We start from the raw sequence: 55,182 nt of genomic DNA, 5'->3' as shown, positions 1-55,182 counted from the left end.
ATCGATACCGACGGCGCCATCGATGATGGCGGCGCCGAATACATCTACCGCTGGGCGCCGCTGTGCGGAATCTACGGCGGCACCCTCGAGGTCTTCCGCAACCTGATCGCGCAGCACGCGCTCGGCCTCGGACGTCCGAACTATGCCGCGCCGGCCAAGGCGAAGGCGAGCTGATAAGAAGCGTGTAGCTAGGCCGCCACGAAATGATCCTCGGCGGTATGCCGATCGTGTTCGTGCCGGTCATCTCGGGCGTGCTCTCGGTCGTCGGGGAATGCGCGCTGTACTCGAGAAGGAGACAGCACGATGAGGTACGTACTCGAATATCCGAGTGAGTTACCGACCGCCTCGGACGTATTTCTGCGGCCCGAGGTGATTCGGGCGGTCGTCACGGCGGCCGAGGAGGCCGGATTCTCGGCAGTGGCATTGAGCGAACATCCGGCACCGTCGCTGAAATGGCGCCGCAACGGCGGGCACAACACCCTTGACCCGATCGCGGCGCTAAGTTTCATGGCAGGCGTCACCGAGCGAATTCGCTTGCTGACCAACCTCTATGTCCTCCCGTTCCGCAATCCGTATCTGTCCGCGAAAGCACTGGGCAGTCTGGATATCGTCTCGGGCGGACGGTTGATCGCCGGTGTGGGTGCGGGCTACCTGCGCGCGGAGTTCGCCGCCGTCGGTGTGCGCCACGAACGCCGCGCCGAACTACTCGACGAGGCCTTGGGTGCGCTGCGGCGGATTTGGACCGAACCCGAAAAGCCGGTCGAGGGTGGAGATTTCGCGGCACCCGGGCCGTTGTGGCTACAGGCCCCGGTGCAACGACCGTATCCGCCGATCTGGATCGGCGGCAATGGTCCGGCCGCCCTGCGGCGGGTGGTGCAGCACGGCGATGGGTGGATGCCGATCATCGCGGGTGCGGATATGGCCGCCGCGATGCGCACCAAGGCCATCGAGAATCCCGATCAGTTCAGTGACGGCGTCACCGAGCTGCGTCGGCGGCTGGCCGCCGCTGGCCGTGACCCGGATGCGGTCGATGTGCAAGTGGTGTGCCCGCATGTGGATTTCGCCGCCGCGGGCACGGTGCGCGCGGCGCGGGCTTACCTCGACGATCTCGAAAAGCGCGGCGCCGGTTGGGCGGTCGTGCACGTCGACGGGTCGAGTCCCGAAGCTGCGGTGAATTTTGTCCGGACGTTCGGGAAGGTCGTCATCGCCGATCGATGACGGCAGTAGGTCGCGAAACCCATGCGATATGTATTACTGTAACACTATCAGTATTGGCGGTTTCCGCCCTGGCACGACTGGAGGTGTCACGTGAAGGTCCCCTTCACCTGGAAGGTCACCGGGTGGTTCATGGTGGGGTGGTCGGCCGAATTCCCGCAAGGTGAGGTTCGCCCGCTCCGATACTTCGGCCAGGATCTCGTCGCCTACCGTGACGAATCCGGTGAACTGCACATATTGACCGGGCACTGCCGCCATCTCGGTGCGCATATCGGCTACGGCGGAAAGGTGGTCGGCGACTGTGTCGAATGCCCGTTCCACGGTTGGCGCTGGGGCCCGGACGGCACCAATCGCCGCATCCCCGGCGAAGACCGGACCAACCGCGGACTGCGGTTGCGGGTCTATCCGGTCAACGAGCAGAACGGCTGCGTGTTCATGTGGCATCAGCCCGACGGCAAGGAACCGCAGTGGGAGATGCCCGACATCCTGCGGCTGTTCCCGGAACTCGAGACCGACCCGGACAACTTCTACCGGCCGTATCCGGAGTTCTCCCGCAAGACCGAACGCGAGCCGGTGCATCCCCAGGTTGTATTGGAGAACGGTCCGGACAGTTTGCATTTCGAGTATGTGCACGGCGCCACCGTCACCCCGCGGATGCTGGACTACAGCGTCGTCGACCACACCTGGAATTTCCTCACCGGCTGGCCCGATGCGCGCAGTGACGATCCGGACAAGATGGCCTTGAAGATCCACGCGCAGATGTTCGGTCTCGGCGGCTCCATCAGCGCATTCGACGGATCATCCAAGCACCGGCTCATCTTCGCCACGACGCCCGTGGACGACGAATGCTCGGATCTGTTCTATTCGATCTGGTGGCCGCGCAATCCCGGTGACGATTCCGACGTTCCGCCGCCGGAGGTTCGCGAACGGGTGGAGAAGCAGTTCCTGATCACCGTGTGGGAAGACCTGAGCATCTGGCGGCATCAGAAATACGTCGAGCGCCCGCCGCTCTCGCCCAAGGACGCGAAACCGTATCTGTCGCTTCGCAAGTGGGCCACCCAGTTCTACGACGTTCCGCCGGTCGGCACCGCGTGAGTCGGCTCGCGCTGGCGGATCTGGTCGCGCCCGAGCACGCAGCCATCCTCACCCAGGAGTGCCAGGGCGCGGTCGTCGGGCCCGAGGCCGGTCTGCCCGCCCTCGCGGACGAGGCGCGTCGCGAGGCACTGCCCAATATCGGCAAGCTGCTGCCCGCGGCGCGCGCGGCCGGAGTTCGGGTGGTGCACTGCCTGGTATCGCGGCGGGCCGACGGCCAAGGCGCCAATCACAATGCCAGACTCTTCGCTGTCGGCCGCCGCGGTGTCGCTGTCACCCCCGGCAGTGCCGGTGCGGCGCTGCTGCCGGAATTCGGGCCGGAACCGAGCGACCTGGTGCTCACACGGGGACATGGCCTCGGCCCCATGGGCGGCACCGATCTGGACGCGGTGCTCCGCAATCTCGGTGTCTCGACCATCGTCGCGGTCGGGGTGTCGCTCAATGTGGCCATCCCGAACCTGGTCATGGACGCGGTCAATGCCGCCTATCGCGTTGTGCTGCCTCGCGATGCCGTCGCGGGAGTGCCGCGCGAGTACGGGAACGCTGTTATCGAGAACACGCTGTCCCTGCTCGCCACCGTGACCACGACAGCGGACCTGCTGGATGCTTGGGGGCGTTAGTGAGTCGTAGCCCCTGACCGCACCTGTACAACTGGTCGGTGCCCGCGGCGGCTACCAGGCCGATCTTGGCCAATTCGCTGCAGTAAGGGTGGACCCGGTGTCAAGCCAACCTTGCAGAGCTTGTTGCCGAATTGGCGCGGTCTTGGCCGTGACGCATGTCACGTGCCTATGTGGACCGCTACGGCGCAATCTAGCCCGCCGCTAGGGGATTGGTCTGTCGCTGGGGACGTTGGTGTGACGGCACGATCGCATGTTCGGCGTATTCGGCAACAGGCTCTGCAGTTTCCGCGCATGTGGATGTCGGTGGTGGGAATCGGTTTCCCGGATGCGTGTAGCGGTGGCCCCTGCCACCGCCGCAATCGCCCGCGTCTTTCGGTCCGGAACGGAAGAAATCAGGTGGTGACGATAGTTGCCCCGGCCGTGCCTGGAGCGCCGTAGAGCAGCGCGAAACCGGCCTTGGGTGCACCGGGTATCTGACGATTTCCGGCGGTCCCGCGCAGTTGCACGACGAGTTCGTGCAGCTGACGCATTCCCGAGGCGCCGATGGGCTCGCCGTTCGCGATGAGTCCGCCGTCGGTGTTCACCGGCATCGCACCGGAGATCTCGGTGACACCGTCGGCGATCAGCTTCTCCTGGTCTCCGTCGGCGCAGAATCCGGCCTCGGCCATGTGGATGACCTCGGCTGCGGCATCGGTGTCCTGCAGCTGGAGGACGCCGATGTCCTTCGGTGCGATGCCGGCGGACTCGAATGCCGCGCGCGATGCGTAGACCGAGGGGGACACGTCTTCTTGCACCGGCGCGTAGGTCGTATTCACCTCGTACGCACCGTATTTGCGCGTGCGCACCTCGACAGCGCGCAAGTATATCGGCTTGCTGGTGTAGCGGTGCGCGATGTCGGCTCGGCACATGATCACAGCGGCAGCGCCTTCGTCCGGTGCGCAGAACATGTAGTGGGTCAGTGGGTAGTTGAGCATCGGCGCGGCCACGATGTCCGCCTCGGAGATTGCCTTGCGTCGGAAAGCGTTCGGATTCGATACGCCGTTGCGGTAGTTCTTGGCGGCGACCTTGGCCAGGGTCTGCACGGAGATCCCGTGGTCGTGCAGGTAGCGGTTGGCCTTCATCCCGAAGAACTTCGTGGTCAGGTATTGACCGTTCTCGCCGTACCACTTGGGCATGCCGACGAGGGTGGGGTCGACGGTGAACGCGCCGCGTGGATGTTTGTCCATGCCGATCGCGATGCCGATGTCGTACTTGCCCAGCCGGATCGCGTCGGCGCAGGCTTCGGTGGCACTGGCCGAGGTGGCGCAGGCGTTGAAGACATTGGTGAAGGGGATCCCGGTCAGTCCCAACAGGCCGACAATCGCGTCGGGATTGGCGACCTCCCAACTGCCACCGATGGCGAATTGGATCTCTCGCCATTCCAATCCGGCGTCGGCGAGTGCGGCGCGAACGGCGTCGGTCCCCATCTGCATCGCCGTCTTGCCTTCGAAGCGGCCGAACGGATGCATACCCACACCGATGATCGCTACATCGTTGGTCATGTGAAATCCCGTCCCTCAGACTGGTTGGAAGGCGAAGGTCAGCACCTCGTCGCCTTCGGAGTCGGTGCCGAGCGGCACGGCTGTCAGCGCTACTTCCATTCCGAATTCCAACTTGTCCGGGTCATTTTCGGTAAGTCGAGCTTCGACCCGGATGACATCGCCGAGCTGCACCAGACCGACCCCGAAGGGGACGAAGTTTTTCGCGGTCTCGTCGCCGAGATAGGGTGGCCCTGGGAGGAACCCCTGGGTGGTCCAGGCCACCAGGGTTCCGTTGCGCGGCAGTGTGATCGGTTCGATCGATTGCCGACTGCACCGCGGGCACAGGTCCTGGATGGGGAAGACGGTCGCACCGCACTCGCCACACGACCCGCCGACGAGCCGGAACTCTTCGTTCGGCCAGTTGGAGATCTCCGGGGCAATCATTCTGCGCATATTCGTTCCTCCAGCTTGCAGATGCTTATACGGTAAGCCATACCGGAAGTGCTGTCACAACCATCCGATCGCGAGGTCGAGCCGTCGCCCGGCGACGCTTGCGGCATTCTCTAGAGAGCATTACGGTATTCATTTCGATACTATTGGCCAACGGTGGTGGAAGATGTCGAAAGTGCCTGCCGGATTCGAGGACCTGCTGCGGCGCCCGATCGTCGGCGTGCTCGCGACCGTGACCCCGCACGGATCCCCGGACCAGACGCCTATGCGGTTCACCTGGGACGGCGCACATCTACGCATGAGCCATACGATCCCGCGGCGGAGGTTCACGAGCCTGCAGGCCAACCCCAACTATTCCTTCATCATCACCGATCCGGACGCCCCTTCCCAGGTCTTGCAGGCGCAAGGATGGCTGGTCACCGTCAAAGGGGATGAGGATGGCTCGTTCTATTCGGCGTTGAACGAGTTGTACGGCGAAACCGAGAAGGGCGTGCCCGCCGACGTGAACGATCGGGTCGTCCTGCTGCTCGACGCAACCAGGTTCATCGCCAAATAGCCAAGGAGACAAGACATGACGCGGCCGATAGACGCCCCGATCTTCGATGCCGATTCACACATGTACGAGACCGTCGACGCTCTCACCCGATACCTGCCCGAGCAGTACCGGCAGGGCGTCCAGTACGTCCAGATCGGACGCCACACCCGGATCGCCATCAACGGCCGGATCACGGACTTCATCCCCAACCCGACCTTCGATCGTGTGGCCGCGCCGGGCGCGCACGAGAAATTCTTCGCCGGTGCGAACACCGAAGGCCTCACCCTGCGCGAAATGCAGGGCGCCGCAATCGAAGCGCCCGCCGCCACCCGCAATCCGGACGATCGGATCATCGAACTCGACCGCCAAGGTGTCCGCGAAACGCTCAACTATCCGACACTGGCGAGCCTCGTCGAGCACTCCGCGGCCGATGATCCCGAGCTGACCCTGGCCATCATCCACGCGCTCAACCATTGGATGCTGGAACACTGGAGTTTCGCCTACCGGAATCGGATCTTCAGCACACCGATCATCAACTGCGCCGAAGTCGACGGCGCCCGGCGCGAACTCGAGTATCTCCTCGACAACGGGGCGAAAGCGGCCCTGATCAAGCCGGCGCCGGTAAAGGGCCTGCACGGGTGGCGATCACCCGCGCTGCCGGAGTTCGATCCGTTCTGGCGTGACGTGGAGAACGCCGGCCTGCCGATCGTGCTGCATGCCAGCCAGCCGCCGCTGGATGAGTACATCAACAAGTGGGAACCGCCCGCCACCAAGAACTTCATGGCCATGAGTTCATTCCGGTGGCTGGCGCTCGGGCATCGGGAGATCTCCGACATGATCGGCAGCCTGATCTGCCACGGCACCCTCACCCGATTTCCGAAGCTGCGCATCGCCAGTGTGGAGAACGGCAGTTCGTGGATTCATCCCCTCTTCCATGATCTGGCGGACCTGACCAAGAAGATGCCACAGAACTTCCCCGAAGACCCGCTGGAGGTTTTCCGGCGCAATATCTGGGTCAGCCCGTTCTGGGAGGGATCGGTCGCCGACGTTGTCGAGACGGTCGGGTGGGACCGAGTGATGTTCGGCTCGGACTACCCCCACCCCGAGGGACTACCGGAGCCGAAGAGCTACTGGAAATACGCGGAGGGTATGGACGAGCGCCGCACCTGGGACTTCATGGGCGACAACGCACGCCGATTCATGGGACTGCCTATCGCGAATCCCGATCCGGCCGCGCAGCATCCGCCGGTATTCGAGGTCCAAGGGTGACGCGTCCCCTACCGGCCATCACGCCCGAGAACGAGTTCTTCTGGACCTCCGGCGCGGACGGCCGGCTGCGCATCCGGGAATGCCTGTCCTGTGCCGCGTTGATCCATCCGCCGCAGCCGGTGTGCCGCTATTGCCGCGGCGACCGGATGGGCGTGCGGGCGGTCAGCGGCTTCGCCACCCTCATCGGTTTCACCGTCAACCACCGCTTTCGTGTGCCCGGTCTGACCACGCCCTACGTGGTGGCACAGGTTGCCTTGGAAGAGGATCCGCGGGTCCGGCTGACCACCAATGCGGTGGCCTGCGATCCCGAGCAGATGGCCCTCGGTATGCGCATGCAGGTGGAGTTCGAGCAGCTAGGCGAGGTGTGGCTGCCGCTGTTCCGCCCAGCGGACGAGCAGAAACCCTTGGTGCCCTTGCCTTCCGACGACATCGAGCCTGCCTCGGTGTCGCGCCACGTGCGGCCGATGGCGTCACCGGAGAAGTTCGAGGACAAGGTCGCTCTCACCGGAATCGGGATGTCGGAGCTCGGGCGGCGGTTGATGGCCGATCCGCTGTCGCTGACGGTGCAAGCCTGCCGGGCGGCGGTCGAGGACGCGGGCCTGCGCCTCGAGGATATCGACGGGCTGTCGACCTATCCGGGATCCGGTGGCTTCGGCCCATTCGGCGAGGGCGGTGTCACCGCCCTCGAATCGGCCCTGGGTATCCGGCCGACCTGGTACAACGGCGGCCCCGAGACCTTCGGGCCCGGTGGTTCGGTCATTGCCGCCATGCTGGCGGTGGCCAGCGGGCTCGCCCGGCACGTGCTGTGCTTCCGCACCGTATGGGAGTCGACCTACGGGGAATTGATTCGCGCCGGGCGTATTTCGCCTTCCGACGGGATTGCCGACGGCTGGCTCGTGCCGTTCGGCGCGGTGTCGGCAGCGCATCTGCTGGCGCAGACCGCGCAGCGCCACTTCCACCGGTACGGCACCGACCGCGAGACCCTCGGCTGGATCGCCCTCAACCAACGAACGAATGCCGCATTGGATCCCACCGCGATCTACCGCGAGCCGCTCACCATGGACGACTACCTCTCGGCACGTCCCATCACCACGCCCTTCGGGCTCTACGACTGCGACGTGCCATGCGACGGTGCGGTCGCGGTGATCGTCTCCGCCCGGGAAACTGCCAGGGATCTGGCGCAGCCGCCAGTTCTGGTGGAGGCTGTCGGAACTCAGATCATCGAACGCCTGGAATGGGATCAGAGCACCCTCACCCATGAGCCGCAGGTGCTCGGCCAGGCCGCACACATGTGGACGCGCACCGACCTGACGCCCGCCGACGTCGATGTGGCCGAACTCTACGACGGATTCACCTTCAACTGCCTGTCCTGGATCGAGGCCCTCGGCTTCTGCGGTATCGGCGAGGCGAAAGACTTTCTGGCGCAAGGCAAGAACATCGCACGCGACGGTGTACTGCCGCTCAATACCCACGGCGGGCAGCTCTCACACGGCCGCACCCACGGCATGGGCCTGGTCCGCGAGGCCGTCCTCCAACTCCGGAATCAAGCCGGAGTCAGACAGATTCCCGACGCTCGCGTCGGCGTGGTCACCAGCGGCGGGCTGACGCCCAGCGGTGTGCTGCTGCTGCGAGCGGACCGGTGACGGGGGCGGGGCGCCGACAACTGTCACGTCTGTGATTACGTTTGACTGTGTCGGTGATCGATCATGATGTGCTCAGTGTGTTCTGTGGACCAGCAGGCGATTTCGGCAATGAACTCGCCGTCGTGCAGGGTTCGAATGTCGCCTCGGACGCCGAGCGGCTCGCGATCGCACGCGACCTCGGGTTCAGTGAGACGGTGTTTGTCGATGATCCGGTTCGTGCCGCAATCGACATTTGGACACCATCGGTGCGGCTGCCATTCGCCGGGCATCCCTGCGTCGGTGCGGCGTGGCTGCTGGATACATCGGAACTCGAAACCGCCGCAGGGATTGTCACTGCGCGCCGCGACGGCGAGTTCACCTGGATCACTGCCCGCGCAGAGTGGGCGCCGTCCCGTACCTTGAAGCAGTACGACTCGGCCGAGGAGATATACGAGCTCGAGGTACCTCCACCCGGTGAATGGATCTACGCGTGGGCCTGGCAGGACGAACCCACCGGCCGGGTCCGGGCCCGAGCATTCCCAGGCCGCGGCGACGGCATCGACGAGGACGAGGCGACCGGTGCTGCGGCGCTACTCCTGACGGCCACTCTCGGCCGATGTCTGACCATCACACAGGGTCGGGGCTCGCAGATCCTGACGTGTCCGAAGCCCGACGGCTCGATCGAGATCGGTGGACGCGTGCGGCGGGTTACAGCCTTCGCCCCACGGACCGCCTGAACGGAGATCTGGCGCCGGGATGATGGGCCACGGTCGCGAGTTTCGCGACCAGATCGGTGTACGGCTCGAATCCGGCCCGCACCGGTGCGAAGGTTTCAGTCCCCACAGTGTCTTTCCTGTGGATTTGTCGATAAGTTCGGTCCCCATGAAGCCCGGGACGACCACTATTGTTCAGCGAAAGGTTCTCTCGCCCAACGACTTCACAGGCGCCGACGAAGTCGTCGACGCCCGGCAGCCTTCGAATCAGTTGTTGGGTGTGCGACTGGTGAAATCGAAGGAACCGCTGTCGATGCCCCAGGAGATGATCCGTTCGGGGTGGATCCGAATGATCGAGCGCTCCTGGGGCGGGAACGGCGGCTCCTGGTCGTCGAGTGCCTCGGCCGTGCCGCGCACCTCGATGCCGCGAATAACATACGGCTCCAACGAGACCTGCTGGTCGACGACGAACGACACCCGACTGCCCGCCTCGACGTTGCGGTACTTGCGGCTGGTCTGCATGCGCATACCGCCGATGTCGATGGTGCCGTCGGCATTCACCCGATAGCTGGTCGGGTTGTTCTGTACAACGCCGTCGGGCGATACCGTGGCCAGCCGACCGATCCCGGCCTCCGCGAGGAACTGCTGCTCATTCGTAGTGAAAGTCACCGATGAAGCGTAGCGGGATGCCTCGGCAGCGATCACGCCATTCTTGGGGGCCGGGGGTGATGCACGATTGCTCCTACGTGTCAGTCGCTGGACGGCAGTGCTTTGGCTTGCTTGACTTCCAGGGGGATGTCGTGCACCGCGAGCGTGCCGGATCCCGGTCGGGTGACGAGGATTTCGGCTCCGGTCTCGTGGATGTACCGTTTTCCGAGGGCGGTGCCGTCGGCGAAGCGCGGGTCGAGATCGGTGGTGGTCTTCTCGGCTCCGATCGGCACCATGGGGGCACCGCCGCAGCGCAGTCCGTCGAGAGCGTCGGTGGCTCTGATGACGATCACCTGGGTTTCGCAGACCTGACTTTCCAACCGGGCGCCACTGTTGATCACGATGCTTCCTCGATGGTCGGGGTGAGTTCTTCGATCAGGTTGCGCCGCAGCACTTTCCCGGTCGGTGTGGTGGGCAGTTGATCGCGGAATACGATGCGGTCCGGTGTTCGCGATCCGCGCAGGTTGGCGCGGACATAGTCGCGCAGCACGTCCGGTTCCGGGTTGCAGTCGGGTGCCGGGACGACCACTGCGACGATGATCTGGCCCCATTGCCGGTCGGGGACGCCGACCACCGCGGTCTCGTGGACGTGCGGGTGTTCGACGAGCACGTCCTCGAGTTCGGCCGGTGCGATGTTCTCACCGCCCCGGATGATGGTGTCGTCGCTGCGGCCGCCGACGAACAGGTATCCGTCGTAGTCGATCGTGGCGAGATCGTTGGTGGGGAACCAGCCTTCGCCGTCGAGCACCGAACCGATACCGGCGTAGGCGCCCGACACCTGCGGGCCGCGGACGAACAGCGCGCCGGTCTCGCCTGGGGCGGCGATCGTGCCGTCCTCTGCACGGATCTGCAGTTCGATGCCGGGGACCGCGCGGCCGACCGAGCCGAGCCGTTTCGCGACGGCGGGATCGTGGGCGTGATAAGCGTTCCGGTGATCCTCGGGGGTGAGTACCGCGATGGTCGAACTGGTCTCGGTCAGGCCGTAGGCGTTCACCAAGCCGACGTCGGGCAGCAGTTCGAGGGTCTTGCGCACGAGCGGCAGCGGCGCCTTCGAACCGCCGTAGGCGAGGGTGCGCAGGGTCGGCAGAGTGACCGGTGTGGCCTCCAGCGTGCTGACGATCCGATCGAGCATCGTCGGCACCACGGTGGCGTTGGTGATCTGCTCGTCGTTGACCAGCCGGATCCACTCCCGTGGCTCGAACTGCCTGAGGTACACCATTTTTCGTCCGGCATAGAGATTCGACAGTGCCGCCCCGACGCCCGCGATGTGATACGGCGGCACACAGATCAGCGCGGCATCGCCCGGCTCGGCCGAGCCGAAGTCGACGGTGCCCATGACGTAGCTGGTCAGGTTGGCGTGGGTCAGCTCCACTGCCTTGGGATGTGCGGTCGTGCCGGAGGTGAACAGTACGACCGCGACGTCTTCGGGTGCGGCATCGACGATTTCGGTGTCCGATGCTGCGGCCCGGGTGGCCGCGAGGAACAGATCGGTGTCGATGATCTGTTTGCCCGAACCTTCGACCGCCTCGGCGTATTCGGCGTCGACCACGACCAGCGGTGCGGGCAACCGGTCGATCAGCGAACGCAGCGCCGAGGCGCTGAGGCGGTAGTTCAGCGAAGTGAAGGCCCGTCCGGCTCGGGCGGAGCCGAACAGCAGCAGAGGCACCATGACGCCACCGGTCCCGACGTATGCGACATGTCCGACGCCCGACGAACCGATCAGTCCCGCCGCGCCGGCGGCCATGGCATCCAGTTCCGCGGTGGTGGCCCGAACAGCGCCGGATACCACCGCGAGCCGATCGGGATCGTCGGCCGCGACCATGTCGAGCAATAGCGAGATGCTCAAAACCTCAGCTCGCGTTCTGGGCGGTCGCGGCTTTGATCTGCGACTGGAACTGCCGCAGCTTCTCCTCGGCCGCGGTCGACTTGTGGCTGCGCGCCTGAATGCTGACATCGTGGTCCCCGGCGGCCGCGCGCAATGCGCCGACGGTGGCCTTCTCGCGGGGCACATGGGCGAACGGGTCGAAGGAGTACCAGCGCATGGCATTCAGATGCGTCATCTTGTCGATCTCGTCGTCTGGCACCTGCTCGCGCTGCAGCACCTCGTGCAGTGCCTCCGGAGCATCGGGCCACATCGAGTCGCTGTGCGGGTAGTCGGCTTCCCACGAGATGTTGTCGATACCGATTTCGTTGCGCAGCCGCACACCGACCGGGTCACTGATGAAACAGGTCAGGAAGTGGTCCCGGAAAACCTCCGAGGGCAGCTTGCCGCCGAAGTCCTGCATGGTCCATGTCGAATGCATTTCGAAGGTGCGGTCGACGCGTTCCAGGAAGTACGGGATCCAGCCGGTGCCACCCTCGGACAGCGCGATCTTCAGGTCCGGGTAGTCCTTTATGGGTTTGGACCACAACAGATCCGCCGCGGCCTGCACGATATTCATCGGCTGCAGGGTGATCATCACATCCGGCGGCGAGTCGACCGCGGGAATGGAGAGCCGTCCCGATGATCCGATGTGGACGCTGCACACGGTGTCGGTGTCGACCAGGGCCTGCCACAGCGGATTCCAGTACGGGTCATGAAAACTGGGATAGCCCAATGCCGCCGGGTTCTCCGTGAACGTCAGCGAATGCACACCTTTGGTCGCGCAGCGGCGCACCTCGGCGGCGCACAGTTCGGCATCCCAGATCACTGGCAGGGCCATCGGAATGAAGCGGCCGGGATAGGCGCCGCACCATTCATCGATGTGCCAGTCGTTGTAGGCCCGCACCAGCGCCAGTGAGAAGTCCGAATCGTCGGTGGCGAACAGGCGGGCCGCGAATCCCGGAAACGACGGGAAGTTCATCGACGCCAGAATGCCGCCGGCATTCATATCCTTGACGCGCTCATCGACGTCGTAGCAGCCGGGCCGGATCTCGTCCAGCCCTTCGGGTTCGAGCCCGTACTCGTCCTTGGGTCGCCCCGCCACCGCATTGAGCGCGACATTGGGAACCACGATGTCGCGGAATTTCCACATGTCGGCGCCGTCGTCGGTGTGTATCAACCGCGGCGCGTCGGCGGCGTACTTCTTGGGCAGGTGGTTTTCGAACATGTCCGGCGGTTCGATGATGTGGTCATCGACGCTGATCAGGATCATGTCGTTCTTATCCACGTCCACTCTCCTTCGAGGAGTTTACAGTATGGCTTACAATATAGCCCGTGGTGGGCCGTTGCGGGATGGTCGATGGGATCCGTTTCAGAGCACCGCGCCCGCATCTTTGGCGGCGACGATCTCGTCCCAGTCCATGCCGAGTTCGAGCAGGATGGTCTCGGTGTGTTCGCCGTACTCCGGCGAGCGGGTCGGCGGTGCCGGGGTCTCATCGAATTGCACTGGGGCGCTGACGGTTCGGTAGGCCTTACCGGCGCTGTCGGTCAATGTCATCAGATAGCCGTTGGCGGCCACCTGGGGGTCGGCGAGCACTTCCTGCGGGCTGGCGAGGGTGGCCCATACACCCGGCTCCTCGGCCAGGATCTTCTGCCATTCGGCGAGATCGCGTTCGGCGAAGGTCCTGCGGAGTTCGGCCGTGGCGGCCTCGTGGTTGGCGACCAGATTCGCCAGCGGAACAAACCGTTCGTCGGTGGCCATATCGGCCCGGCCGATGCGCTCGCAGAATCCCCGCCAATAGCGGTCCGCCTGCAGCAGCATCATCTGCACCCAGCGGCCGTCGCGCGTCTTGTACCGGTTGACGGCGGGATTGAGTGCGGTGCCCGCCGGGTTCGGCGGAATCCGGTCGATGTCGTAGTAATCGGCCGCCGCGATATCCGGGGCCACGGCCCACATGCCCTGCGCCAGTAGGGAACTGTCGACGATCGGAGCGTGTCCGGTGCGCTCGCGGTGGAACAGCGCCGCCGTGACACCGCCCGCCAGGGTGATGCCGCCCTGGAGATCGCCGAAGGCTGGCCCCTGGGCCACCGGATATTCGGCGTCGGGTGGGGTGAGGGCGTAGGCGACACCGGCGCGCGCCAGGTAGCTGGCACCGTCGAATCCGCCGCGCTCGCGCTCGGGTCCGCGACTGCCGTGGCCGCTGCCGCGAGCGATGATGATCTTCGGGTTGAATTCACGAATTCGTTCGACGGACAAACCGGCGCGTTCGAGCGGTCCTGGTAGCCAATTGGTCAGGAACACATCGGCATTCGCGATCAGCTTGCCGAGGATTTCGTGTCCGCGCTCGGATTTGATATCCACGCCGATGCTGCGCTTGCCGTGGTTGCCGAGTTCCATCATGTAGTTGGCCCGCACCGGCGAGTGTGCGAGATCCAGACCGCCGACGACCAGGGCGCGACACGGATCGCCGCCCCTGGTGTCCTCGATCTTGATCACATCCGCGCCCCAATCCGCCAGTGCGGCGCCGGCGCTGGGCACATACGTCCACGACGCCAGTTCGACTACTCGGACGCCATTGAGCAGACCCGACATTGGAGCTCCTTTTCCTGCGATTGCTCACCGTCTTGAAGTAATATACGGTAATGCTTACAGTTAAGCATCCAGGATGGACTATCCCGGTGGGTCTCGGACAACGTCGTCCGAAGGGAATCAGCGTTGCTTCCCGCGTACCCGGAGCTCACTACCTGCCGCGCGCGAGGCGGTGACGCGCGGTAACTGCCCGCCCGACGACCAGGAGGAAATGTGAGGGAGAGCGAGCGAACCATCCAGCACAGCGCGCGGTCGCGTACGACGGAGCCGAGTGCTGGCGGGGCGCAGTCGTGAGCGAGCGTCAGCGAGTGAACCATCGGCACGGTGCGCCTTCGCGTACGGAGCCGAGTGCTAGCGGGGCGCAGTCGTGAGCGAGACCGTCGGGGAGGCGGCGGCGCCCATTGTCGAATTGGGGCGCCGCGCCGCCGAGCGAGCCGAATTCCGGATGCTGATCGACGGCGAGCTGGTCGCGGCCGCCTCGGGTGCCGCGTTCGACAACATCAGCCCCGCCACCGGCGACGTGCTGGGCAGCACGGCGGCGGCGGGTTCGGCGGATATGCTGCGGGCGATCGCGGCCGCGCGCCGGGCCTTCGATGCAACCGACTGGTCGACGAATCGGGCGCTGCGGCAGCGATGCCTGGACCAACTGCAGCAGGCCATCGAGGCCGAAAAGGATGAGCTGGGCGAGGAACTCGTCGCCGAGGCCGGAGCTCCGGCGATGACGCTGCGCAATGCGCAACTGGACTGGCCGCTGGCGGAGTCCCTGCGCTATCCGTCGCGGCTGATCGGCGAATTCGGCTGGGAGCGCGTGCTCGAGGGCGGCGGTCTGTTCGGTGATCGCAACGTGCGCACCGTGATTCAGGAACCGGTGGGTGTGGTCGCGGCGATCTGTCCGTCGAATTTCCCGCTCGAGATCGCGCTCAACAAACTCGGTCCCGCGCTGGCGGCGGGAAATACCGTGGTGCTCAAACCCGATCCGAATACGCCGTGGCATGCCACCCGACTCGGGCGGCTCATCGCCGAGCGCACCGACTTTCCGCCGGGTGTCGTCAATGTCGTCCCCACGCCGTCCAACGAGGTCGCCGGATTGCTGGCGACCGATCCGCGGGTGGACATGATCTCCTTCACCGGGTCGACTGCGGTCGGGCGCACGCTGATGCGGCAGGGCGCGGACACCATGAAGCGGACATTTCTCGAGCTGGGCGGAAAGTCGGCGCTGATCGTATTGGACGATGCCGACCCGGTGGTGGCACTGCGCAGCGCGGTCGGCGTCTGCGTGCACGCCGGTCAGGCATGTGCCGCGACCAGCCGGATGCTCGTGCACCGGTCGAAGTTCGACGAGATGGTCGCGCAGGTGGCCGCGGCGTTCGAGGCGGTGCCGGTGGGTGATCCGGCACTGCCGCAAACCCTGGTGGGACCGGTGATCAGTGCGGCCCAGCGCAGCCATGTCCTGGATGCGTGCACGCGCGCGACCGTCGACGGCGCCCGCCTTGTCACCGGCGGTGCGGCAGTGCAGAACCTGCCACCGCATCTTGCCGGTGGTTACTTCGTCGAGCCGACGGTATTCGTCTGCGACGATCCGAGCCTGCCGATCGCCCAGGAGGAGATCTTCGGCCCGGTGCTGGTGCTGATGCCGTTCTCCGACGACGAGGAGGCGGTACGCATCGCCAACGACAGCACCTACGGTCTTGCGGGCGCGGTGCTCTCGGTGTCGCTGGAGCGGGGGATGGGTATCGCGCGGCGCATCCGGACCGGCGCGATCGGTGTCAACGGCGGCATGTTCTACGGCGCCGACGCCCCCTTCGGCGGCTACAAGAACAGCGGAGTCGGCCGCCAGTGCGGCCTGGAGGGTTTCCAGCAGTATCTGGAGACCAAAACCATCGGCAGCCGAATTCCGAGGCGGCACTGAACAGTTCGCGACACCGTGGCGACTCTCGGCGCGCGGCCCACCACTGAATGACGGAAAGGGTGTAACCCGTGGGGAAATTGGACGACAAGGTCGCGGTGATATCGGGTGCCGCGCGCGGGCAGGGCCGTTCGCATGCGGTCAATCTGGCCGCCGAGGGTGCGAGCATCATCGCACTGGATATCTGCGCCGACCTCGAGGGGAATACCTACCCGCTGGCGCGTCCGGAGGATCTGGGGGAGACGGCCCGGCTGGTCGAAAAGGAAGGCGTCCGTGTCCATCCCGTGATCGTGGACGTGCGGGAGCGCAGCGCGGTCTGGAGTGCCATCGCGGCCGGTGTCGAGGCATTGGGCCGGCTCGACATCGTAGTGGCGAATGCCGGGATTTCGGCGATGGGCAAGGGCCAGACCATGCAGTCGTGGTCGGACACCGTCGATACCGATCTGGTGGGGGTGTTCAATGTCATCCAGGCCAGCATCCCGTACCTCGGTGCCGGAGCGTCCATCATCGCGACCGGGTCGTTGGCGGCCCAACTGGGTAGTTCCACTAAACAGGGGCCCGGTGGCTCGGCCTACAGCTTCGCAAAACAGGTTGTCGCACAATATGTCAACGACTTGTCGATCCAGTTGGCGAAGAAGTCGATCCGGGTGAACGCGGTGCACCCGACCAATGTGAACACCGACATGCTGCACAACGAGGGCATGTACAAAGTCTTCCGCCCCGACAAGGAGGCGCCGACCCGCGAGGACGCCGAGCAGGCCTTCCCGGCGATGCAGGCGATGCCCATCCCGTACATCGAACCGCAGGACGTCTCCAATCTCATCGTCTTCCTGGCCGGTGAGGACGCTCGCTACATCACCGGCAGCCAATTGCGAGTGGACGCGGGCGGTTTCGTCAAAGCCGTGCCGTGGGGCAAAGGCCGATGAACGAGACCGCGACCACCTATCGGCTGTTCCGCTGCATCATCTGCGGATTCGAATACGACGAGGAATTGGGCTGGCCCGATGACGGCATCGCGCCCGGCACCCGGTGGGACGAGATTCCGGACGACTGGACATGTCCGGATTGCGGCGCCGAGAAATCCGATTTCGAAATGATCGAGGTGGCCCGATGAGCGTCGCCGGTGTGGTGGTCGTTGTCGCGGTCGGCATGGCCCCCGATGACGGACTGGCGGCGGCAGCGCGATCAGATCGCTGGACACGGTGTCGATCTGATCGAAATATTCACTGCGCCAGGATAATTCGATGCAGTAACGGTGGCCACACCGTGCTGAGAAAGATGCAGTAAGTCTATACTGTATTACTAACTGTAATGTGATGAATACATTCGAAATGCTGCGCCCGAGGGTGCGGCTCGATAGCTCAGAGGGTTGAGAGATATGGCCAAACCTGTCATGGTCAGTGCCGTCAGGACGGCGATCGGACGATCATTCAAAGGGGCGCTGGCGAATGTGCCCTCCGAAACCCTGGCGACCACGATCCTGCCCGAGGCGGTTCGCCGGGCCGGTATTGATCCTGCCGCCGTCGACGACGTCATACTCGCCGAATTGAATTACGGCGGTGGCGATCTGGCGCGACATGCCGCCGTGGCCAGCGGCATGCTGACCGTGCCGGGACAGGCGGTCAATCGCCACTGCACGGGCAGTCTTACCGCGATCGGGAACGGTGCCGCGCACATCGTCTCGGGAATGGAGCGGGTGATCGTCGCGGGCGGTGTGCAGTCGCTGTCGACCGCGCCGCTGATGAAGTGGCGAGTGCCAGGCCGGGCCGAGCTCGAGTTCATCGAGCCGTGGATGCCGCCGTCACATCCGGAGACGCCGGACGCGCCGACCCTCGACATGGCGATCACCGTCGGCTGGAATACGGCCAAGAAGGTGGGCATCACTCGCTCGGAGATGGACGCGTGGGCACTGCGGTCGCATCAGCGCGCGGTCGCCGCGATCGATGCCGGAAAGTTCGTCGACGAGATCGTGCCGATGAAAATCCAGCAGCTCGACGGTTCGGTGATCGACTTCGCGGTCGATGAATTCCCGCGCCGCGATACCACTTTGGAGCGGCTGGCGGCCCTGCCCGTGCTGCATCCGGAGATCGAGGGCTTCTCGATCACGGCCGGTAACAGCAGCGGGATCAACGACGCCGCGGCGGCGGTGACGCTGGTCGGCGACGACTATGCCGCCGCCGAGGGACTCGAGGTTCTCGGGACCGTGCGGGCGTGGGCCAATACCGCCGTCACCCCGGCCGACAACGGACTCGCCGCGGGCAAGGTGATCGGCAAGATCCTGGACCGCGCCGGTCTGAAGCCCGCCGATGTGGCGCTGTGGGAGATCAACGAGGCCTTCGCGTCGGTGCCGATCGCCGCGGTGCGCGAGCACGGACTCGACGAAGAGCTGGTGAACTTCTCGGGTAGCGGATGCAGTCTGGGGCATCCGATTTCGGCGTCCGGTGCCCGCATGGTGACCACGTTGCTCTACGAGCTGCGCCGGCGCGGCGGCGGCATCGGGGTTGCGGCGATGTGTGCGGGCGGCGGTCAGGGCGGCGCGCTCATCGTGGAGGTGTGACCGAATATGTCGGATGAGGTTCTGCGGGAACGCCGCGGGCGCACGCTGGTGATCACCATCAACCGGCCGGATGCGCGCAATGCGATCAATACCGCGGTCAGTCAGGGACTGGCCGACGCGGTCGATGAGCTCGACGAGAGTCCGGAACTGTTGGTCGCCGTGGTGACCGGCGCCGGTGGGAATTTCTGTGCGGGAATGGATTTGAAGGCATTCTCGGCCGGTGAGATCGTGATCGTGCCGGGGCGTGGCCTCGGTTTCACCGAAAAGCCGCCGGTCAAGCCGATCATCGCCGCGGTCGAGGGGTACGCGCTGGCGGGTGGCACCGAGGTGGTGCTGGCGACCGATCTGATCGTCGCCTCGAAAACCGCGACATTCGGTGTGCCCGAGGTCAAGCGCGGTCTGGTCGCCGCGGGTGGTGCGTTGCTGCGGTTGCAGCGCCGCATTCCTTATCAGAAGGCCGTCGAACTGGCGCTGACCGGCGACAATTTCACGGCCGAGGAGGCCGCGGCCTACGGCCTGGTGAATGTGCTCACCGAGCCCGGAAACGCACTCGACGAAGCGCTGGCCCTGGCCGAGCGGATCACCGCCAATGGGCCGCTGGCCGTCGCCAAGACCAAAGAGGTCCTCGTCAAATCCAGTGATTGGACCTCCGACGAGATGTGGCAGAAGCAGCTGGAACTGGTCATTCCGGTATTCCAGTCGAAGGACGCGCAGGAGGGCGCGCTGGCCTTCGCCGAGAAACGTGCCCCCAAATGGACTGGTGCGTAAGGGCTTTCGGCTCGCACCACAATCGACCCAAAAAGTAAGGAGACGCTGTGTCGTTCGAAGGTGAAGTGGTACTGGTGACCGGCGGTGCCGGTGGGTTGGGCGATGCCACGGTGCGCCGGTTGCACGGTGCGGGCGCCGCCGTCGTCATCGCCGACGTCAACGACGAGAAGGCGACGGCGTTGGCCGATGAACTCGGTAACAAGGTCGCCTATGTGCGCACCGACGTGCTCGATGACGCGACCATCGAGGCCGCGCTCGCGAAGGCGGACGAGCTGGGTGTGCTGCGGTACGCGGTTATCGCCCACGGTGGTTTCGGTGTGTTGGAGCGCGTCATCAACCGGGACGGCAGCCCGGCGACGCTGAAGGGATTCGCCGACACCATCTCTTTGTATCTCACCGGCACCTACAACGTGCTGCGCCTGGCCGCCGCGCGGATCGCGAAGCTGGACCCCAAGCCGAATGGGGAGCGCGGCGCGATCGTGATGACGAGTTCGATCGCCGGGTACGAGGGCCAGATCGGTCAGTCCGCCTACTCGGCGGCCAAGGGCGGCGTGATCTCGCTGACCTTGTCCGGTGCACGGGATCTCAGTTCGGTGGGCATCCGGTTGAACAGCATCGCACCGGGCACCATCCACACCCCGCTGATGGACTTCCTCGGCGAGGAGCGGCTGGCGAAGTTCGCCGCCTCGGTGCCGTTCCCGAAGCGGCTCGGCGCGCCGGACGAGTACGCCTCGCTCGCCCAGCACCTGCTGGAAAACCCGTACATCAATGGCGAGGTCGTGCGTATCGATGGTGCGCAACGATTCCAGCCGAGATGAGCTCGGTCTGACAGCTGGGCACCGGTCTCTACATATCGCGGTCGCCGTCCGGAACTACGGGACGGCGACCGCGCTGTATTTCGGGGCGGTGGTCGCGCGTGTGAGTGTGCTGAGGACACCACCGGGCAGGTGACCGTCAGCTCGGATCTGATCGCCGTCTGGGCCTGACGGTGCACAGTCTGGCGTGCGTCCGACAGCTGCCCGACCGGCCCCTGTTCGTGCAGGGCCAGTCGGTCGAGGTTCAGAGACGGTAGTCGCGCAGGACGCCCTTGCTGATGATCCGTTTCTGGATCTCACTGGTACCTTCGCCGATCAGCATGAACGGCGCCTCGCGCATCAGCCGCTCGATCTCGTACTCGGTGGAATACCCGTAGCCGCCGTGGATGCGGAAACTGGCCTGGGTGACTTCGTTGCAGAATTCGCTGGCCAGGTATTTGGCCATGCCCGCGGCGACGTCGTTGCGTTCACCGGAATCCTTGAGCCGGGCGGCATTGACCATCATCAGATGTGCCGCTTCGACTTTGGTCGCCATCTCCGCCAGCGAAAAGCCGATGGCCTGGTGCTCGACGATGGGTTTGCCGAAGGTCGAGCGCTGCTGGGCATAGCGGGCGCCGAGTTCGAATGCGCGAATGGCTATTCCGCAGGCGCGCGCGGCGACATTGACACGGCCGACTTCGATGCCATCCATCATCTGCCTGAAGCCCTCGCCTGGAGTGCCGCCGAGCACCGTGTCCGCGGCCGCGACGTAGTTGTCGAACAGTAGCTCGGTGGTATCGATGCCCTTGTAGCCCATTTTGTGGATCTTGCCGGGAATGGTCAGACCCGGCGCCACCGTGCCGTATCCGGCGGGCTTTTCGATCAGGAAGGTGGTGAGGTTGTCGTGCGGACGTTCGCGTCCTTCGTCGGTGCGGACCAAGACCGCGACCACGGTCGCTGTCGAGCCGTTGGTCAACCACATCTTCCGGCCGTCGATGACGTAATCGCCGGCCTCGTCGCGGATCGCTTTCGTGCGAATGGCGGCCACATCCGAGCCGAGTTCGGGTTCCGACATCGAGAACGCGCCGCGGATCTCGCCCGTGGCCATCCGGGGCAAAAAGTGCCGCTTCTGCTCCGGAGTGCCGTGGTGCTGAAGCAGATACGCGGCGATGAAGTGGGTGTTGATCACCCCGGAAATGCTCATCCAGCCCCGTGCGAGTTCTTCGACGCAGAGTGCGTAGGTGAGCAGTGATTCGCCGAGTCCACCGTATTCCTCGGGGATCATGAGGCCGAACAGCCCCATCTCCGCCATGCGGTCGACGATGGCCTGTGGGTAGGTGTCGGCGTGTTCGAGTTCCTGAGCGCTGGGAATGATCTCCTTGTCCACGAATGCGCGGACGGTATTCAGGATTTCGGTCTGGATCTCGGAAAGACCGTGCGTTTGTGCGAGTTTCACAGCACCACCACCGTGATCGTTTCCGCAACACACGCCGGTTTGGGCTGTCCTTCGTTTTCGATGGTCCAGCGGACGGTCAACTGAGCCGTTGCCTGTTCGACTCGCAGGTCCGCGATGGTCGCGGTGGCACGGATGCGTGTGCCCGAGCGGACCGCCGACGGGAAGCGAACGGTGTTGCTGCCGTAGTTGATTCGGGCCGTGCCGAAGTCGAGGGCGTAGATGTCGCGGCCCAGCAGCGGGATCAGTGAGAGCGTGAGGTAGCCGTGGGCGATGGTCGCGCCGTATGGTCCGTCCGCGGCGCGCCGCGGGTCGACGTGGATCCACTGGTCGTCGCCGGTGGCTTCGGCGAAGGCATCGATTCGAGCCTGGTCGACAGTCAGCCATGGTCCCGGTCCGATGGATTCGCCGACCGCGGCACGCAGCTGGTCCAACGAGGTGAATACGCGCTTGGTCATGCCACCCTTTCGAAAACGGCGGCGAGGCCCTGTCCGCCGCCGATACACATGGTTTCCAGCCCGTAACGCAATTCGCGCCGGTGCATTTCGCGCGCGAGCGTCGCGAGCATTCGTCCGCCGGTGGCACCCACCGGATGGCCGAGCGAGATGCCGGAGCCGTGCAGATTCGTGCGTTCCAGATCCTGCTCGCCGAACTTCCACTCGCGCAGCACGGCGAGGGCCTGGGCGGCGAATGCCTCGTTGAGTTCGATCAGGTCGATATCGGCGAGGGTGAGCCCGGCCAGGCTCAGCGCCGCCTCGGTCGCGGGCACCGGGCCTATGCCCATGATGTCGGGTCGCACTCCCGCCACCGCCCACGATTTGAGGGTGACCAGTGGGGTGAGCCCGAGTTGTTCGGCTTTCTCGCGCGTGGTGACCAGGCACATGGCGGCGGCGTCGTTCTGGCCGCTGGAATTGCCCGCTGTCACCGTCGCATCCGGATCCAGCTGTGCGCGAATGGGTTTCAACTCGGCGAGGGCCTCGACGGTGGTATCGGCGCGCGGGTGTTCATCTGTCTCGATCCGGCTTTCCGTACCCCGTGTGGATACGGTGACCGGGATGATCTGCTCGGCGCTCGCGCCGTTCTGCTGGGCCGCGACCGCACGCTGATGCGAGCGCACGGCGAGTCGATCCTGCTCCTCGCGGGTGATCTCGTAGGTCCTGCGCAGGTTCTCCGCGGTCTCCAACATGCCGCCGGGGACCGGATGATGTTGTCCGCCCGCCGTTTCGCGGCCGCGAACGAGACCATCGTGTACCTTTACACCCCCGCGTGCCCCGCCCCACCTCATATCGAGCGAATAGAACGCGACATTGCTCATACTCTCGGCGCCACCCGCGACAACCACCTCGTTGGCGCCGCTCTGTACCTGCAGCACGGCCTGGATGACCGCTTGCAGACCCGAACCGCACCGCCGGTCGACCTGCATCCCACCGACCGTGACCGGCAATCCGGCATCCAGTGCGACCACGCGGCCGATGGCCGGTGCCTCGCTGTTCGGATAGCAGTGTCCGAGCACGACGTCCTCGACGAGTTCGGGATCGATTCCGGTGCGCCGCAACAGACCTTGTAATGCGGCGACGCCGAGGTCGACCGCGGACAGCGACCGCAACGATCCACCGTAGCGTCCGATGGGGGTGCGGACGGGTTCGCAGATCACAACTTCACGCATGCAATTCGTCTCCAGGAGCAAGGAAATCGACGCCTCGGATCGGCCTACGGCGGTTACATGAATCGCCCACCGGTGACCTCCAAGGTGGTTCCCGTCATATAGGAGGACAGGTCCGAGGCCAGGAACAGTGCGACATTCGCGACCTCGGTCGGCTCGCCGGCGCGCGACATCGGAATTTCGGACATCTTCTGCGCCCAAACGTGTTCGGGCATCGCCAAGGTCATCGCCGAACGAATCAACCCGGGCTGGATGGCATTGACCCGTACCCCGTGTCCGGCCGTTTCCTTGGCCGCGGCCTTGGTCAATCCGATGATGCCCGCCTTCGCGGCGGAGTAGTTGGTCTGACCGGCCATTCCGACCTTGCCCGAGAGCGAGGATATGTTCACGATGCTGCCGCGCCGGGCTTCCCGCATGATCGCCGCCGCCAGCCTGGTGCCGTGCCAGGTGCCTTTGAGATGTACCGCGATCACCTCGTCGAAGTCCTCTTCGGACATCTTGCGCATGGACGCGTCGCGGGTGATGCCCGCGTTGTTCACCATGATGTCGAGCGCACCGAATTCGGTGAGCGCCGTATCGAGCAGGGCTGCGATATCGGGTGCCCGCGTGACATCGCAGCGCACCGCACGGGCGACATCGGCGCCCAGAATCTGTTGCGTATCACCAGGATTCAGATCACCCACCACCACACGTGCGTCGTGGGCCACGAATGTTTCGGCGATGGCGAGTCCAATGCCCTGGGCGCCTCCGGTGACAACGGCGACGCGGCCTTCGAGAAGCGACATGGATATGTCCTTAGTACTGAGCTCAGTATTGAGTGGAACCTAGGTCTACCGATATCTGGGCTGCGGTGATGAGGCGGGCTTCGTCGCTGGCCAGCCAGCACACGGCATTGGCTACGTCATCCGCTTCGGCGATCCACGCCGGGAGGAACGGTGTGGTCATATGCGCCAGTTGCGGATTGGATTCGAACGCCCGGCCCAGCGCGGTGACCATGTCACCGCTGCCCATCGGCGTATTGACCGCGCCGGGGTGCACGCTGTTCACGCGGATGTCGTGTTTGCCGAGTTCGGCCGCCAGAGATCGGGCCATGCCGGTGATGGCGTGTTTGCTGGCCGTGTAATGCACCATGAACGGCTGCATCTTCACGCCCGCGGCGGAGCTGATCAAGATGATGGACCCGCCACGGCCGCCATCGATAATGTGCCGGGCGCCCGCGACGACGGTATTCCAGGTTCCGATGACATTGACGTCGATGACATCCCGGAAGGATTCGGGGGTTATCGCGTCCCAGGTTTCCGGGATGCAGATTCCGGCGTTGGCGACGATGGTGTCGAGGCGGCCGAGGGTGTCGATGCCTTCGTTCACGGCCTTGCGCAATCCGTCCAGGTCCCGGATGTCGACCGTGGAGGCAAGTATGCGGCGGCCGGTCGCTTCGACCAGGCGCACCGTCTCGGCGAGATCGTCGGGCGTCGCCGAATCATAGGGAACCGCTGGCGGGAGTGGCCCCGCGACGTCTACGGCGATGATGTCGGCGCCTTCGGTGGCCATGCGCACCGCGTGCGCGCGGCCCTGACCTCGCGCTGCTCCGGTTATGAACGCAACCTTGTCCGTGAGTCGGCCGGTCACTTGCCCTCCTCTGCCTGCGGCGTCGTACGTGGATGGATCATATCCGCCACTGGAGAATCGGCCTCTCGTAACCGTATCGCCGATCCGCCGAAATATATATCGTATTGCCTATCGTAAGTGCAACGGTAGCCTTGTGTAGGTTGGTCGTGGATCTCAGTGAGGAGTGCGCGTATGTCGCAGGTCATCGGGTTTGTCGGTGCGGGACGGATGGGCGAGCCGATGGTGGTTCGGCTGGTGCGTGCGGGCTATCGGGTGGTGGTCCATGCGCGCCGTGAACCGGTACGGGAACGGTTGCGCGAATGTGGTGCGGAGGTAGTGGATTCGGTGGTCGCTGCGGCCGCGGCGGCCGATATCGTGATCGTCTGCGTGTTCTCCGACGCGCAATTGGTCGAGGTCGTGGGCGGTGCCGACGGCGTGTTGGCGGCGGCAGGCCCGGATACGGTTGTGGTGTCGCATACCACGGGCGCGGTGTCGACGGTAAAGGATTTGGCCGCAACGCATCCGGACGGACCGGTGCTGTTGGACGGGCCGGTGAGCGGTTCGGCCGAAGATATCGCGGCGGGCAAGCTGACGGTGCTGCTGGGCGGTCCGGCGTTGGCGGTGGAGGCGGCGCGCCCGGTGCTCGAAGCCTACGCCCGAACGATTGTGGCCACGGGCGGGCTCGGCAGCGCATTGGGCGTGAAACTGGTGAACAACGCGCTGTTCGCCGCGAACGCACAGCTGGTGGCGCTCGCGGCGGAGGTCGGCAGGCGATTGGGCATCGAGGACAACGATTTGCTGGATGCGCTGGCGGCGTGCAGCGGTAACAGCTTCGCGGCCAGTTCGATTCGGCGCTCCGGGGGATTCCCGAAATTCGAACGGTTGGCGGCGCCTTTCCTGCGCAAGGATGTCGCGGCCTGTGTCGCCGCGACAGCCGATCTCGGCGTCGATCTCGGGCTGCTCGGCACTGTCATCGCCGACGGTCCCTTCGATCTCGGCTGACGCCGAAGCGGCCGGATGCCAACGCATCTCGGCCGCCGCGAGCAGATCCGCTACTCGACAATCCCGCGGTGCTGGGTTGGCGACCGTGTCGCATGATCAGCGCGATGACGAACGTGACCAGCACCGACCCGAACGTGCAACCACATTGATCTGTGTGACGTGAAAGTGAAGTGCAGGATGACCAACGAAGCCGTGGCCGGGTTTCTGGACCGCTTCCGTATTCCGCTCATCGCCGCACCGATGACGGGGGTATCCGGCTTGGAACTGGCGGTGGCAGCGGCCGAGAGTGGCATCGGAGCCTCGTTTCCGGTGCACAACGCCGCGTCATCGGCCGATGTGGACCGGTGGCTGTGCCACCTCGAGCAGCGCGCGGGCCTGATCATCCCGAATCTCGTCGTGCACCGGACGAATGCTCGGCTGGCAGCCGATCTCGCCGTCATCACCGCCCATCGGGTACCCGCTGTCATCACCAGCGTCGGATCGCCCGCCCAGGTCGTCGGACCGCTGCACGACGCCGGTGTGCTGGTCTTCTCCGATGTGGCATCCATGCGTCATGTCGAGCGTGCGATCGCCGCGGGTGTCGACGGACTGGTACTACTCACCGCAGGCGCCGGAGGGCAGACCGGATGGGCGAACCCACTCGTCTTCATTCGCGCGGTTCGCCGGATCTGGGACGGTCCGCTGGTGCTCGCGGGCGGCATCACCGATGGTGCCAGCCTTTTCGCGGCCCTGGCCGCCGGTTGCGATCTCGGCTACATGGGCACGCCCTTCATCGCTACCGCGGAGAGCGCCGCGCACGAGTCCTACAAGCAGGCGGTGGTACGTGCATCGATGGACGATATCGAGCTGACCAGCGCACTCACCGGCCTGCCGACCAGCATGATCCGGGTCGATACCGCAAACGCCGAAACGCACCGTGCCGAAACCGGATTCGATGCCGCCGAGCTAGGGCAGGGCGACCAGCAGCAATCATCGGTCCAGGCGCAGATGTTCAGCGCGGGCCACGGCGTGGCCGGGGTACACGATGTCGTCGCCGTCGCCGAACTAATCGACCGCGTCGAACGCGAATTCACCGCGGCGCGCACCGGGACATTCGGTGGCCGCACGCCAGGCCGTCGACAACCAGCCGAGAATGTCCTTCCGTAACCCCATCTCCCCACCCGATCGCAGCGGTGGGATTCGTCGCTGGCGCGCAACAAGCAATGCGCGTCCCAGCCTCGGGATGTTCCGCGCACCACTTCGCGTGCCGCGCATGGGTTCACCCCGCGATTTCTTGCGCGGTGTGACAAAGCCGCGGTAGCGCAGGTCGATTCCGAGGCAACCTATTTGGACGTGGGGCCATTACCAGAAACAGTAACGGCCTCAGTCCATTGCGTGTTGGACTGAGGCCGCTACCCGCGATCAGTTCGAGGTTGTTACGCCGTGGGGCGGGTGAACTCACCGTCTTGTACGCCTGCGGTGAAGGCGTCCCACTCGCCGGGAGTGAATACCAGTGCCGGGCCGGTCGGATTCTTGCTGTCGCGAACCCCTATGCCACCGCCGTCCAGGAATGCCACCTCCACACATTCGTGGTTTCCGGAGCTGCGGGTGCTCTTGAACCATTTCGCACCCGCTAGGCGGTCATCGCTCACTGTCTCGAGTCCTTCCGTGCTACCTGCCGCAGCAGTGCCCTACTGGCCACCGCATCCAGCGCTGTGTGCTGGATCGTCGCAGACGCCCGCCGGTGCAGCTCGACGTCCGTCTCTTCCTCAAGGTACATGTCGCCGGAGTAGTTCTCGACGTAGACGACGGTCGGTTCGGCTACACCGTTCGGTTTGGGTTCGAAGTCGAGGATTACGAACGGTCCGACTGGTGTGCCAAGTGGAAATCCTGCCTTGAACGGCAGGATGCGGATCGAGATGTTCGGCTGTGTGCTCATGTCCGCAAGATGTCGGCACTGAGCCGCTGTGATCGCCTCGCTTCCGACGATTGTGTGCAGAACACATTCGTGCAGGATGAGATCGACAGTGACCGCCGACTTCTTGCGGGTGAGGATCTTCTGCCGCTGCATCTTCAACTCGATCCGGCGCTCATGCTCCTCCTCGGATTCCTTCGGGAAGTGGATCCGGTTCAGCGCGGCGGCGTAGTCGGCCGTTTGGAGTAGGCCGGGCACCAGATCGGGTCGCCAGATCTCCATCGACCGCGCGTCGGTCTCCAAGCGCATGTACACGTCGAGGTTGGCTCGAATGAGATCGTTGTACGGGTTGTACCAAGTCTTTTCGGCCACCTGCCGAGCCAGCTCGATCATGGCCGCGACTTCATGGTCCGGAATTTCGAGGATCTTGCCGAGCTCGACGAGATCCCGGTCCAGCACCTTGCCGGGTTCTCCTCGTTCGAAGCGCGCGTACCTACTGTGGCTCCACTGCATCGCTTTCGCGACCGCCTCCTGGGTGAATGACGTATTCGCCTCGCGCTGTCGGCGCACGAACTGCCCCAGCTGGCGTCGTGGCAGTGAAGTGTGTCCCGCAAAGACCATCGCAGCTCCTTGGCACTATCAGAAATGACAGGGGTCGACAGCCATAGTGGCAGGCGCCCTGCGGTTTTGAATCACTTTCGGAGAGATGCTGATTCGGCAGTGTCATTTTGACGGTCGAGTGATCTGATGGAGACGCCCGGGCGGAAGGCTTTGATGCGAGATCCCGCCCGCTGGCTCGACGGTTCCATCCCATTCGCGGACGGGTGCCCAAAGACTCGGTACGACCGGAGGCTCGCAATGATAACGAACAAGCAAGTGGCAGAAATGGATACACGCCGAAGTGCCCGGCCGAAAGCTATCGGATTCGTGCGCGGTGACGTGTCCGGACTCGCGGCGCCCGAGCACGCGAGCGCCGTGGCGCGGCACGCCGAGTCGTTGGGCTATCAGTACGTTTACACGATACGGCCGCCGCAGGATACGCCCGATCCGATCGGATACGCCCTCGGTATTGCGGCCGGGCTCGATGTGGCCGCGCTCGTTGTCTACGACCTGGCTCATGTCGATGATCGACCGGCACGGGTATGCGAGGACTTCGATCTCGAAACCGTCTGTCCCGCAACCACTTGGGCACGGGCAGCGCGTCCGGGGGCATGTGCGGTGGGTGCGGCGTGATGAGCCGGGAACTCACCTTCACCCTGCCGGAGATCTGCGAGTACGCGGACATCGAGCTGGCGCAAGAACTGATGCGCAGGCACCGTACCTGCCGGATTCATCGGTGCGCGTGGAAGGCGGCGGCGTACTACACGCTGGTCGATGCCGGACGGCTCGTCCCGCAATCGGTGACCCCGCGCGAGCGGACCGCCGCCCGGGGGATCGCGTTTCCTCCGTTGGACAGCGAGCCGCACGCTCCCCGTGGGCTGCCCCTGCGCACATTGCACGAGGTACTGGACAAGCTCAACGAGCTGGCATCGCCGGTCTCCGGCGCACCCGCGAACGATCACGACACTGACTGACTTCGACGGGGGTCCGGAATGAGCGAGCGTCGCACCGAGGTCGACGGCTGGCACGCGGACTGGCGGATCGATCGCCACCGCATTCGAATAATGCTGGTGCGCAACCTATCCGAAGCACAGCCGCTGCTGTGCGCCGCGACACCTGCCGTCGCACCGGATCTGGCCGACCTGCGCGAGCGATTCCCGGAGCTCTCACGGTTATGGGATGCGATCCGGCACGAATATTGGGTCGAATTCTTTGTCCCCCAAGAACATTCACAGGGCACTATCTAGCGAAAGGAGTATCCGGTGACTTCCGATCCGGAATCGGTCCGAGAGCAGCAGCTCGCCAGTCGCGCCGAACGAGCGGGCTACCTGCTGGTGCGCGATCAGCGCTGGACACTGCTCGACGCGGAAGACGGCGAAGCGCTGTATTCGACAGCGTCACTGGACCTCATCGAGCAATGGCTGTCCCAATGACACATCCGGCGGATACCCTCCGCGCCCCGGCAACTCGGTTCGCCGATAACTGTCCGGCAATTCGACTCATCATCGGCGGTCCGGGACGAGCAACCCGGGGCGTGAATCAGCCTGGCGTGCAACGTCACTCGCCCGGCCGCCGTGTCGGTGGGCGGTAGTACGGTGCGCCACATGGCCGCGAACCCGCACGACGCCTACTTCCGCAATGTGCTCGGCCGCCCCGCCGAGGCGGCCTCGGAACTACGTCTGGTATTGCCGAAGGAGATTGTGGCGCGCCTGGATTGGTCGACGCTCGAGGTGCAGTCGGGAACGTTCGTTTCCGATGAGTTGCGGTCCCGCCAGAGTGATCTACTGTTCCGGACCCGCCTCGGCGGCCGCGACGCATTCGTCTACATCCTGTTGGAGCATCAGAGCCGCAGTGACAATCTGATGCCGTTCCGGATGCTCGAGTACATAGTCAACATCTGGAACCACTACCTGCGCTCGCAGCCCGATGCTCGACTGCTGCCCCCGATCATTCCGGTTGTCGTGCATGTTGGCCCGAACGGATACCGATGGACGGCCCCCATGGACGTGGCGGATCTGATCGACGCTGACGCCGACGTCCGAGCGGCGCTCGGAGACTACCTGCCACGGTTGCGGTACGTACTCGACGACGTCAATGCCGTCGATTTGCCCGCACTACTGCGACGGCCGCTGACACCCGCGGCCAAAGTGATGCTCTGCCTGCAGAAGATTGTGTCGGGCAACCCCGACCTGGTCACGCAACTGCTGCTTCTACGCCCCGAACTGCGGGCCATTATCGGAGGTCCAGGCGGGAAACAGGCCTTCAGAGCCCTCGTGCAGTACATTTTGTTCGTCGGCGATATAGACGCCGACGACCTCGATCCCCTCACCGATCAACTCGGGACCGAAGCCAAGGAGGTCATCGTGACTACTGCTGACAAGTTGCGCGCAGAGGGTGAAGCGCGTGGGGAGGCACGCGGTGAAGCCCGTGGTCGGGCGGCGGCATTGATTGAGCTGTTGACGTTGAAGTTCGGACGGTTGCCCGTGTCGATTGAGCAGACTGTTCGTGATGGTGGGTTGGAGCAGTTGAAGGTGTGGACCGCGCGGGTACTCACGGCGAGCACTCTTGATGACGTCCTGGCCTGAGCGGTCGCTGCTCGCTCGCGCCAGCGCGGACCGATCAACTCGGGACCGAAGCCAAGGAGGTCATCGTGACTACTGCTGACAAGTTGCGTGCAGAGGGGGAAGCGCGCGGTGAGGCGCGTTGGCGTGCGGAGACGTTGATCGAGCTGGTGACCTTGAAGTTCGGTCGGCTGTCTGTCTCGGTGGAGCAGGCTATTCGTGATGCCGGGGTGGAGCAGTTGAAGGTGTGGACAGCGCGGGTGCTAACGGCGAGCAGTCTGGATGACGTCCTGGCCTGAGTGGGCGCTATTTGACTGCCCAGTGCGGACCGATCAACGCGGCCCGAAGCAAAGGAGGTCATCGTGACTGCCGCCGACAGGTTGCGTGCAGAAGGTTACGCAGAAGGCGAAGCGCGTGGTGAACTGCGCGGTGAACTGCGTGGGCGGGCGGCGGCGTTGATCGAGCAGTTGGAGTTGAAGTTCGATCGGCTGCCTGTGTCGGTGGAGCAGGCGATCCGTACTGCCGGAGTGGAGCAGTTGAAGGTGTTGACGACGCGGGTACTGACTGAAAGCTGCCTCGACGATGCCTTGGCCCTGAGCGGGATTTCTGCTCCTGTCGCGCTGCCGACGCTGGATTCGGTTAGCGACCGCGCTGGGCGTTCTTGACGAGTCCGCCGCCGATGATCAGGCGCTGGATCTCGCTGGTGCCTTCATAGAGTCGCAGCAGTCGGACATCGCGGTAGATGCGTTCGACGGCGACCTCGCGCATATAGCCGGTGCCGCCGTGCACCTGTACCGCCAAATCGGCTACCTTGCCTGCCATTTCGGTGCAGTACAGCTTTGCGACCGATGGTGCGATGCGCCGGTCCTCGCCTGCCACCCAACTGCGCGCCGCATCGCGGACCAGCGCCCGGCCCGCCATGACCCCGGTCTGCATGTCAGCGATCATGGCCTGCACCAACTGGAACTCTCCGATCGGGGTGCCGCCCTGGGTGGCTGTCGCGGCGTAGGCCACCGATTCGTCGAGGGCGCGTTGTGCGGCGCCGACCGCGAGCGCGGCGATATGGATCCGGCCTCGGGCCAGCGAGGTCATCGCCGCGCGGTAGCCGATATCCTCGTTGCCGCCGACCAGCGCCTCGGGACCGACGCGCACATCCTGGAATCGCACCTCCGCGGTCCACGCGCCCTCCTGTCCCATCTTGCGGTCCTTGGGCCCTACCTCGACGCCGGGGGTGTCGGCGGGTACGAGGAATACCGCGATGCCGGCGCCGTTTTCGTCGGCCGGGCGGGTGCGCGCGAAGGCCACGAACAGATCCGCCACTGGGGCGTTGGTGATGAATCGCTTCTCGCCGTTGATGATCCAATCCGTACCGGCACTGACCGCCGTACTCCGCAACGATGCCGGATTGGAACCCGCCCCGGATTCGGTGAGTGCGAACGAGGCCACCACCGCACCGGAGGCGATGGGCTCGAGCCACCGAGACTTCTGCTCCTCGGTGCCGAATCCGACCAGTACCTGGCCCGCGATCCCGTTATTGGTCCCGAACATCGACCGCAACGCGAGTGTGGTGTAGCCGAACTCCATCGCCAATTCGACGTCCTGTGCGAGATCGAGGCCGAGCCCGCCCCATTCCTGGGGGATGGCGTAGCCGAACAGCCCTATGGCCTTGGCCTGTTCGACGACATCGTCGGGCATCCGGTTCTCTTCGGCGATCTCGCGCTCTCGCCCCACGACGACGGTTCGCACGAACTTCCTGGTCTGAGCCAGGATTTCGCGGAAATCCTCCGATGCGACCGCGCTGCCGCCGGTGGACGAACTCGTCATGACATGGCCTCCTGGTTGACCGCTCGGCAAGTGTAGACAACCATTACTGTAATGCCAGCGGTATTGAATACGGTAACGCTCGGTCACCTAGTGCCGTGTCCAGATAGCTTCTGCCGTATCGCTGCGCGTGCCCGGGGTTCGTCGAATGTAGTCGAATGGTGGTCGCCCACGGCGAATTCGACCGCCGTATCACTACGCTCGGCCAGTTGCTGGAGGCGGATAGCGCAGTAGGGAATCTGGATGCGGCACCAGAATTGTGATGGCGCTCGGCTACGGCTCTGTGGCACCGGTGTTGAAATCGACCGTGGCGAAATTGACGGTCGCGAGTGCGGCGACCTCGTCACCCGGCATTCCCCGCACTTCGACTTGCACGACGATGGACCGCTTACCCGCGTGCACGATCTTGGTCACGGCGCGCGCCGCGCCGTCGGTAATGGCGCGGAAATAGCGCACACTCAGATCCGAGGTGACCACGCCGCCGCCGTTCGGCCGTGTCGCCAATGCTGCCGTGCCCGCGGCGATATCGGCCAGTGTTGCGATGAGTCCGCCCTGTAGTCCGCCCGAGGTGTTGACCACGTGTGGGGCGACCGGAAGCTCCCAAATGGGTGAGTCGTCAGTGCCGCCGTTTCGGTGGAATCCGATGTGGTCGAGTAGCCCACTGATCGCTTGCATCGCTGTCATGTCTTCGCTCACTTTGTCGTCGAACGCGCTGTATTTCAGTTGCTGCCGAGACGTGACAGCAGGTCGCGCAGGCCCGTGATATCGACCTTGCCCGTCGATCCGCGCGGGATACCCTCATCGGATTCCAGCAGCAACCAGATCGTCGGCATTTTGAAGGCACTGAGCCGTTGCCGGGCGTCGGTGCGCAGCCGATCGATGGCGATATCGCCCACCACGGCCGCCGCCACCTGATCACCTTGGCCCTGAACGACATTGGTGACGAAGGCGTTCTCGACACCCTCGATACCACGCAGGGCCTGCTCCACTTCGCTGGGATAGACACTGGCGCCGCTGACCTTGAACATATCGTCGGAGCGGCCGTGATAGAACAGGAAGCCGTCTTCGTCGAGACGGCCGAGATCTCCGGTGGGGTAGAAGCCGTCGACGGTCAGCAGGTCTTCGCGACCGCGTCGGCATATGCCGCGCAGCGTATGCGGTCCCCGGAGTTGGATCTCGCCCACTGTGCCCGCGGGTGCCGGGCTACCGTCCATCGGATCGATGATGCGCACTTCCATACCGGCGAACGGTCGACCGCAACTGCCTGTCGCGGTGTCGGGCATATCGGTGTCGGCGCGGTAACCGCAGTAGGGGCCGAAGGATTCGGTCATGCCGAACAAGTTGGCGCGCGCACCGGGTCGCGAACGCTGCTCGGGCGGCAGCAGTGCCTCGAGGCTGCCGGGCCGCAGCGCCGAGAGGTCGGCGCCGATCGTATCCGCTTGGCGCGCCAGTGCTTCGGCCTGATCGGGCCAACCGCGAAAGAGGGTGACCCGCTCGCGTTCGAGCAGTCGCAAGGTGGTTTCCGGTCGCGGAATCGCCTCGGTGATCAAGGCGGCTCCGGCCAGCAGCGCGGACAGAATGCCACCGCCGAAGCCACCCACCCAGAAGAAGGGCATCGGCAGGTACAGCCTGGTGCCGCCGTGGATGCATCGGCCGGCGAGTCCGGAGCGTACGGCCCCGAATGCATTACCGTGCGAGTGGATTACCCCCTTGGGCAGACTTCGGCTACCGGAGGTGAACATGATCGTGAGCGGATCGGCGGCGACGACAGTGTGTGCCAAAGCGACCGCGACCTCGGTGGCTGTTTCGGTGGCAGGCAGTTCATTCACCTGATCGACCGTCCATACCCGCCGTAGCGCGGGTAGCGCCGGGTTTTGGATCGGCGCGTCCTCGGGTAGTCCCAGCTCGGATCGAAGGCCTTCGACGTAGCGGTGCCCGTGGAATTCTTCCACCGCGATGACGAATTCCACTGCGGCGACGCGTAATTGCGCTACGAGTTCTGGGGTCTTCAGCAAGGTGCTGAGCGGGACCAGCACCGCACCGATACGCGTGAGCGCGACCGCGAACTGCACCCAGCCGACGCTATTGGGCATGATCAGCCCAACCCGGCTGCCTTTGGCGACACCGGTCTCGACGAATGCCGCGGCCAGCTCGCGTGTCGTCGCGTCCAGTTCGGCGTAGGTCAGCCGCGTGGTCGGATCGATGACCGCCGCATCGGCTGCATTGTGGTCGGCGCGCAGTCGCAGCAGTGCGTCGACGGTGCGTGCGCTCGCGGCGACGTCCTCAGGCATCGAACATCTTTCGGAGTCGTTGGACATCGACCTTGCCGCTGGAGAGCATCGGTATGTCCGCGGCGCGCGCGAACACGAACCGTTTGGGGATCTTGTACGCCGACAGTTCCGATCGCAGTCTTTCCCGCACGTCGTCGATGGTGCCGCCGTTCGGTGTCACGATCACCGCCGCGACCGTCTGACCTCGATCCGGATCGGGAATGCCGAGCACATGCGCGGTGGCTGCGGTGATCTTGGTGATGGCCTTCTCGACCTCACCGGGGGAAATGTTCGCGCCCGCGGTCTTGATCATCGAATCGTGTCTGCCGATGAAGTAGACGAAGCCCTCGGCGTCGACGCGCACCAGGTCACCCGTGTGAAACCAGCCGTCGGCGTCGAAACTCTCTTCGCGGCTGCGTTTGTAGTAGCCCTGCATGACATAGGGCCCGCGGATGCACAGCTCGCCGATTTCGCCGGTCTCGATTTCGGCACCGGTGCCCGGGTCGACGATCCTGATGTCGAATCCGGGTGCGGGTTTGCCGAATGATCCGCGGCGCTGCTCCGGCTGATCGGATTCGTCACCGCTGAGCAGCACGACACTGCCCGCCTCGGTCATGCCGAGCATATTGTGGCGCAGCTCGGGGTCGTGGGGGCGCACTTCCTCGGCCATGATCGGGTACAGGTTGCCTCGGCGCATGCTGGACAGATCGCGATCGGCGTAGCTGGGGTGCCTGGTGAGGTGTGCGATGGCGGCCGCGAAACCATTTGTCATCGTTGGCTTTTCGGTTTCGAGCAGATCGAGGGTCGCACCGGCGTCGGTGGCGTTCGAGCACACCAGCGTCGATCCGGCGACCAGGGTCGCCAGCAGCCCGAAGGCGAATCCGCCGATCCAGAAGAACGGCGAGTTGCAGAACAGGATGTCCGCCTCGGTGAGTCCGCGGATTTCGTTCAAATTCCTCTGGTGGTCGAGCAGGGCGGCGTGCGTGTGCACGACTCCCTTGGGCGCGCTGGTGGATCCGGAGGTGTAGATGATCGTCAGCGGGTCCGAGCCGTCGACATCGTTCTCCATCGCGGTCAGCAGCGCTGGGTCGACGGACTCGGCGAACTGGGCGAGGCCCTCGATGCTGCGGACGCGGTAGAGGTCCGTGCGGTAGCTGATCGCGACGTGGCGCAGTTGGGGGACCGTACTGCAGAACAGCCTGCCCCCGGAGCCGAATTTCGAGCTGGTGAGCACTTCGGTCAGCCGTCGGACGTAATCGTGGGAGCGAAAGCTGTCGGCGGCCAGCAGAATTCGGATATCACCGTCGACCAACTGCTCGCGTATCTCCATGGCGGTAGCGAATGTCGAGAACGGGACGATCACGGCGCCGATCCGCGCGGCCGCCAGCGCGCCGACGACGAAGTCGGCGCTGTTGGGATACAGCAGACCGATGTGGGTGCCTTTGCCGGCCCCGAGCGCGATGAGTCCGCGGGCGAGCCGGGCCGAGCGGCGCTGCGCTTCGCCATAGCTGAGGCGTTCGTCATCGCAGATCAACAGCGGATGATCGGGGCGGGTTCGGGCGTGCCGATGCAGCTGCTGCGCCACGGTGCGGGACTCAATGGCCATTGTCGCCTCGCGCGGCAGTCGCCGGTTCGGTGAAATGCCGTCGCACCGCGCTCAGATCCGCCTTACCGGACGGTGTTCGCGGAATGGCGTCGACGATGGCGATCCGAGTGGGAATCTCATAGGCCGCCAGACGAGTTCGCAGGAACGCGACCAATTGGTCTGTTTCGGTGGTCGTGCCCTCGCGCAGTTCCACCATGGCGACCGGCGTCTCGCCGAGACGCTGGTCGGGCCGGGCCACCACCGCCGCGCCCTGCACGGCGGGATGGCTTTCCAGGGCGCTGCGCAGATCCTCGGGCATGATCTTGAACCCACCTCGGATGATCGCCTGATCGGCCCGCCCCAGGATCCAGAGGAATCCGTCGGCATCGATGCGAGCGATATCGGTGGTGCGGATCCAGTCCGCAGCCGGACCCAGCTGTCCTGGGATGACCTCGAGCAGACCGGGCTGGTCGGCCCCGAGGACCCTGCCGTCCTCGTCGACGACCCGCAGCTGAGCGCCGCCAGTCGCGCGACCGACGCTGCCGCGCTTGGCATTCCAGTGCTGCTGGTGATCCGCCACCGTCCAGCCCGCGACGCCGCCGCCGAATTCGGTTGCGGCATAGGACGTCAGGACGGGGATACCGAACTTCTGGTAGAAGGCGTCTGCGTCGGCGGCCGACAACGGCGCCGTTCCCGAGGTGACGACGCGGATGCCCGCGAGATCGTCCTTGCCCAGATCCGAATGCAGCACCGTGCGCAATGCGGCAGGCACCAGCGATACCGCGGCCGGACGATGCGCGCGCACCGCTCTGGCCCAGCTGGCGAGTTCGAACCGTGGCAACAGCACGAACGGCCGGGCCTCGGTGACGCACTGCAGTATTCGGAATATGCCGCCGATATGGACCAGTGGCGCGTTGACGATCGCGATACCGCGTCGTGGTTCGGTCGGTGGCGTCGCACGGGCCGGGTCGGTTCCGAGCACGCTGCGCGCCAGCATGTCGTAGGTGATATCGACGCGCTTCGGCGGGCCGGTAGTCCCGCTGGTCAGCATGCGCACCGCCACCCCCGGCTCGGCAGCACCGAAATCGTGCGGATGCCCGGTTGAATGCGGCTCCACGTCCAATTCCGAGATCGACACCGTCGCAGTGCCCGATTCGGGCGCGACCAGCGCCGCGAGATCGCTGGCACGACCGATCACCAGCGGTAGCCGCAGCGCCGCGATATCGGCTCGGATCCGGTCGTCACCGCGTGCCGGATTGATCACCACGACGCTGCCGCCACCCAGCAGGACGCCCAGAAACGCGGCCACATGCTCGGGCCGATTGCGCAGCAGAATGCCGACCTGCCGCGGCCTCGTTCCGGGCGCGGCGGTGTAGGAGCGGATGCGACGTGCCATATCGGCGAGCAGTCGCCAGGAGAACCACCGATCGTCGTATTCGATGGCGGGCGCGTCCGGGCGCAGGTCGAGCACATCGGCGATGCGTCGAATGAGGGCATGATCGTCGCCGGGGTTATCGTTGGTCATCGGATCCTCGGTTCGGTCGGAACGCGCTGTGGCGCAGTGCCGTTGCGCTCGTCGGCCAGTTGGGCGGTACCGATCGGATTGCCGAGCCGCGTGTAGATGAGTCCGTGGTCCAGCGCCGCTCGATAGGGCTTGTCGAGTGATTCCCAGATCGCTTTGACTGTGCCCTGCGTGGCCGCGGGTGGTTTGGCGGCGACGGTGGTGGCGATCTCGTGCGCGCGGGACCAAAGTCGGTCGCGCTCGACCACTTCGGTCACGAGTCCGATGCGCAAGGCGGTTTCGGCGCCGACGCGTTCGTCATTGCCCATCAGCGCCATGCGCAAGGTGTCGCCGAGGCCGACGCGGCGCATGAGCCCGACGGGTTCCAATGCGGAAACCAGGCCCGCCGACACATGCGAGTCGAAAAAGGTTGCCTCGGACGAGCAGATCACGATGTCGGCCTCGTTGACGAAATAGAACGCGCCCGCGGTGCAGAGTCCGTGCACGGCGCAGACCACCGGCTTCCACATCTTCTGCCACTTCGGGCTGAGTGCCTCACCGGGATCCTCGTGATGCCACACACTGGCGGGCTGCCCATAGGGCTTCGTGATATCCAAACCGGCACTGAATGCCCGATCACCCGCCGCACGCACCACGACGGCGTGCACTGCGTCGTCCAATTTGACGGTATGCCAGGCACGTTCGATTTCCTCGCACATGGTGCGATCGAAGGCGTTGAGGCGATCGGGCCGGTTCAAGGTGATGGTGGCGACCCGGTCGTCGGGATCCACCTCGAGCAGAATGGTTTCGAAACTCATCGGCACTGCCAATCCGGGGTCCGCTTCTCGATGAAAGCCTTGGGTCCCTCGAGCGCGTCCTGGGTGCGGGTGACGCGCTCGCGGAACGATTCGGCCAGCATCTCCGCTTCGTGCAGCGGCACGTCCAGGCCCTTGACGATGGCCAGGCGGGTGCCCCGAACCGCGAGCGGCGCATTGCAATTGACGATGTCGGCGATCTCGTGTGCGCGCTCGAGCAGCCGCTCGTGCTCGACAACCTCGGTGATCATCCCCAAGTCATAGGCGCGCTGCGCGCTCATCCGTTCGTGCTTGCCCATCAGCGCCATGCGCAGCGCGACCGAACGCGGCAGCACCCTGGCCAGGCGCACCACCTCGCGGCCCGCGACCAAACCGATGCTGACGTGCGGATCGAAGAAGCTCGCGCGCTCCGAGGCGATGACGATATCCCCGGTGGTGACCCAGTCGAGTCCTGCGCCGCAACACAATCCGTTGATCGCGGCCAGGATCGGTTTGGTCATGGTGCGAAACGGCGGTGTGCCCTCCTGCGGTGCTTCCCACTGCTCATAGGTGGACAGATACGGCCGTTCGTTGATCACCTTGCCGTCGCCGGGAATGGCCTTCACGTCCGCGCCGGTGCAGAAGGCCCGCCCGGTGCCGGTGACGATGATCGTCCAGACCTTGTCGTCGTGCTCCGCCTCGTCGTAGGCGGTGCGCAACTCGGTGATCATGTGCGGGCTGAGCGCATTGAGGGCGTCCGGACGGTTCAGTGTGACGGTGGCCGTATGCCCGTCGACGTCGTATCCGATGGTGTCGAACGGCATGGGAGTCCTTCCTGAGCACGGCTGCTTCCGCACTACTGATGCATATACAGTAGACAGTACCGTTAGGCTTCTACAAAGGTAGCGGATACGCATCGACGACGAAAAGAGCTCCGATGGCCGAGCATGGGCACACACCCCCGAGCGGCGCGACGGCCGCCGGCCGATCGGCGATTCGTTTCGGCGAGCAACCGCTGCCACAGACCATGGCCGCTGCCGCTGCCATCCGCAGGCTCAGCGGGTTGCTGCTGTCGTTGGAACATCCCCATCCGACCGTCGACACCATGCTCGGGCGATTCGCCGAATGGGAGCGCGAACTGCGCCTGGCGGTCCCTCCCGATCCGGCGCCGCGAGTCGGTGTGGACCAAAGTGCTTCGCAGCGGGTCTATCTGGACCACGCGTCGGATATCGGCGCATACAATCCCTGTTTCCCGGAGTACCGATTCGACCATCTCGGCATCGACGCGGGCGCAGGGCGGGTCACCTTTCCGCTAGTGCACGAGGGGCCACCCGGGCTCGTGCACGGCGGGTTCCTCGCGGTCTTCTTCGACGCCGTCGTCCAGCACCAGAGCTGTGCGGTCGGCCTGACCGGCAAGACCCGCTCGCTGAATGTCACCTACCGCCGTCCGACGCCGATTCTCGTCGAGCTGCGATTCGAGATCGTCCGGTCGGTGGGGGAGACCGGCATCGAATCGATAGCGCGGCTGATTCTGGAAGACGAGGTGCTGTGCACAGCAGTCGTCCAGACCGTCGCCTTGCCGCCCGAGCGGCTGACCGGGGCGCGATACGGAAAGCGATCCCCGAAAGAAAAGGAAGAGACACACTGATGACCAGTTCGAGCGCCGCCGACGGCCGCGTGCTCTACCACGTGGACCCCGACAAGAGGATCGCCACTGTCACGCTCAACAATCCTGGTCGGCGCAATTCCTACGATGCGGCCATGCGCGACGGACTTGCCCTATATCTGGACCAGGTCGCCGCGGACGACGACATCACCGTCGTCCTGCTGCGCGGGGCGGACGGAGTGTTCAGCACCGGCGCCGATATGAGCAACGCCTACGGCTGGTACGGCGAGAGCGCCGGAAACGGCAAGCAGCCGACCAAGAGTCGGCCCAGCCAACGACGACGGCTGACCGTGGACCGCAAATCGTTCGACTTCTACCACAACTTCCTCGGCTTTCCCAAGGTCACGGTGGGCGAGATCAGTGGCTACGCACTCGGTGGCGGTTTCGAAATGGCACTGATGACCGATATTTCGGTGATCGCGCGCGATACGAAAATCGGTATGCCCGCGACTCGCTTCCTCGGTCCCGCGCTCGGCAGCCTGCATATGTTCTTCCACCGGCTCGGTCCGGTGCTCGCACGCCGCCTGCTGTTGACCGGCGACATCATCGAGGCGGGCGATATCGAACATCTCGGCGTCTTCACCGAAACATGCGATCCCGCAGCGGTAACCGCTCGGGCGCGGTACTGGGCCGAAAAGGCGGCGAAGATGCCTGCCGATGGTGTCGTCATTGCCAAGGAGGCGTTTCGGCTCGTCGAGCAGAGCCAGGCCTATCAAGGCGAGGAAGTGGCCAGCTATCTCTTCCACGCATTCGGGACCAATCTGCAATTCGCCCCCGGCGAATTCAACTTCGTCAAGACGCGCGCGGAGCACGGGACCAATGAGGCATTCCGGCTGCGGGACGAACACTTCCATGTCCCGGAACCCGAGGCGCCGTAGCGAGTCGGCTCACGAAGGCTCCGGCGGGATTGATTCTCGCCGGGTCTTGGCATCATCGAGATGCATTTCAGACCGTATTTTCGGGGGAGGTGGTGGCGTCCGCGGTATTTTGCTATCGACCCTGGAAATACGGTGGGCGACGCTGCTGGAAGGCGGCTAGGCCCTCCTTGAAATCTTTGGTGCGGCAGGCGAGTTCGAGGGCGAAGAGTTCGTGGTTGAGCGCTTCGGGCAGGGCGGTGTGCTGGTTGTGATGGATGGCCTGTTTGGTGAGTCCATAGGCGATGGTCGCCGTCGCGCCGAGGCGGGTGAGCAAGGCCTCGGTGTGCTGTTCGAGTTCGGCGGGGTCGGTGACCTGATGGATCAGGCCCCAGTCGGCCGCGTCGGTGGCCTCGACCTTCTCGCCCAGCAGCAGTAGCCGTTTGGCTCGGGTGAGGCCGACGAGGCGCGGCAAAAGCCAGGTGGATCCCGTGTCCGGGCTGAATCCGCGGGCCAGGAAGGGCTCCCAGAAGACGGCATCGGTCGCGGCGATGGTGAAGTCGGCCGCGAGCGCGAGGTTGCATCCCATACCCGCCGCCCAGCCGCGGACGGTGCAGACCACGGGCAGCTGAATGGTGTGGACGAGTTCGATGACCCGGTGTGCGGTATGGGGTATGCGCCGGACGAGGTCACCGGTCCTGGCGCGGTTGCCTTTGCTGTTGGTAGCGACCCAGTCCACGCCAGAGCAGAAATCGTTGCCTGCGCCCTGGATGTGGATGACGCGCAAGGTGTCATCGGTAGCGGCGGCGGTGAGCACGCCGACCAGATCATCGATCATGGTGGGGCTGAGCGCATTATGACGGGCAGGACGGTCCAGGGTCAGGCGCAGCAGGGAGCCGTCGCGGTGACTGTGCACCGTGCCGTCGGTAGTGTCGTCATCGCTCACTGTTGTACCCGCGCCTTCTCCGGCCGCTTACGGCCGGCACCATACTGTTAGATATACAGTATCTAATACTGTCAGGTATGGCGATCGTGCGCTTACTCAGGGGATGACTTGGCCGATACCGAGCAGGTTGCCCTCGCTGTCGCGGAACCACGCACCCCGCTCGGCACGTCCCTTGCTCGGATAGTTGCCCTCGATATCCATGATCCCGTTCACGGTACCGTCGTACTCCTCGAACACCACGCCACGGGCACGCAGGTCCGCGACGGTTGCCTCGATGTCATCGACGTAGAAACCCATTTGGGTGAACGAGCCGTCCGACGCACCGGCGGAGGCGAACAGGCAGAAGACACCCGTGGCGCCTTCATAACGCAGGCCGCCCTCGCGTTCCTCGACCGGTTCGAGGCCGAGTTTCTCGGCGTACCAGCGGCGGGCTCGGCCCAGGTCCTCGGTGGGTATGCGGGCTTCGATGTGTGCGTTTCTCAGCATCCTCGTCATGGTAGCCAGCCGGATGCACGGTATCGGTCAGATCGCCGTTGCCTCGATTTTCCCTGCCGACGACCCTGCGTGCTGGAAGACTCGTGGGTCGAAACGGTCACCGTGATTGAGGGAGTTTGCGACGTGGAGGTCGTGTACAACATCGTCGTCGTCGCCCATCTGCTGGGTATGGCGGCGGTTGTCGGCGGGTATGTCGCCGGGCAGCCGGGCGTATCCGAGCTGATGGTGTGGGGTGCGCGGGCACAGCTCGTCACCGGTCTGATCCTGGTCGGTATGGCCGATTCGATCGATTCGCTCGGCAAGGATCCGAATATGGCGAAGATCGGCACCAAATTGGTCATCTCGGTGCTGGTTGCTGCATTCGCCGAGATCGGTCGTGCGGATGCCAAGAAGGGGAAGCCGGTGCCGTGGATGACGCACGCGTCCGGTGGTTTGGCGATCGTCAACGTATTCATCGCGGTGCTGTGGACCTGATCTGCTGGGGCGCACGGACTTCGACATCGCGCCACCCGCGCCGTACCTTCGTTACAGGACGGAAGTAATGGAGGGCATCGGATGCGGGTCGATATCGAATTCACCAGCGGCGCAGTGACATTGCGGGGCTGGCTCTTCAGGCCGGAGGCGGCGTCGGGACCGGTCCCGCTGGTGGTGATGACACACGGCTTCGCGGGCGTCAAGGAATGGGTTGCCCCGTTCGCGGAAGTGTTCAGCAAAGCGGGCCTGGCTTGTCTGGTGTACGACCACCCTGGATTCGGGACATCCGATGGCGAACCGCGTTACGAGGTCGACCCCGTCGCTCAGATCGAGGGCTATCGCGATGCGATCACCTTCGCGCAATCCCTGGAGGGCATCGATCCGGAACGCATCGGCATCTGGGGAACCAGTTTCGCCGGCGGCCACGTGTTGGTCGTCGCGGCGACCGATCGACGCGTGCGCGCGGTCGTGTCGCAAGTGCCACTCACCAACGGCTGGGCCAACTTCCGCAGTCTGGTCCCCTCCATCATGCTGCCCGCGGTCCATGCGGCCATTGCCGCCGACCGGCAAGCCCGCGCCTCGGGCAAACCGCATCAGATGATCAAGGCGGCCTCCGACGATCCCACCGAACTGGTCGCCATGCCTGGTATCGAGGTCTACAACTGGTTGATGGCCAACGGCCCGCAGATCCCCACCTGGCGCAACGAGGTCACCCTCTCCAGCGTCGACAAGTTCCAGTCCTACGCCCCGGAAGCTTTCCTGCGGCGCGTCTCTCCAACGCCACTGCTGATGGTGATCGCCGATCAAGACACTCTGACGCCTAGCGATATCGCCCTGCAGAGCTACGCCGAGGCCCTGGAACCCAAACAACTGGCGCTGATTCCAGGTCCGCACTTCGCCGTCTACGAGGAGCAGTTCGAACGAGCGGCCGGCGTTGCTCGCGAGTTCCTGCTCACCCAGCTGAGCGGATAACGCCTTCGAGCGAGTGGGTCGCGCGGAGCCTGGAGCAGCGAGGGCGACGGCGTCGGCAGGGGCCAGCGTGTGGCCGAGGCCAGTCCACAGCCCATACGCGTGGATGTGTAGTGGCGGCGACGGGTTCGAAGTCGATGAGGGTGAGGCCGTATCTGCTCGACAGTCGGCGCATTTCGGCATCGAGTGCACGAACGGGTAGCCCGGAATTGGAGCCATGAGCTCACAGTGGCCGGAATCCGGTACCGACGGCGTCCGACTGATTCATCTCATCCAGGATTACGCCGATGTCGATCGCGACGGCCGGATCGTGCACCGCCGGCGCGGCGCCGCAGGCGACGTCGAAGACGGTCACGCCGGCCACCACGATCCCGATGTGCCCGATATTCATCCCGATCAGGCGGTCGCCGAGGGTGACCGGCCCGCCCGAATCGCCCGGCCTGGAGCAGAGCTGGCTCCGGAACCACCACTCGTGCGTATCCCACACCACGCCACAGTCGAAGCCGGAGGTCCGGCCGTTCTTGCAGACGATATCGCCCGGTTGCGGCGGTGCGCCGATGCCGCCGATGAAGGTCTGAGCCACTTGGCGGACCGGCGTGACCTTGGTGCGGTCGAATTCGATGACGGCGTAGTCGTTGCTGTGCCCGACCGCGGCGACGGTGCCGATGATGCCCACCTGCTGTGTCTCGGCCTGGACGGACATACCGATGTCGGCGCAGTGTCCGGCGGTGAGTCCGACCATCCGGCCGGCTCTGTCATAGCCGACCGTCGTGACGGTGCATACCGCTCTGCCCTCGATCAGGATGCCCGAGCCGCCGCCTAGTGTCGCCATCTGTGCGGCCGTCGCGTCACCGGGGAGCCCCGAGGGGGCGATGACCGCGATAACCGCGGCCACCAGCACGCGTATCCCGATCCGGCCCATGGCAACCATGTCGCTAACTGTCCGCCGTGGTCGCAGCTTCTCGTGTTCGCTTTCGTTGCAGGTGGGAAACAGTTTGATGTCGCCGGTTGTGTTGTCCTGCTCGAGCGCGCCTGCGGTGCACACGGAATCTCCACAATTGACGCGGGTTCTCTCCACAGCGGGTGGCTAGGGTTTCGGTTCATGGAACAGCACGCGGCGGGCAACGGGCAGGCGGCGCGACGGATTCTGGTGGTCGACGACGAGGTGACCATCGCCGAATCGGTGGCGGTGCGCCTGCGAGCCGAGGGTTTCACCGTCGATCTGGCGCATGACGGTCCGGGAGCGGTCGCGACGGCCGAGGCAGTGGTGCCCGATCTGGTCGTGCTGGATGTGATGCTGCCCGGTTTCGACGGTCTCGAGGTGTGCCGCCGCATCCAGGCCGCGCGCCCGATCCCGGTTCTCATGCTCACCGCGCGTACCGATGAAACCGATCAGCTCATCGGCCTCGGTGTCGGCGCGGACGACTACTTGACCAAGCCGTTCTCGCTTCGTGTTCTCACCGCTCGCGTGCACGCCCTGCTGCGCCGGGTGGATCGCGTCGCCGAGCGTGACGGCGCCACCATCATCGTCGGTGACCTACGCATCGATGTGGACCAGCGTCGTGTCTGGCGCGCCGATATCGAAGCGCAACTCACTCCGCTCGAATTCGACCTGCTGGCTCGCCTCGCGCGCCGTCCCCGCGTGGTGCTGGCCCGGGAGCGATTGCTCGAAGAGGTGTGGGACTGGGCCGACGCCGCGGGCACCCGGGCGGTCGACAGCCATATCAAGGCGTTGCGCCGCAAGCTCGGCGCTGACGTGATCCGCACGGTGCACGGTGTCGGCTACGCGTTGGACGCGCGATGAGCGACCACGCCACCGAGGATGTCGTACGCGCGGGTACGCAGAGGCGCGCAACTGTTTCGCGGCAGCTGCGTGGCATATCGGACGCGGTAGCGGAAGTGGTGCCGCGACCGTTGGATCCGGTGAAATCGATCAAGCTGAAGTTCGCGATTCTGATGCTCGGGTCGGCCGGGGTGGCGTTCGGGTTCTTCCGGCTGCGGATCGGCTGGCTGCCGCCGAAGACGACGATCGCGGCGACGGTGATCGCACTGATCACCTCGCAGATCCTCGCGCACGGCACCACTCGGCCGCTGCGCGAGATGACCGCGGCGGCCAAGCGGATGGCGCAGGGCGACTACACCCGCCGGGTGCGGGCCAGCTCCCGCGACGAGGTAGGCCAACTGGCGGTGGCGTTCAATCAGATGGCCGCCGACTTGGCCGCCGCCGATCAACAGCGCCGCGACCTGATCGCCAACGTCTCCCACGAACTGCGCACCCCGATCACCGCGCTCAATGCGGTGCTGGAGAACATGGTCGACGGCGTATCCGAACCCGACGACAAAACCCTGCGCACCGCACTCGCGCAAACCGAACGGCTCGGCCGACTCGTCTCCGAACTGCTCGACCTGTCCACCATCGAATCCGGCGCCCGCGCCCTCGACCGCGAAGAACTCAGCGTCACACCGCTGTTGGCCGGGGTCATCGCCGAGGCCGAGGTGGCCGCGGCGGCGCTCGGGCGCGGCGTGCGTTTCCGCACCGACGTGCAGCCAAGCAGCGCAAGCGTTTTCGCAGACCGTGCACGTTTGCATCAGGTGCTGCTCAACCTGCTCGACAACGCCGCCCGCCACGGACCTGTGGGCGGGGAAGTCCGCATCGAGGCCCGCGCCGACCGCGGTGGTCTCGTTATCGACGTTCAAGACCAAGGCCCTGGCATCCCGATCGCCGAGCGCGCCACCATCTTCGACCGCTTCACCCGCGGCGGGCGTACCGATGGCGGCGGTACCGGCCTGGGCCTAGCCATCTCCCGCTGGATAGTCGATCTACACGGCGGCACCATAGCCGTCGCCGATCCGGGCTCCCGGATCCGTGTAGTACTTCCCGCCCCGTAACGCATCCCAACGTTCTGCAACCCGGACCACGAGGCCCCGGGACGATCTCGCACACCCGTAGGAAGGCACCTCATGCCAGACCAATCCCACCCATCGCAACCTGAATCACCCATGTCACCCACACCGATATCGGCGCCGAAGGTGCAGGCCGAGTCCGACGCAGCGAACGCTGCCGATTCTTCGGCCGAAGCGGGGACACCGTCCGAGCCCGACAACCTGTCCACCTCCGAATCCGTGGGTGATGCGCCGACCTCAGTCGAGTCCGGCGGTGATTCGGTTGCGGAGACAGTCGAGGCGCCGGCTGCCTCGTCCGCTGAACGGGCGTCGGACGCATCGGATTCGGTAAGCGAGGGTGTGGTGCAGTCGGGCGAACCCACTGGCACGTCGACGGCGGATCGGGGAGTGCCGTCGAGTGGTACGGCGGACACGTCATCAGCAACAGCGTCGATTGCGCCGCCGACCTCGCCGAGTGTGTGGTCGAGCCCGTCGAGTGTGCCGATGAATCCGTCATCGAGTGCGCTACCGCCCGTGATGCCGCCGGTTGCGCCGTCGAGCTCCGCGTTGCCCGCGCCGCGACCCTGGCCTGGACCAGCGCCGAGATGGCGGCGCGTCGCCTGCCCGCCAGGCGTATTGCCCGCAGCGGGCATGGCAGGTCTCGCTGGCGCGGTGTTCATCCCATTGGACCGGCCCGGAATCGGTTGGGTACTCGCCGGTTCGGTGGCAGCGGCCGCGGTATTCATGGTGGACCGCCGCGCTCGTCGTACGGCAGAAGCGGCCGTCTCGGCACAGCATTCGGCCGCGTCCGAGGAGACGAGGCGCGACCCCGTGGTTCCCGAGATACCCGGTGGTCGGACATTACTCGAAGATGCAGGCGCGCAGTCCGATCGTTCTGACGGGAACAGCGGCGGTTCGGTGGGTGTCGATGCTGCGTCGATACCGAACTTGCCGGAATCGCCCGCCTCGAAAGCGACCGCGCCCGAATTGGGGAGCTCGGATCTGGTCGGAACCGGCGACCTGACGACTGTGGAAGACCGTGGTGCGGAAGCTGATCCGGCTGGATCGGGGTTCGGTGTCCGCGCTGTGAATTGGGGGCGGGTGTGGTGGACGACCCTGGCGTTGGCGCTGCTGGCAGTCGGGGCGGTGCGGGCGGCCGGGTGGCTGTTCGCGCTGTGTGTCGTCGGGGCTGGGGTGGCCGGGTCGTTGGCTGTTGTCGGGCGGCGTTCGGTGTATGGCGCGTGGTACGACGTGATCGCGGTGCCGATCGAGTCGATCGCGGGTATTCCGTGGGTGTATTCGGCGTTCGGGCGGATCGGCGACGGTCCGGCGCGCCGGTCGTGGCGAGCCGGGATGTCGGTTGCCGTGACGTTGGCGTTGTTGGCGGTTTTCGTCCCGTTGCTGGGCGGCGCCGATGCGACATTCGCGAAACTGCTCGACGCGGTGACGCCGGAGATCGACGCGCCATCGGTTGTGCAGTGGATCGTGCTGTTCGCGGTGCTCGGTCTGGGCAGCGTCGGGGCCATGTATCTGCTTGCCGGTCCGCGAGCCGCGGCGACGGGTGCACCGTCGGACCGAGGCCTGCGACGGTTGGAGTGGGCACTGCCGGTGGGCGCGCTGACCATCCTGTTCGCGATCTTCGTCGCCGCCCAGTTCGTCGCGCTGTTCGGCGGTGACGACTACGTCCAGCGCACCGCGAATCTGACCTACGCCGAATACGCGCGCAGCGGATTCTGGCAGCTTTCGATCGTCACCATCCTCACCCTCGCCGTAATCGCCGTCGTATTGCGTTGGGCTGCAAGGGAATCCGCCGCCGACGGGGCCTGGCTGCGGGTCTTGCTGTGCGCGATCAGCGTGCTGACGCTGATCATCGTGGCCTCCGCCCTCGGCCGCATGTGGACCTACCAGCAGGCCTACGGCTTCACGGTCATGCGCCTGCTGGTCGAGGTATGCGAACTCTGGCTGGGGCTGGTGTACCTGTTGATGATCGCCGCCGTCCTTCGCTTGGACGGCACCTGGCTGCCGCGCGCCGCCATCGGCACCGCCATGGCGACACTGTTCGCACTGGCCGTGCTCAACCCGGAAGGTCTTGTCGCGGAACGGAATATCGACCGCTGGGAACACGGCAAGAACCTCGACACGCTCTACCTCGGCAGGCTCTCACCCGATATCGTCCCCGCCGTAGAGCGGCTTCCCGAACCGCAGCGTCGCGAAGTGCTCTCCGCGATCCGCCTCGATCTCGACGACGATACGTGGCAGGGGTGGAACCTGTCGCGCGCGAACGGCCGTTAGGGTCCATGGACTCAGCGCCGATTTCGGTCCTGATCCTGCGGATTCGTCGTGGGAACGGGCGCTGAGTTCGACGGTATCCGCTAGCGGGGCGCGAGCAGTCCGGGTGCGTCCATCGTGTCGACCAGCCAGCGCCCATCGGGCTGCTTCGTCAGGTCGATCACGATGGACAGCTGCGAAATCTGGGGTTGCGGGGTGGCGATATTGCGCACCGCGCGACCGACCACCGCCACCACCGAAGCCCTACCGGGATCCAATGTTTCCAGCCCACAACGCGTTCCAGTGGAGGAACTGTGCACTTGCGCCTGCGTCATCGCCTCGCGCATCGGGGCTTCGACCTCGGTGATCTGCCGCAACCAGGCACCGGTCGAACCATTGCGGGCGGCGGCGAAGAACCCGTCCAGATCGGTGAAATCGTAGGTGGTGAACTCCGTGATGTAGTCACACGCCGACTTCCGCGCGGTCTCGCGATCGACATCCGCCGCCCGCATGTCGCCGATCGCGCGATCACGCTGGGTAAGGGTGCGGCCCTGCGCATCGGCCGCTTCGCGCTCATGGGCGTAATCGACGAAGAACCCCACCCAGATACCGATCCCGACCACCGCGACAACCGCCGCCAGCGCCGAGATCACCCGCCCCCACGGCCCCTCCGAAGCGGCGTGCTGTGATTGCTCATTACCCGGAACCGACACGGCGACTCCTGTTCCCGAGGCGAAGCACTATTCCGCCAGGGTAACCACATCGCGTCACGCCCCTGCGACACTGACCAAGTGATAGTCGGACCCGCTCGTCGACAGGACATCCCAGCCTTTGTGTCACTGGCGGCCCAGGTCGAGCACTGGTTCGGCCCGATGGTCGACGCACCCGGCTTCCACGAGGCCTTGGAAAACAACATCCGGCGCGGCACGGCCCTGATCGCATCCTCAGGACCGAATGTCCTCGGCGGCTTGCTATTCGGTATCCGCCAGTAACACCTATATTTGCACATCAGTAGCCATTTTCATCGCGTGTGCTGGTCATTGATGTGCCTAGAGTGTGCCAACGTCCGGGGGAACCGGCTCAGATTGCTCGAAAAGTGCCGCGCCGGCCGCACGCAGATCGTCCGGCTGCCGTCCTGATGGGGCTGAAGGACCGTCGGCCGCCGCGGGTTGTATGCCGCCTCCAACATCCCCGGCGATTGGAAGAATTCGTTCAGTGCGAGGTCGTACTCGAACCGGGGCGAAATCAGGAACGGTGTGCCGGCGGGAACATCCTCCGCCCACACGCCACCGAGATCACCGACATCGGCACTCACCACAGCCAGGCACTTTGGATCGGGAACCTCGGCAGGTACGAAATGAACCGACCAGACATCGGTGAGCACACCCGGAAACGGCACCGCGACAACATAAGTCATCGCCGCGAACCACCCTCGGCAGACACGCCGCGAATGACGTCCGGCAGCGGCCAACACGCGTACGTCACCATTCAGGCCGCAGTTCGCCACGAGTTCTTCGACGCGTCGGCGAATCTCGTCACGGCGGATTCCGAGCGCCACAGCGTCGACGGAAGATCGGCTGCTACACCGTGGACGCCGATGTGCTCGGCTTCTCCAAGATCCGCGGACACAGCAGTTGTGTGATGGCCGATGAGTTTGTGGTTTCCGATCGTGGTGTGCAGACCGCCGCCGGGCCGCCTCGACCAGGCGGGCCGGGGTTTGCCCTGCCGCTGGCCGCGCTGTATCGAATGCTGGGAAAACGGGTCAGTGCTAGTCGGCGGCGGGCAGGACCCAGGGGTCGTGGGCCAACAAGTCCGGGAACGGGTAGTCGTCGGGCACGCCGATCGCCACGACGTCGAGCCCAGTCTTGTATTTGTACGCGTCGATCACAGCGGCCCACCCGGCGTCCTCGACCGTCTCGATGATGGTGTGCCATCCGGTGTGGACGTCGTCCTCGTAGGCGGCGACGAATGCCCAGCCCAACTGCGGCGTGGCAGCGCGGATCTTCTCGTGCTCTTGCTTGCTGGTCTTGTGGATGCGCCCGGCCTCGCCCACCGCCATGTCGAACCGCTTCGCCATCGTGCCCTCCAGGAGGGTGTCGTCGAATACGAAAACGCTGGCACTCGAGCCTAACTGGGCGCCCGCACCCGCCCGGATGATCTTGGACAAATCGTGACAATCGCGATCGGTACTGGCTACCTGACACTCATACTCGACGCCGCATGCGCGCCCGATTCCGGCCGGTACGCTTTGAACGTTTGGTCGGTCCGGTTCAATGCGGTGCGCCGGGTTTGGTGCAGGTGAATTGCATGACGTCGATGTGGCCGCGGCGGGCGTAGTCGGCGCAGCCGGTCAGATACCGGATGTAGGTGTTGTAGACCTCGGGCCCGGCCAGTTCGATGGCGCGGTCGCGGTGCTCGTGCAGGGCGTCGGTCCAGTGGTCGAGGGTGGTGGCGTAGTGCGGTCCGAGTGCCTGGATGGCTTTGACGGTGAATCCGGCGTCTTCGGCGTAGGCGGTGACGCCTTTGGGGTCGCGGCCGGTCGGGGGCGGCAGCGGGGCTCCGGTGAAGATCGTGTCGGTGAGGAACCGCATGAACGCGTCGTCGACGCTGGTGTGCTGCATTCCGTTGGCATGCAGCGCGTCACGGTGGTAGCCGACGATGGTCTGCAACAGCAGCACTCCGTCGGCGGGCATGGTGCGGTAGGCGAAGTCGAAGAAGTCGGCGTAGCGGTCTTGGTGGAAGTGTTCGAAGGCGTCGATGCACACGATGCGGTCGGCGTGGCCGTCGAAGTCTTCCCAACCCTGCGGCCACACCCGGCCGCAGGGTTGGCCCCGCACGAGCCGGTCGATGAGCTGGTCGCGCACGTATCGGAATTGACTGCGGCTGAGGGTCAACCCGATCGTGTTCACCTCACGGGTGTCCATGGCGCGCAGGATGAGCGATCCCCAGCCGCATCCGATATCGAGCAGGGTCATCCCGGGCCTCAAGTCGCACTTTCTCAGAGCCAGGTCGATCTTGGCGAGTTGAGCTTGTTCGAGTGTGTCGTCAGGATGGGTCCAGAGCGCGCAACTGTAGGTCCGTGTCGGGTCCAGGAACAGGGCGAAGAATTCATCCCCGGGATCGGGGTGGGATGCGCGGTGGGATTCGACCTCGCGGTCGGTGATGTGACCGGTCATGAGTGCGGGTCTTTCTCACAAGCCAGTAATTGCTGTTCACGGATACCGGTCGAGGTGAACTCGCGCCATCGCGTAGCTACCACCGCGATTGGCGTCTGCTGTCCTCGCCGCTTCGGTCGAAACGACCGCACGCTGACCATTACGCTACCGCTGTCCGCACCAGCCCGGTGCCACGATTTCAACGCGAACGGGGTGAGCAACCCCGCTCCAGGCTCCGGCGGCGCCGGGAGGCGCTGATTTGGGCGACAACCTCACGGGTCAACGGTGTCGGCAACTCGGCCGACGTGGTGCCGGGCAGGTATCGCCAGCGTGTTGTTGACAGTGTTGCTCTTGGCCCGATGTTGTGCGCTTGCAGATGCCTTTGCAGAACAGCCGGACACGCCGACCCGAAGCACCGTCCGCACCCGCGCGCCGCCTTACAGCCATGAGCTATGGGAGGTAGGCATCGCCAGGACGACCGCATCGACTCCGCCGCGTTCGCTCTCGTCACCGTCACGGCACGGCGTGATCCCGACGGCGCGCACAGAGGGTTCGCCGCCCAGGCACTCGCCGCGCAACCTCTCGTCCCGGCGTGGATCGCGTGGTTGTTATCGCGTGGTTGTTCGAGCACTCCAGCGAAGCACTGGCGCGGATGGAGTATCAGATGCACTACCCCCTCGACCGCACCGGCGACCCGGACCACCGCACCGCTGACGAATACCTGATCACCCAATGCGCCTACCACGCCGGGTGCTCGGCTCGCGCGGTCGAACGCGCCCGCGGCTTCCACAGCGACCGACCCGGTGTCGTGGCCGCCTACACTCCCGCGTTACCCGACGACGGCCAGTTCCACGCGGCGCTGGCGTGTGGGCGGGAATGGACCGGCCACTGGTACTCCCGCGACCCGGTCCAAGCCTGGGAAATGGCCACCACCCCGGCCTGACGTCGGCAGGCGCTCAAGGGTTTCGCGCTGGCGACCTCGCTTATATCCAAGGCTGAACCGCGCAAGCAAACCAGCGCCGGATTTCTCCGCGATACTTCCGCCCCCTATGCCTGATGAAGGCAATCGAAGGCCTTCACGACCCGCTCAACAGCGCTACGCGCACTTGCCGGATTCGCTCCAGTAATTACCCGGCCAGCACTAATGGAGTAGTCGTCGAACGGGTGCATGGGAGAGCTGTAGTCTGCTTCGACGTTGCTCACTGCTTCGACGACAGGGCTACCTTGTCGTCTGCGAGTTGCTCGAGGACATGCTGACCGGCGTCACGCCGCAGATGCGGATGTACCACGAGGAGGTCTTCGGCCCGGTGGCGCAGGTGTGGACGGTCTCCTCTTTGGAGGATGCATTGCGGGAGGCCAACGGGCACCCCTACGGACTCGGGGCAAATCTGTGGAGCGGGGACGAGGCCGAACGCGAGCTGTTCGTCCGCGACGTGCAGTCGGGCATGGCCTTCATTAACGGCAATACGACCAGCTACCCCGAGATTCCCTCTTCAATGCATTTCAGGCGCGGGACACTAGGTCATCGATTCTGCATAAGCCCGAGCGTCAATGGCTTCCAGAGTGGCGATCTCGGCGTCGTCAATTGCCATCAAGGCATAGTCGATCGAAGCCGAGGCATAGCCCTCAGCGTCATCGGCTCGGCGATTTGCGACCTTCAGGTCGTGAGCGTCTTTCTTGGCCGCAATAGTGTTTTTGATTTTCTCGACCCGCTTGTTGTGTTCCGCCTGGAGTGTTTCCCAGTCGGAAGCTGCCGCAGCCTTCCTCGCTACGACATTAGCCTTGAAATTATCCTGCCTGACTTTTGCTTCCGCTTTGGCCGAGTTGATAGCGGCATCCATTTTCTTCCCAGCTTCTTTCTGAGCCGCCGCTATCTCCTTCTCTGCGTGCTCAGCATGGTCTTTAAGCTCTTGCACCTTTTCCGAAATCTTCGTCATGGTTCTCTCCTTTTATATTCCTAATTTCCACAAATGCTATTATAGCTCGGGGTGCGCTCGAACGACAAGATGAGACGAATGTGTATCTCGAATCTCGTATACCGCCGGGAAGGGAAGGAAATTGTAATTGGTGACGGCGGGCGGTGTGGCGTCGTGTGTGGCGTATTTCGTTGTGGCACAGTGTGTTCATTTCGCAGCCGACTTGTGCGCGACTTGCCGAGTCGGTGAGCCGCTGGGTAGCGAGGGCTGTGCAAGCCGTCGTTGAAGTCGCTGCGTCAAACGGTCGGGCCGCAAGCCCGGTGGCCAACTTGGCCTCGGGCCGAGGCCTGCGGCAGTGGGGTGGACTGGGCTGGCCTCAGGGACTCACCGAAATTGGTGGCAGCACAGGGTGGTGTCGTGATCGACGAGATCGTGGGTCTTGCTGGTAAACGCGATATCGACTGATTCCTGCACCATGATGCGGGCGAGGTTGCCACCGCCTGCTCGACGAGTTCGGCTTGGCCGTCCTCGAGGATGACCAACAGCACGCCGTAGTCGCGTGGCCAAGTCCGAATGGGCAGCAC

The 55,182-nt window shown here is 64.9% G+C and carries 61 protein-coding genes and 1 pseudogene (1 of these 62 cut by a window edge); 33 read left to right on the top strand and 29 right to left on the bottom strand.

The window, feature by feature from the left end:
• The 4 genes from ACFYOW_RS31410 to ACFYOW_RS31395 all read left to right on the top strand — a co-directional run.
• Window positions 1-174, top strand: partial view of an acyl-CoA dehydrogenase family protein gene (locus ACFYOW_RS31410; protein ID WP_387293690.1) — the 3' end only. 1,023 nt of this gene lie to the left of the window's left edge; 174 of the gene's 1,197 nt are visible here — the last part of the coding sequence; its start codon lies beyond the left edge, outside the window; it ends in the stop codon at window positions 172-174.
• A 129-nt stretch (window positions 175-303) separates the two neighbouring features.
• On the top strand, window positions 304-1,218 hold the full coding sequence (locus ACFYOW_RS31405) for a TIGR03619 family F420-dependent LLM class oxidoreductase (protein WP_387293689.1): 915 nt from the start codon (window positions 304-306) through the stop codon (window positions 1,216-1,218).
• 90 nt (window positions 1,219-1,308) lie between these two features.
• Window positions 1,309-2,310 carry an aromatic ring-hydroxylating dioxygenase subunit alpha gene (locus ACFYOW_RS31400; protein WP_387293688.1) on the top strand — a complete coding sequence of 334 codons (1,002 nt, stop codon included), beginning with the start codon at window positions 1,309-1,311 and terminating at the stop codon, window positions 2,308-2,310.
• Window positions 2,307-2,927 carry a cysteine hydrolase gene (locus ACFYOW_RS31395; RefSeq protein WP_387293687.1) on the top strand — a complete coding sequence of 207 codons (621 nt, stop codon included), beginning with the start codon at window positions 2,307-2,309 and terminating at the stop codon, window positions 2,925-2,927. Before ACFYOW_RS31400 ends, ACFYOW_RS31395 begins: the two co-directional genes overlap by 4 nt.
• 392 nt (window positions 2,928-3,319) lie before the next feature.
• On the opposite strand, the gene ACFYOW_RS31390 is transcribed toward ACFYOW_RS31395, so the two are convergent.
• Both ACFYOW_RS31390 and ACFYOW_RS31385 read right to left on the bottom strand, forming a co-directional pair.
• Window positions 3,320-4,468 carry a thiolase family protein gene (locus tag ACFYOW_RS31390; RefSeq protein ID WP_387293686.1) on the bottom strand — a complete coding sequence of 383 codons (1,149 nt, stop codon included), beginning with the start codon at window positions 4,466-4,468 and terminating at the stop codon, window positions 3,320-3,322.
• 15 nt (window positions 4,469-4,483) lie between these two features.
• Window positions 4,484-4,900: a Zn-ribbon domain-containing OB-fold protein gene (locus ACFYOW_RS31385; RefSeq protein WP_387293685.1), complete on the bottom strand. Its 417-nt coding sequence runs from the start codon at window positions 4,898-4,900 to the stop codon at window positions 4,484-4,486.
• Between the two features lie 163 nt (window positions 4,901-5,063).
• Between ACFYOW_RS31385 and ACFYOW_RS31380 the strand changes: the two genes are divergently transcribed.
• The 4 genes from ACFYOW_RS31380 to ACFYOW_RS31365 are packed head-to-tail and all read left to right on the top strand — an operon-like array spanning window position 5,064 to window position 9,060.
• Window positions 5,064-5,453 carry a pyridoxamine 5'-phosphate oxidase family protein gene (locus tag ACFYOW_RS31380; protein WP_387293684.1) on the top strand — a complete coding sequence of 130 codons (390 nt, stop codon included), beginning with the start codon at window positions 5,064-5,066 and terminating at the stop codon, window positions 5,451-5,453.
• A 15-nt stretch (window positions 5,454-5,468) separates the two neighbouring features.
• The gene (locus ACFYOW_RS31375) at window positions 5,469-6,701 is read left to right on the top strand and encodes an amidohydrolase family protein (RefSeq protein ID WP_387293683.1); all 1,233 of its coding nucleotides are present in this window, start codon (window positions 5,469-5,471) and stop codon (window positions 6,699-6,701) included.
• Window positions 6,698-8,344, top strand: a complete 1,647-nt coding sequence (locus ACFYOW_RS31370) for an OB-fold domain-containing protein (RefSeq protein WP_387293682.1) — start codon at window positions 6,698-6,700, stop codon at window positions 8,342-8,344. Before ACFYOW_RS31375 ends, ACFYOW_RS31370 begins: the two co-directional genes overlap by 4 nt.
• Window positions 8,345-8,397: 53 nt before the next feature.
• Entirely contained in the window at window positions 8,398-9,060 is a 663-nt protein-coding gene (locus tag ACFYOW_RS31365) for a PhzF family phenazine biosynthesis protein (RefSeq protein ID WP_387293681.1), read from the top strand.
• Window positions 9,061-9,303: 243 nt separating this feature from the next.
• On the opposite strand, the gene ACFYOW_RS31360 is transcribed toward ACFYOW_RS31365, so the two are convergent.
• The 5 genes from ACFYOW_RS31360 to ACFYOW_RS31340 form a co-directional block, all read right to left on the bottom strand.
• Window positions 9,304-9,705, bottom strand: coding sequence for a PPOX class F420-dependent oxidoreductase (locus ACFYOW_RS31360; RefSeq protein WP_387293680.1), 402 nt, complete (start codon window positions 9,703-9,705; stop codon window positions 9,304-9,306).
• A gap of 80 nt (window positions 9,706-9,785) precedes the next feature.
• Window positions 9,786-10,085, bottom strand: a complete 300-nt coding sequence (locus ACFYOW_RS31355) for a hypothetical protein (protein ID WP_387293679.1) — start codon at window positions 10,083-10,085, stop codon at window positions 9,786-9,788.
• Window positions 10,082-11,590 (bottom strand): class I adenylate-forming enzyme family protein, encoded by a 1,509-nt coding sequence (locus ACFYOW_RS31350; protein WP_387293678.1) that lies wholly within the window; start codon window positions 11,588-11,590, stop codon window positions 10,082-10,084. The genes ACFYOW_RS31355 and ACFYOW_RS31350 overlap by 4 nt, the downstream gene beginning before the upstream one ends.
• 4 nt (window positions 11,591-11,594) lie before the next feature.
• A complete protein-coding gene (locus ACFYOW_RS31345; protein WP_387293677.1) occupies window positions 11,595-12,893 on the bottom strand; it encodes an amidohydrolase family protein in 1,299 nt (432 codons plus the stop codon).
• Between the two features lie 84 nt (window positions 12,894-12,977).
• Window positions 12,978-14,198, bottom strand: a complete 1,221-nt coding sequence (locus ACFYOW_RS31340) for a CaiB/BaiF CoA transferase family protein (RefSeq protein WP_387293676.1) — start codon at window positions 14,196-14,198, stop codon at window positions 12,978-12,980.
• Window positions 14,199-14,640: 442 nt separating this feature from the next.
• Between ACFYOW_RS31340 and ACFYOW_RS31335 the strand changes: the two genes are divergently transcribed.
• The 6 genes from ACFYOW_RS31335 to ACFYOW_RS31310 all read left to right on the top strand — a co-directional run bounded on the left by ACFYOW_RS31335 (window position 14,641) and on the right by ACFYOW_RS31310 (window position 20,244).
• Window positions 14,641-16,104: an aldehyde dehydrogenase family protein gene (locus ACFYOW_RS31335; RefSeq protein ID WP_387293814.1), complete on the top strand. Its 1,464-nt coding sequence runs from the start codon at window positions 14,641-14,643 to the stop codon at window positions 16,102-16,104.
• 68 nt (window positions 16,105-16,172) lie between these two features.
• Entirely contained in the window at window positions 16,173-17,027 is an 855-nt protein-coding gene (locus ACFYOW_RS31330) for a mycofactocin-coupled SDR family oxidoreductase (RefSeq protein ID WP_387293675.1), read from the top strand.
• Window positions 17,024-17,215 carry a rubredoxin gene (locus ACFYOW_RS31325; protein ID WP_387293674.1) on the top strand — a complete coding sequence of 64 codons (192 nt, stop codon included), beginning with the start codon at window positions 17,024-17,026 and terminating at the stop codon, window positions 17,213-17,215. Before ACFYOW_RS31330 ends, ACFYOW_RS31325 begins: the two co-directional genes overlap by 4 nt.
• A 264-nt stretch (window positions 17,216-17,479) precedes the next feature.
• Window positions 17,480-18,658, top strand: a complete 1,179-nt coding sequence (locus ACFYOW_RS31320; RefSeq protein ID WP_387293673.1) for a thiolase family protein — start codon at window positions 17,480-17,482, stop codon at window positions 18,656-18,658.
• A 6-nt stretch (window positions 18,659-18,664) separates the two neighbouring features.
• Window positions 18,665-19,426, top strand: a complete 762-nt coding sequence (locus ACFYOW_RS31315) for a crotonase/enoyl-CoA hydratase family protein (RefSeq protein ID WP_387293672.1) — start codon at window positions 18,665-18,667, stop codon at window positions 19,424-19,426.
• A gap of 47 nt (window positions 19,427-19,473) precedes the next feature.
• Window positions 19,474-20,244 (top strand): SDR family NAD(P)-dependent oxidoreductase, encoded by a 771-nt coding sequence (locus ACFYOW_RS31310; RefSeq protein WP_387293671.1) that lies wholly within the window; start codon window positions 19,474-19,476, stop codon window positions 20,242-20,244.
• A gap of 241 nt (window positions 20,245-20,485) precedes the next feature.
• Here the strand turns inward: ACFYOW_RS31310 and ACFYOW_RS31305 are convergent, their stop codons facing one another.
• Genes ACFYOW_RS31305 through ACFYOW_RS31285 form a run of 5 tightly spaced genes read right to left on the bottom strand, consistent with a single transcriptional unit; the run spans window position 20,486 to window position 24,965 of the window.
• Window positions 20,486-21,676: an acyl-CoA dehydrogenase family protein gene (locus ACFYOW_RS31305; RefSeq protein WP_387293670.1), complete on the bottom strand. Its 1,191-nt coding sequence runs from the start codon at window positions 21,674-21,676 to the stop codon at window positions 20,486-20,488.
• Complete coding sequence (locus ACFYOW_RS31300) at window positions 21,673-22,131, bottom strand: MaoC family dehydratase (RefSeq protein ID WP_387293669.1); 459 nt, start codon at window positions 22,129-22,131, stop codon at window positions 21,673-21,675. The genes ACFYOW_RS31305 and ACFYOW_RS31300 overlap by 4 nt, the downstream gene beginning before the upstream one ends.
• Entirely contained in the window at window positions 22,128-23,339 is a 1,212-nt protein-coding gene (locus ACFYOW_RS31295) for an acetyl-CoA C-acetyltransferase (RefSeq protein WP_387293668.1), read from the bottom strand. The genes ACFYOW_RS31300 and ACFYOW_RS31295 overlap by 4 nt, the downstream gene beginning before the upstream one ends.
• Window positions 23,340-23,392: 53 nt before the next feature.
• Window positions 23,393-24,121: a 3-oxoacyl-ACP reductase FabG gene (gene fabG / locus ACFYOW_RS31290; protein WP_387293667.1), complete on the bottom strand. Its 729-nt coding sequence runs from the start codon at window positions 24,119-24,121 to the stop codon at window positions 23,393-23,395.
• 22 nt (window positions 24,122-24,143) lie between these two features.
• Window positions 24,144-24,965, bottom strand: coding sequence for a mycofactocin-coupled SDR family oxidoreductase (locus ACFYOW_RS31285; protein ID WP_387293666.1), 822 nt, complete (start codon window positions 24,963-24,965; stop codon window positions 24,144-24,146).
• 171 nt (window positions 24,966-25,136) lie between these two features.
• Between ACFYOW_RS31285 and ACFYOW_RS31280 the strand changes: the two genes are divergently transcribed.
• Window positions 25,137-25,946 (top strand): NAD(P)-dependent oxidoreductase, encoded by an 810-nt coding sequence (locus ACFYOW_RS31280; protein WP_387293665.1) that lies wholly within the window; start codon window positions 25,137-25,139, stop codon window positions 25,944-25,946.
• 177 nt (window positions 25,947-26,123) lie between these two features.
• On the top strand, window positions 26,124-27,092 hold the full coding sequence (locus tag ACFYOW_RS31275; protein ID WP_387293664.1) for an NAD(P)H-dependent flavin oxidoreductase: 969 nt from the start codon (window positions 26,124-26,126) through the stop codon (window positions 27,090-27,092).
• 269 nt (window positions 27,093-27,361) lie between these two features.
• On the opposite strand, the gene ACFYOW_RS31270 is transcribed toward ACFYOW_RS31275, so the two are convergent.
• Both ACFYOW_RS31270 and ACFYOW_RS31265 read right to left on the bottom strand, forming a co-directional pair.
• Window positions 27,362-27,577, bottom strand: a complete 216-nt coding sequence (locus ACFYOW_RS31270; protein ID WP_387293663.1) for a DUF397 domain-containing protein — start codon at window positions 27,575-27,577, stop codon at window positions 27,362-27,364.
• On the bottom strand, window positions 27,574-28,461 hold the full coding sequence (locus tag ACFYOW_RS31265; RefSeq protein ID WP_387293662.1) for a helix-turn-helix domain-containing protein: 888 nt from the start codon (window positions 28,459-28,461) through the stop codon (window positions 27,574-27,576). Before ACFYOW_RS31265 ends, ACFYOW_RS31270 begins: the two co-directional genes overlap by 4 nt.
• Before the next feature lie 264 nt (window positions 28,462-28,725).
• On the opposite strand from ACFYOW_RS31265, the gene ACFYOW_RS31260 reads away from it, so the two are divergent.
• The 7 genes from ACFYOW_RS31260 (at window position 28,726) to ACFYOW_RS31230 (ending at window position 31,666) form a co-directional block, all read left to right on the top strand.
• Window positions 28,726-29,073, top strand: a complete 348-nt coding sequence (locus ACFYOW_RS31260) for a hypothetical protein (protein WP_387293661.1) — start codon at window positions 28,726-28,728, stop codon at window positions 29,071-29,073.
• A complete protein-coding gene (locus ACFYOW_RS31255; RefSeq protein ID WP_387293660.1) occupies window positions 29,073-29,414 on the top strand; it encodes a hypothetical protein in 342 nt (113 codons plus the stop codon). The genes ACFYOW_RS31260 and ACFYOW_RS31255 overlap by 1 nt, the downstream gene beginning before the upstream one ends.
• A gap of 18 nt (window positions 29,415-29,432) precedes the next feature.
• The gene (locus tag ACFYOW_RS31250; protein WP_387293659.1) at window positions 29,433-29,687 is read left to right on the top strand and encodes a hypothetical protein; all 255 of its coding nucleotides are present in this window, start codon (window positions 29,433-29,435) and stop codon (window positions 29,685-29,687) included.
• Between the two features lie 15 nt (window positions 29,688-29,702).
• On the top strand, window positions 29,703-29,873 hold the full coding sequence (locus ACFYOW_RS31245; RefSeq protein ID WP_387293658.1) for a hypothetical protein: 171 nt from the start codon (window positions 29,703-29,705) through the stop codon (window positions 29,871-29,873).
• A 171-nt stretch (window positions 29,874-30,044) separates the two neighbouring features.
• Complete coding sequence (locus tag ACFYOW_RS31240) at window positions 30,045-31,025, top strand: Rpn family recombination-promoting nuclease/putative transposase (protein ID WP_387293657.1); 981 nt, start codon at window positions 30,045-30,047, stop codon at window positions 31,023-31,025.
• Between the two features lie 65 nt (window positions 31,026-31,090).
• Window positions 31,091-31,300: a hypothetical protein gene (locus tag ACFYOW_RS31235; RefSeq protein WP_387293656.1), complete on the top strand. Its 210-nt coding sequence runs from the start codon at window positions 31,091-31,093 to the stop codon at window positions 31,298-31,300.
• Between the two features lie 63 nt (window positions 31,301-31,363).
• Window positions 31,364-31,666, top strand: a complete 303-nt coding sequence (locus ACFYOW_RS31230; RefSeq protein ID WP_387293655.1) for a hypothetical protein — start codon at window positions 31,364-31,366, stop codon at window positions 31,664-31,666.
• Here the strand turns inward: ACFYOW_RS31230 and ACFYOW_RS31225 are convergent.
• The 7 genes from ACFYOW_RS31225 to ACFYOW_RS31195 all read right to left on the bottom strand — a co-directional run bounded on the left by ACFYOW_RS31225 (window position 31,641) and on the right by ACFYOW_RS31195 (window position 39,796).
• On the bottom strand, window positions 31,641-32,825 hold the full coding sequence (locus ACFYOW_RS31225) for an acyl-CoA dehydrogenase family protein (protein WP_387293654.1): 1,185 nt from the start codon (window positions 32,823-32,825) through the stop codon (window positions 31,641-31,643). The two genes, ACFYOW_RS31230 and ACFYOW_RS31225, sit on opposite strands and share 26 nt — an antisense overlap.
• A 270-nt stretch (window positions 32,826-33,095) precedes the next feature.
• Window positions 33,096-33,506 (bottom strand): PaaI family thioesterase, encoded by a 411-nt coding sequence (locus ACFYOW_RS31220; protein WP_387293653.1) that lies wholly within the window; start codon window positions 33,504-33,506, stop codon window positions 33,096-33,098.
• A 35-nt stretch (window positions 33,507-33,541) separates the two neighbouring features.
• A complete protein-coding gene (locus ACFYOW_RS31215) occupies window positions 33,542-35,113 on the bottom strand; it encodes an AMP-binding protein (protein ID WP_387293652.1) in 1,572 nt (523 codons plus the stop codon).
• Window positions 35,106-36,698: a class I adenylate-forming enzyme family protein gene (locus ACFYOW_RS31210; RefSeq protein WP_387293651.1), complete on the bottom strand. Its 1,593-nt coding sequence runs from the start codon at window positions 36,696-36,698 to the stop codon at window positions 35,106-35,108. The genes ACFYOW_RS31215 and ACFYOW_RS31210 overlap by 8 nt, the downstream gene beginning before the upstream one ends.
• Entirely contained in the window at window positions 36,688-38,202 is a 1,515-nt protein-coding gene (locus ACFYOW_RS31205; protein ID WP_387293650.1) for a class I adenylate-forming enzyme family protein, read from the bottom strand. The genes ACFYOW_RS31210 and ACFYOW_RS31205 overlap by 11 nt, the downstream gene beginning before the upstream one ends.
• Window positions 38,199-38,996 (bottom strand): enoyl-CoA hydratase/isomerase family protein, encoded by a 798-nt coding sequence (locus tag ACFYOW_RS31200; RefSeq protein ID WP_387293649.1) that lies wholly within the window; start codon window positions 38,994-38,996, stop codon window positions 38,199-38,201. The genes ACFYOW_RS31205 and ACFYOW_RS31200 overlap by 4 nt, the downstream gene beginning before the upstream one ends.
• Window positions 38,993-39,796 carry an enoyl-CoA hydratase/isomerase family protein gene (locus tag ACFYOW_RS31195; RefSeq protein ID WP_387293648.1) on the bottom strand — a complete coding sequence of 268 codons (804 nt, stop codon included), beginning with the start codon at window positions 39,794-39,796 and terminating at the stop codon, window positions 38,993-38,995. The genes ACFYOW_RS31200 and ACFYOW_RS31195 overlap by 4 nt, the downstream gene beginning before the upstream one ends.
• A gap of 113 nt (window positions 39,797-39,909) precedes the next feature.
• On the opposite strand from ACFYOW_RS31195, the gene ACFYOW_RS31190 reads away from it, so the two are divergent.
• Window positions 39,910-40,620 carry a PaaI family thioesterase gene (locus ACFYOW_RS31190; RefSeq protein WP_387293647.1) on the top strand — a complete coding sequence of 237 codons (711 nt, stop codon included), beginning with the start codon at window positions 39,910-39,912 and terminating at the stop codon, window positions 40,618-40,620.
• Window positions 40,620-41,516, top strand: coding sequence for an enoyl-CoA hydratase/isomerase family protein (locus tag ACFYOW_RS31185; protein WP_387293646.1), 897 nt, complete (start codon window positions 40,620-40,622; stop codon window positions 41,514-41,516). The genes ACFYOW_RS31190 and ACFYOW_RS31185 overlap by 1 nt, the downstream gene beginning before the upstream one ends.
• A gap of 112 nt (window positions 41,517-41,628) precedes the next feature.
• Here the strand turns inward: ACFYOW_RS31185 and ACFYOW_RS31180 are convergent, their stop codons facing one another.
• Together ACFYOW_RS31180 and ACFYOW_RS31175 are read right to left on the bottom strand one after the other, a co-directional pair.
• Complete coding sequence (locus ACFYOW_RS31180) at window positions 41,629-42,438, bottom strand: enoyl-CoA hydratase/isomerase family protein (RefSeq protein WP_387293645.1); 810 nt, start codon at window positions 42,436-42,438, stop codon at window positions 41,629-41,631.
• Between the two features lie 96 nt (window positions 42,439-42,534).
• On the bottom strand, window positions 42,535-42,924 hold the full coding sequence (locus tag ACFYOW_RS31175) for a VOC family protein (RefSeq protein WP_387293644.1): 390 nt from the start codon (window positions 42,922-42,924) through the stop codon (window positions 42,535-42,537).
• A gap of 132 nt (window positions 42,925-43,056) precedes the next feature.
• Between ACFYOW_RS31175 and ACFYOW_RS31170 the strand changes: the two genes are divergently transcribed.
• Both ACFYOW_RS31170 and ACFYOW_RS31165 read left to right on the top strand, forming a co-directional pair.
• Entirely contained in the window at window positions 43,057-43,407 is a 351-nt protein-coding gene (locus ACFYOW_RS31170; RefSeq protein WP_387293643.1) for a hypothetical protein, read from the top strand.
• Window positions 43,408-43,488: 81 nt separating this feature from the next.
• Window positions 43,489-44,379 (top strand): alpha/beta hydrolase, encoded by an 891-nt coding sequence (locus ACFYOW_RS31165; RefSeq protein ID WP_387293642.1) that lies wholly within the window; start codon window positions 43,489-43,491, stop codon window positions 44,377-44,379.
• A 220-nt stretch (window positions 44,380-44,599) separates the two neighbouring features.
• Here the strand turns inward: ACFYOW_RS31165 and ACFYOW_RS31160 are convergent, their stop codons facing one another.
• Window positions 44,600-45,421, bottom strand: a complete 822-nt coding sequence (locus ACFYOW_RS31160) for a S1 family peptidase (protein ID WP_387293641.1) — start codon at window positions 45,419-45,421, stop codon at window positions 44,600-44,602.
• 57 nt (window positions 45,422-45,478) lie between these two features.
• On the opposite strand from ACFYOW_RS31160, the gene ACFYOW_RS31155 reads away from it, so the two are divergent.
• The 3 genes from ACFYOW_RS31155 (at window position 45,479) to ACFYOW_RS31145 (ending at window position 49,551) form a co-directional block, all read left to right on the top strand.
• Complete coding sequence (locus ACFYOW_RS31155; RefSeq protein ID WP_357477356.1) at window positions 45,479-46,180, top strand: response regulator transcription factor; 702 nt, start codon at window positions 45,479-45,481, stop codon at window positions 46,178-46,180.
• Window positions 46,181-46,332: 152 nt separating this feature from the next.
• Complete coding sequence (locus ACFYOW_RS31150; protein ID WP_387293813.1) at window positions 46,333-47,265, top strand: ATP-binding protein; 933 nt, start codon at window positions 46,333-46,335, stop codon at window positions 47,263-47,265.
• A 645-nt stretch (window positions 47,266-47,910) separates the two neighbouring features.
• Complete coding sequence (locus ACFYOW_RS31145; protein WP_387293640.1) at window positions 47,911-49,551, top strand: DUF4153 domain-containing protein; 1,641 nt, start codon at window positions 47,911-47,913, stop codon at window positions 49,549-49,551.
• Between the two features lie 80 nt (window positions 49,552-49,631).
• Here ACFYOW_RS31145 and ACFYOW_RS31140 read toward each other — a convergent pair whose 3' ends face one another.
• On the bottom strand, window positions 49,632-50,240 hold the full coding sequence (locus tag ACFYOW_RS31140) for a hypothetical protein (protein ID WP_387293639.1): 609 nt from the start codon (window positions 50,238-50,240) through the stop codon (window positions 49,632-49,634).
• A 120-nt stretch (window positions 50,241-50,360) separates the two neighbouring features.
• Between ACFYOW_RS31140 and ACFYOW_RS31135 the strand changes: the two genes are divergently transcribed.
• A complete protein-coding gene (locus ACFYOW_RS31135; protein WP_387293638.1) occupies window positions 50,361-50,519 on the top strand; it encodes a hypothetical protein in 159 nt (52 codons plus the stop codon).
• A gap of 29 nt (window positions 50,520-50,548) precedes the next feature.
• On the opposite strand, the gene ACFYOW_RS31130 is transcribed toward ACFYOW_RS31135, so the two are convergent.
• The 3 genes from ACFYOW_RS31130 to ACFYOW_RS31120 form a co-directional block, all read right to left on the bottom strand.
• A complete protein-coding gene (locus tag ACFYOW_RS31130; protein ID WP_387293637.1) occupies window positions 50,549-50,944 on the bottom strand; it encodes a hypothetical protein in 396 nt (131 codons plus the stop codon).
• A 351-nt stretch (window positions 50,945-51,295) separates the two neighbouring features.
• Window positions 51,296-51,694 carry a hypothetical protein gene (locus tag ACFYOW_RS31125; protein ID WP_387293636.1) on the bottom strand — a complete coding sequence of 133 codons (399 nt, stop codon included), beginning with the start codon at window positions 51,692-51,694 and terminating at the stop codon, window positions 51,296-51,298.
• 103 nt (window positions 51,695-51,797) lie between these two features.
• Window positions 51,798-52,703: a class I SAM-dependent methyltransferase gene (locus tag ACFYOW_RS31120; RefSeq protein ID WP_387293635.1), complete on the bottom strand. Its 906-nt coding sequence runs from the start codon at window positions 52,701-52,703 to the stop codon at window positions 51,798-51,800.
• Window positions 52,704-53,274: 571 nt separating this feature from the next.
• Here ACFYOW_RS31120 and ACFYOW_RS31115 point away from each other — a divergent pair.
• Window positions 53,275-53,625 carry a hypothetical protein gene (locus ACFYOW_RS31115; protein ID WP_387293634.1) on the top strand — a complete coding sequence of 117 codons (351 nt, stop codon included), beginning with the start codon at window positions 53,275-53,277 and terminating at the stop codon, window positions 53,623-53,625.
• Window positions 53,626-53,932: 307 nt separating this feature from the next.
• A pseudogene (locus ACFYOW_RS31110) lies at window positions 53,933-54,109 on the top strand (aldehyde dehydrogenase family protein); the annotation flags it as partial.
• Between the two features lie 90 nt (window positions 54,110-54,199).
• Here ACFYOW_RS31110 and ACFYOW_RS31105 read toward each other — a convergent pair.
• Window positions 54,200-54,619 carry a hypothetical protein gene (locus ACFYOW_RS31105; RefSeq protein ID WP_387293823.1) on the bottom strand — a complete coding sequence of 140 codons (420 nt, stop codon included), beginning with the start codon at window positions 54,617-54,619 and terminating at the stop codon, window positions 54,200-54,202.
• Window positions 54,620-55,182: the final 563 nt, after the last annotated feature.

The sequence above is a fragment of the Nocardia sp. NPDC006982 genome (assembly GCF_042869435.1).
Classification (GTDB): domain Bacteria; phylum Actinomycetota; class Actinomycetes; order Mycobacteriales; family Mycobacteriaceae; genus Nocardia.
The sequence above is the reverse complement of the archived record's forward strand: the minus strand, read 5'-3'. Positions and strand labels throughout refer to the sequence as shown.

Coding starts and splice junctions, on each gene's coding strand:
- ACFYOW_RS31250 (WP_387293659.1), top strand. CDS start 29,433: ATGAGCGAGCGTCGCACCGAGGTCGACGGCTGGCACGCGGACTGGCGG.
- ACFYOW_RS31130 (WP_387293637.1), bottom strand. CDS start 50,944: ATGACTTATGTTGTCGCGGTGCCGTTTCCGGGTGTGCTCACCGATGTC.
- ACFYOW_RS31300 (WP_387293669.1), bottom strand. CDS start 22,131: ATGACCAAGCGCGTATTCACCTCGTTGGACCAGCTGCGTGCCGCGGTC.
- ACFYOW_RS31150 (WP_387293813.1), top strand. CDS start 46,333: ATGCTCGGGTCGGCCGGGGTGGCGTTCGGGTTCTTCCGGCTGCGGATC.
- ACFYOW_RS31215 (WP_387293652.1), bottom strand. CDS start 35,113: ATGCCTGAGGACGTCGCCGCGAGCGCACGCACCGTCGACGCACTGCTG.
- ACFYOW_RS31295 (WP_387293668.1), bottom strand. CDS start 23,339: ATGCGTGAAGTTGTGATCTGCGAACCCGTCCGCACCCCCATCGGACGC.
- ACFYOW_RS31380 (WP_387293684.1), top strand. CDS start 5,064: ATGTCGAAAGTGCCTGCCGGATTCGAGGACCTGCTGCGGCGCCCGATC.
- ACFYOW_RS31280 (WP_387293665.1), top strand. CDS start 25,137: ATGTCGCAGGTCATCGGGTTTGTCGGTGCGGGACGGATGGGCGAGCCG.
- ACFYOW_RS31385 (WP_387293685.1), bottom strand. CDS start 4,900: ATGCGCAGAATGATTGCCCCGGAGATCTCCAACTGGCCGAACGAAGAG.
- ACFYOW_RS31315 (WP_387293672.1), top strand. CDS start 18,665: ATGTCGGATGAGGTTCTGCGGGAACGCCGCGGGCGCACGCTGGTGATC.
- ACFYOW_RS31185 (WP_387293646.1), top strand. CDS start 40,620: ATGACCAGTTCGAGCGCCGCCGACGGCCGCGTGCTCTACCACGTGGAC.
- ACFYOW_RS31175 (WP_387293644.1), bottom strand. CDS start 42,924: ATGCTGAGAAACGCACACATCGAAGCCCGCATACCCACCGAGGACCTG.
- ACFYOW_RS31320 (WP_387293673.1), top strand. CDS start 17,480: ATGGCCAAACCTGTCATGGTCAGTGCCGTCAGGACGGCGATCGGACGA.
- ACFYOW_RS31195 (WP_387293648.1), bottom strand. CDS start 39,796: ATGCCGTTCGACACCATCGGATACGACGTCGACGGGCATACGGCCACC.
- ACFYOW_RS31405 (WP_387293689.1), top strand. CDS start 304: ATGAGGTACGTACTCGAATATCCGAGTGAGTTACCGACCGCCTCGGAC.
- ACFYOW_RS31275 (WP_387293664.1), top strand. CDS start 26,124: ATGACCAACGAAGCCGTGGCCGGGTTTCTGGACCGCTTCCGTATTCCG.
- fabG (WP_387293667.1), bottom strand. CDS start 24,121: ATGTCGCTTCTCGAAGGCCGCGTCGCCGTTGTCACCGGAGGCGCCCAG.
- ACFYOW_RS31205 (WP_387293650.1), bottom strand. CDS start 38,202: ATGACCAACGATAACCCCGGCGACGATCATGCCCTCATTCGACGCATC.
- ACFYOW_RS31220 (WP_387293653.1), bottom strand. CDS start 33,506: ATGACAGCGATGCAAGCGATCAGTGGGCTACTCGACCACATCGGATTC.
- ACFYOW_RS31210 (WP_387293651.1), bottom strand. CDS start 36,698: ATGGCCATTGAGTCCCGCACCGTGGCGCAGCAGCTGCATCGGCACGCC.
- ACFYOW_RS31225 (WP_387293654.1), bottom strand. CDS start 32,825: ATGACGAGTTCGTCCACCGGCGGCAGCGCGGTCGCATCGGAGGATTTC.
- ACFYOW_RS31145 (WP_387293640.1), top strand. CDS start 47,911: ATGGCAGGTCTCGCTGGCGCGGTGTTCATCCCATTGGACCGGCCCGGA.
- ACFYOW_RS31190 (WP_387293647.1), top strand. CDS start 39,910: ATGGCCGAGCATGGGCACACACCCCCGAGCGGCGCGACGGCCGCCGGC.
- ACFYOW_RS31335 (WP_387293814.1), top strand. CDS start 14,641: ATGCTGATCGACGGCGAGCTGGTCGCGGCCGCCTCGGGTGCCGCGTTC.
- ACFYOW_RS31325 (WP_387293674.1), top strand. CDS start 17,024: ATGAACGAGACCGCGACCACCTATCGGCTGTTCCGCTGCATCATCTGC.
- ACFYOW_RS31390 (WP_387293686.1), bottom strand. CDS start 4,468: ATGACCAACGATGTAGCGATCATCGGTGTGGGTATGCATCCGTTCGGC.
- ACFYOW_RS31240 (WP_387293657.1), top strand. CDS start 30,045: ATGGCCGCGAACCCGCACGACGCCTACTTCCGCAATGTGCTCGGCCGC.
- ACFYOW_RS31165 (WP_387293642.1), top strand. CDS start 43,489: ATGCGGGTCGATATCGAATTCACCAGCGGCGCAGTGACATTGCGGGGC.
- ACFYOW_RS31340 (WP_387293676.1), bottom strand. CDS start 14,198: ATGTCGGGTCTGCTCAATGGCGTCCGAGTAGTCGAACTGGCGTCGTGG.
- ACFYOW_RS31375 (WP_387293683.1), top strand. CDS start 5,469: ATGACGCGGCCGATAGACGCCCCGATCTTCGATGCCGATTCACACATG.
- ACFYOW_RS31265 (WP_387293662.1), bottom strand. CDS start 28,461: ATGGTCTTTGCGGGACACACTTCACTGCCACGACGCCAGCTGGGGCAG.
- ACFYOW_RS31120 (WP_387293635.1), bottom strand. CDS start 52,703: ATGACCGGTCACATCACCGACCGCGAGGTCGAATCCCACCGCGCATCC.
- ACFYOW_RS31255 (WP_387293660.1), top strand. CDS start 29,073: ATGAGCCGGGAACTCACCTTCACCCTGCCGGAGATCTGCGAGTACGCG.
- ACFYOW_RS31155 (WP_357477356.1), top strand. CDS start 45,479: ATGGAACAGCACGCGGCGGGCAACGGGCAGGCGGCGCGACGGATTCTG.
- ACFYOW_RS31260 (WP_387293661.1), top strand. CDS start 28,726: ATGGATACACGCCGAAGTGCCCGGCCGAAAGCTATCGGATTCGTGCGC.
- ACFYOW_RS31105 (WP_387293823.1), bottom strand. CDS start 54,619: ATGACGAAGATTTCGGAAAAGGTGCAAGAGCTTAAAGACCATGCTGAG.
- ACFYOW_RS31200 (WP_387293649.1), bottom strand. CDS start 38,996: ATGAGTTTCGAAACCATTCTGCTCGAGGTGGATCCCGACGACCGGGTC.